General features: G+C 67.1%; 47 protein-coding genes (1 of these 47 running past the window's edge). 13 read left to right on the forward strand and 34 right to left on the reverse strand.

Going from position 1 to position 56750, the window contains the following annotated elements; all coding sequences use genetic code 11:
* Positions 1-352 precede the first annotated feature (352 nt).
* The 7 genes from MJ606_RS16975 to MJ606_RS17005 form a co-directional block, all read right to left on the reverse strand.
* On the reverse strand, positions 353-685 hold the full coding sequence (locus MJ606_RS16975) for an EF-hand domain-containing protein (protein ID WP_243050740.1): 333 nt from the start codon (positions 683-685) through the stop codon (positions 353-355).
* Positions 685-3477: an AAA family ATPase gene (locus MJ606_RS16980; RefSeq protein WP_243050741.1), complete on the reverse strand. Its 2793-nt coding sequence runs from the start codon at positions 3475-3477 to the stop codon at positions 685-687. The genes MJ606_RS16975 and MJ606_RS16980 overlap by 1 nt, the downstream gene beginning before the upstream one ends.
* A complete protein-coding gene (locus MJ606_RS16985; protein ID WP_243050742.1) occupies positions 3470-4186 on the reverse strand; it encodes a hypothetical protein in 717 nt (238 codons plus the stop codon). Before MJ606_RS16985 ends, MJ606_RS16980 begins: the two co-directional genes overlap by 8 nt.
* The gene (locus MJ606_RS16990; RefSeq protein WP_243050743.1) at positions 4179-5477 is read right to left on the reverse strand and encodes a hypothetical protein; all 1299 of its coding nucleotides are present in this window, start codon (positions 5475-5477) and stop codon (positions 4179-4181) included. Before MJ606_RS16990 ends, MJ606_RS16985 begins: the two co-directional genes overlap by 8 nt.
* Positions 5478-5490: 13 nt before the next feature.
* Positions 5491-6090, reverse strand: a complete 600-nt coding sequence (gene folE, locus MJ606_RS16995) for a GTP cyclohydrolase I FolE (RefSeq protein WP_243050744.1) — start codon at positions 6088-6090, stop codon at positions 5491-5493.
* Between the two features lie 47 nt (positions 6091-6137).
* On the reverse strand, positions 6138-7034 hold the full coding sequence (locus MJ606_RS17000) for a class I SAM-dependent methyltransferase (protein WP_243050745.1): 897 nt from the start codon (positions 7032-7034) through the stop codon (positions 6138-6140).
* A gap of 62 nt (positions 7035-7096) precedes the next feature.
* Positions 7097-7906: a hypothetical protein gene (locus MJ606_RS17005; protein ID WP_243050746.1), complete on the reverse strand. Its 810-nt coding sequence runs from the start codon at positions 7904-7906 to the stop codon at positions 7097-7099.
* A 141-nt stretch (positions 7907-8047) separates the two neighbouring features.
* Here MJ606_RS17005 and MJ606_RS17010 point away from each other — a divergent pair, with 141 nt between their 5' ends.
* Positions 8048-8470: a hypothetical protein gene (locus tag MJ606_RS17010; RefSeq protein ID WP_243050747.1), complete on the forward strand. Its 423-nt coding sequence runs from the start codon at positions 8048-8050 to the stop codon at positions 8468-8470.
* Position 8471: 1 nt separating this feature from the next.
* Here MJ606_RS17010 and rmuC read toward each other — a convergent pair whose 3' ends face one another.
* The 8 genes from rmuC to MJ606_RS17050 form a co-directional block, all read right to left on the reverse strand.
* Positions 8472-9920, reverse strand: coding sequence for a DNA recombination protein RmuC (gene rmuC, locus MJ606_RS17015; protein ID WP_243050748.1), 1449 nt, complete (start codon positions 9918-9920; stop codon positions 8472-8474).
* An 83-nt stretch (positions 9921-10003) separates the two neighbouring features.
* Positions 10004-11206, reverse strand: a complete 1203-nt coding sequence (locus MJ606_RS17020) for a DUF2252 domain-containing protein (protein WP_243050749.1) — start codon at positions 11204-11206, stop codon at positions 10004-10006.
* A gap of 19 nt (positions 11207-11225) precedes the next feature.
* Positions 11226-12401: a class I SAM-dependent rRNA methyltransferase gene (locus tag MJ606_RS17025; protein WP_243050750.1), complete on the reverse strand. Its 1176-nt coding sequence runs from the start codon at positions 12399-12401 to the stop codon at positions 11226-11228.
* 49 nt (positions 12402-12450) lie between these two features.
* Positions 12451-12888 carry a hypothetical protein gene (locus tag MJ606_RS17030; protein ID WP_243050751.1) on the reverse strand — a complete coding sequence of 146 codons (438 nt, stop codon included), beginning with the start codon at positions 12886-12888 and terminating at the stop codon, positions 12451-12453.
* Positions 12889-12982: 94 nt separating this feature from the next.
* Positions 12983-14119 (reverse strand): polysaccharide deacetylase family protein, encoded by a 1137-nt coding sequence (locus tag MJ606_RS17035; RefSeq protein ID WP_243050752.1) that lies wholly within the window; start codon positions 14117-14119, stop codon positions 12983-12985.
* Positions 14120-14168: 49 nt separating this feature from the next.
* Positions 14169-15338, reverse strand: coding sequence for a tetratricopeptide repeat protein (locus MJ606_RS17040; protein WP_243050753.1), 1170 nt, complete (start codon positions 15336-15338; stop codon positions 14169-14171).
* A 141-nt stretch (positions 15339-15479) separates the two neighbouring features.
* Positions 15480-16421, reverse strand: coding sequence for a serine/threonine protein kinase (locus MJ606_RS17045; protein WP_243050839.1), 942 nt, complete (start codon positions 16419-16421; stop codon positions 15480-15482).
* Complete coding sequence (locus MJ606_RS17050) at positions 16418-16858, reverse strand: hotdog fold thioesterase (protein WP_243050754.1); 441 nt, start codon at positions 16856-16858, stop codon at positions 16418-16420. Before MJ606_RS17050 ends, MJ606_RS17045 begins: the two co-directional genes overlap by 4 nt.
* A 58-nt stretch (positions 16859-16916) precedes the next feature.
* Between MJ606_RS17050 and MJ606_RS17055 the strand changes: the two genes are divergently transcribed.
* Complete coding sequence (locus MJ606_RS17055) at positions 16917-17984, forward strand: 2Fe-2S iron-sulfur cluster-binding protein (protein ID WP_243050755.1); 1068 nt, start codon at positions 16917-16919, stop codon at positions 17982-17984.
* Between the two features lie 75 nt (positions 17985-18059).
* On the opposite strand, the gene MJ606_RS17060 is transcribed toward MJ606_RS17055, so the two are convergent.
* The 4 genes from MJ606_RS17060 to MJ606_RS17075 all read right to left on the reverse strand — a co-directional run bounded on the left by MJ606_RS17060 (position 18060) and on the right by MJ606_RS17075 (position 20742).
* Positions 18060-18992, reverse strand: coding sequence for a hypothetical protein (locus MJ606_RS17060; protein ID WP_243050756.1), 933 nt, complete (start codon positions 18990-18992; stop codon positions 18060-18062).
* A 271-nt stretch (positions 18993-19263) separates the two neighbouring features.
* Positions 19264-19710, reverse strand: a complete 447-nt coding sequence (locus MJ606_RS17065; RefSeq protein ID WP_243050757.1) for a rhodanese-like domain-containing protein — start codon at positions 19708-19710, stop codon at positions 19264-19266.
* An 83-nt stretch (positions 19711-19793) separates the two neighbouring features.
* On the reverse strand, positions 19794-20207 hold the full coding sequence (locus MJ606_RS17070) for a hypothetical protein (protein WP_243050758.1): 414 nt from the start codon (positions 20205-20207) through the stop codon (positions 19794-19796).
* Positions 20208-20259: 52 nt separating this feature from the next.
* Entirely contained in the window at positions 20260-20742 is a 483-nt protein-coding gene (locus MJ606_RS17075) for a YiiD C-terminal domain-containing protein (RefSeq protein WP_243050759.1), read from the reverse strand.
* A 111-nt stretch (positions 20743-20853) separates the two neighbouring features.
* Here MJ606_RS17075 and MJ606_RS17080 point away from each other — a divergent pair, with 111 nt between their 5' ends.
* The 3 genes from MJ606_RS17080 to MJ606_RS17090 all read left to right on the forward strand — a co-directional run bounded on the left by MJ606_RS17080 (position 20854) and on the right by MJ606_RS17090 (position 24043).
* Positions 20854-21621: a uroporphyrinogen-III synthase gene (locus MJ606_RS17080; RefSeq protein ID WP_243050760.1), complete on the forward strand. Its 768-nt coding sequence runs from the start codon at positions 20854-20856 to the stop codon at positions 21619-21621.
* A gap of 68 nt (positions 21622-21689) precedes the next feature.
* Positions 21690-22790, forward strand: coding sequence for a uroporphyrinogen-III C-methyltransferase (locus MJ606_RS17085; protein WP_243050761.1), 1101 nt, complete (start codon positions 21690-21692; stop codon positions 22788-22790).
* Positions 22787-24043 (forward strand): heme biosynthesis HemY N-terminal domain-containing protein, encoded by a 1257-nt coding sequence (locus MJ606_RS17090; protein ID WP_243050762.1) that lies wholly within the window; start codon positions 22787-22789, stop codon positions 24041-24043. The genes MJ606_RS17085 and MJ606_RS17090 overlap by 4 nt, the downstream gene beginning before the upstream one ends.
* Positions 24044-24142: 99 nt before the next feature.
* On the opposite strand, the gene MJ606_RS17095 is transcribed toward MJ606_RS17090, so the two are convergent.
* The 6 genes from MJ606_RS17095 to MJ606_RS17120 all read right to left on the reverse strand — a co-directional run bounded on the left by MJ606_RS17095 (position 24143) and on the right by MJ606_RS17120 (position 32245).
* Positions 24143-24721 carry an FUSC family protein gene (locus tag MJ606_RS17095; RefSeq protein ID WP_243050763.1) on the reverse strand — a complete coding sequence of 193 codons (579 nt, stop codon included), beginning with the start codon at positions 24719-24721 and terminating at the stop codon, positions 24143-24145.
* Between the two features lie 20 nt (positions 24722-24741).
* The gene (gene uvrD, locus MJ606_RS17100; protein ID WP_243050764.1) at positions 24742-26940 is read right to left on the reverse strand and encodes a DNA helicase II; all 2199 of its coding nucleotides are present in this window, start codon (positions 26938-26940) and stop codon (positions 24742-24744) included.
* A gap of 37 nt (positions 26941-26977) precedes the next feature.
* The gene (locus MJ606_RS17105; protein ID WP_243050765.1) at positions 26978-28957 is read right to left on the reverse strand and encodes a serine hydrolase domain-containing protein; all 1980 of its coding nucleotides are present in this window, start codon (positions 28955-28957) and stop codon (positions 26978-26980) included.
* Positions 28958-29069: 112 nt separating this feature from the next.
* Positions 29070-30263, reverse strand: coding sequence for an FAD-dependent oxidoreductase (locus tag MJ606_RS17110; protein ID WP_243050766.1), 1194 nt, complete (start codon positions 30261-30263; stop codon positions 29070-29072).
* A 38-nt stretch (positions 30264-30301) separates the two neighbouring features.
* Positions 30302-30520, reverse strand: coding sequence for a hypothetical protein (locus tag MJ606_RS17115; RefSeq protein ID WP_243050767.1), 219 nt, complete (start codon positions 30518-30520; stop codon positions 30302-30304).
* 108 nt (positions 30521-30628) lie between these two features.
* Positions 30629-32245 carry an alpha-glucosidase family protein gene (locus tag MJ606_RS17120; protein WP_243050768.1) on the reverse strand — a complete coding sequence of 539 codons (1617 nt, stop codon included), beginning with the start codon at positions 32243-32245 and terminating at the stop codon, positions 30629-30631.
* Positions 32246-32758: 513 nt separating this feature from the next.
* Here MJ606_RS17120 and MJ606_RS17125 point away from each other — a divergent pair.
* From MJ606_RS17125 to MJ606_RS17145, 5 genes are all read left to right on the forward strand, one after another.
* The gene (locus tag MJ606_RS17125) at positions 32759-35716 is read left to right on the forward strand and encodes a TonB-dependent receptor (protein WP_243050769.1); all 2958 of its coding nucleotides are present in this window, start codon (positions 32759-32761) and stop codon (positions 35714-35716) included.
* A 179-nt stretch (positions 35717-35895) separates the two neighbouring features.
* A complete protein-coding gene (locus MJ606_RS17130; protein WP_243050770.1) occupies positions 35896-37497 on the forward strand; it encodes an alpha-amylase family glycosyl hydrolase in 1602 nt (533 codons plus the stop codon).
* 5 nt (positions 37498-37502) lie between these two features.
* Positions 37503-39830, forward strand: coding sequence for a TIM-barrel domain-containing protein (locus tag MJ606_RS17135; RefSeq protein WP_343214829.1), 2328 nt, complete (start codon positions 37503-37505; stop codon positions 39828-39830).
* A gap of 38 nt (positions 39831-39868) precedes the next feature.
* Entirely contained in the window at positions 39869-42046 is a 2178-nt protein-coding gene (locus tag MJ606_RS17140) for a Six-hairpin glycosidase-like protein (RefSeq protein WP_243050772.1), read from the forward strand.
* A complete protein-coding gene (locus MJ606_RS17145) occupies positions 42043-43530 on the forward strand; it encodes an MFS transporter (protein WP_243050773.1) in 1488 nt (495 codons plus the stop codon). The genes MJ606_RS17140 and MJ606_RS17145 overlap by 4 nt, the downstream gene beginning before the upstream one ends.
* Before the next feature lie 9 nt (positions 43531-43539).
* Here the strand turns inward: MJ606_RS17145 and MJ606_RS17150 are convergent, their stop codons facing one another.
* Complete coding sequence (locus MJ606_RS17150) at positions 43540-44568, reverse strand: LacI family DNA-binding transcriptional regulator (protein WP_243050840.1); 1029 nt, start codon at positions 44566-44568, stop codon at positions 43540-43542.
* A 1060-nt stretch (positions 44569-45628) separates the two neighbouring features.
* Complete coding sequence (gene polA / locus MJ606_RS17155) at positions 45629-48382, reverse strand: DNA polymerase I (protein WP_243050774.1); 2754 nt, start codon at positions 48380-48382, stop codon at positions 45629-45631.
* Between the two features lie 153 nt (positions 48383-48535).
* Here polA and MJ606_RS17160 point away from each other — a divergent pair, with 153 nt between their 5' ends.
* Positions 48536-49063 (forward strand): DUF2782 domain-containing protein, encoded by a 528-nt coding sequence (locus tag MJ606_RS17160; RefSeq protein ID WP_243050775.1) that lies wholly within the window; start codon positions 48536-48538, stop codon positions 49061-49063.
* Between the two features lie 54 nt (positions 49064-49117).
* Positions 49118-49549: an EamA family transporter gene (locus MJ606_RS17165; protein ID WP_243050776.1), complete on the forward strand. Its 432-nt coding sequence runs from the start codon at positions 49118-49120 to the stop codon at positions 49547-49549.
* A gap of 6 nt (positions 49550-49555) precedes the next feature.
* Here the strand turns inward: MJ606_RS17165 and MJ606_RS17170 are convergent, their stop codons facing one another.
* Complete coding sequence (locus tag MJ606_RS17170) at positions 49556-50269, reverse strand: glutathione S-transferase (RefSeq protein ID WP_243050777.1); 714 nt, start codon at positions 50267-50269, stop codon at positions 49556-49558.
* Positions 50270-50329: 60 nt separating this feature from the next.
* The gene (locus tag MJ606_RS17175) at positions 50330-51208 is read right to left on the reverse strand and encodes a LysR family transcriptional regulator (RefSeq protein WP_243050778.1); all 879 of its coding nucleotides are present in this window, start codon (positions 51206-51208) and stop codon (positions 50330-50332) included.
* A 97-nt stretch (positions 51209-51305) separates the two neighbouring features.
* On the opposite strand from MJ606_RS17175, the gene MJ606_RS17180 reads away from it, so the two are divergent.
* Positions 51306-52313 (forward strand): bile acid:sodium symporter family protein, encoded by a 1008-nt coding sequence (locus MJ606_RS17180; protein ID WP_243050779.1) that lies wholly within the window; start codon positions 51306-51308, stop codon positions 52311-52313.
* A 49-nt stretch (positions 52314-52362) separates the two neighbouring features.
* On the opposite strand, the gene purH is transcribed toward MJ606_RS17180, so the two are convergent.
* The 5 genes from purH to MJ606_RS17205 all read right to left on the reverse strand — a co-directional run.
* Positions 52363-53973 carry a bifunctional phosphoribosylaminoimidazolecarboxamide formyltransferase/IMP cyclohydrolase gene (gene purH / locus MJ606_RS17185; protein ID WP_243050780.1) on the reverse strand — a complete coding sequence of 537 codons (1611 nt, stop codon included), beginning with the start codon at positions 53971-53973 and terminating at the stop codon, positions 52363-52365.
* A gap of 116 nt (positions 53974-54089) precedes the next feature.
* Entirely contained in the window at positions 54090-54377 is a 288-nt protein-coding gene (locus MJ606_RS17190) for a helix-turn-helix domain-containing protein (protein ID WP_046970233.1), read from the reverse strand.
* Positions 54378-54678: 301 nt separating this feature from the next.
* Positions 54679-55458, reverse strand: a complete 780-nt coding sequence (locus MJ606_RS17195) for a zinc-ribbon and DUF3426 domain-containing protein (protein WP_243050781.1) — start codon at positions 55456-55458, stop codon at positions 54679-54681.
* An 86-nt stretch (positions 55459-55544) separates the two neighbouring features.
* Positions 55545-56444, reverse strand: a complete 900-nt coding sequence (gene prmA, locus MJ606_RS17200; RefSeq protein ID WP_243050782.1) for a 50S ribosomal protein L11 methyltransferase — start codon at positions 56442-56444, stop codon at positions 55545-55547.
* 48 nt (positions 56445-56492) lie between these two features.
* Positions 56493-56750, reverse strand: the 3' portion of a protein-coding gene (locus MJ606_RS17205; RefSeq protein ID WP_243050783.1) for a hypothetical protein. Its footprint extends 105 nt past the window's final position; 258 of the gene's 363 nt are visible here — the last part of the coding sequence; the start codon falls outside the window, past its right edge; its stop codon occupies positions 56493-56495.

The raw sequence follows: 56750 nt of genomic DNA on the forward strand, positions 1-56750 counted from the left end.
CTGTGTAGCGGCGGAGGTTGTCCCGCAGCGAAGTACCTCAAGCGCTCGGGCTTTTCCCAACGTAATGCTGCCAGCTCTTCCGGCCATTTTCTTTGGGTTACTTTTCTTTGACTCCGGGCATCCTGCCCTTCGCCCTTCGGGCCGGCTTCGCCGTTCGCATGCGCTCCTGCGCATGCGTGGGCCAGCAAAAGAAAAGTGACTCGAGCGTCGGCAGACGATCGAAACGCCCGCCGCGCAGGCGGCACCCTGGCGATCACGCCAACAAAGGCGAGAGTCCCTGGGTCCCCGCTTTCGCGGGAATGACGTCAAGAGCGAAAGCGCGCTGCGCGCTTATCCAGCACCCAACCACCACTCACCCCTGCGGCGGCTGCACCAACTCCTGCGCATCCAGATACCCATCATGATTGCGGTCCAGCTTGTGGAACTGCCGCCGCAAATTATCCTGGTACTGCTGGAGCGTGATCGGCTTCCCATGCCCGCCGGGAAGCTCATCGGCTTCCAGTACCCCGTCGCCATTGCGATCCAGGCGATGGAAGCCTTCGCTCATGTGCGCCACGTATTCCGCCTCGCTCACCCGGCCGTCGCCATCGGTATCGAACTCCCGCAGATACTCGGCGGGCGTGCCCTGGGCGTGCGCCCACAGCGGCAACAACAACAGGGCGGCGAGGGCGGCCCTGCGTGCCATCACGCCGCCTCGGTGCGCCGGCGCAACACCGCCAGCGGTTGCGCCCAGGTGGCGCCGGGACGGCGTTTGCTGGTGACCAGGGTGAGGTCGCTGGGCTGGAACACGTTGATGTTGTGCGTGGCCGGGGTGGTGAGAATGTACTGGGCACGGGTGGACTTGAGGAAGGCGCCCACCTTGTCGATGTTGAAGATGTCCAGGTGGGCGAACGGTTCGTCGATGAACACGAAGCCGCCGGGACGGTCCTCGTCGCGCATCAGCGCCACCAGCAACAGCAGCGACTTCATCACCTGCTGGCCGCCGGAGGCTTCGCCGTCGTCCATGCCGATCCAGCCCTTCTTGTCGAACTCGAAGCGCACGTTGAGGCCGGCCTGGGCCAGCGCGAGGTCTTCGTTGGACAGCTCGGGCAGTTCCACTTCCACGCCGATGCCGGCCAGCTCGGCCAGCAGCTTGAGGTTGCGGGCGTAGCGCTTGACCGTGTTGCGCAGCACGTTGAGGTAGGCCGCGCGTGCCTCGGTGGTGATGCGGACGGCGCGTTCCAGATGCACGCGGCGGCGTTGCAGGTCGTCGCGCAGGCCTTCGTGGTCGTTGGCGAACTTGTCGCGCAGCGGCAGGCAGCCTTCGTCGGTTTCCCAGTGGCCTTCGTTGAGGCGGCGTTCGATGCGGTCGATCTCGCGGCGCACGGCGGCGGGCGATTCGTAGCGTTCGCGCAGCTCGGCCATGGCGCGACGGCTGCGATGGGCAGGCCGTACATGGCTGCGCTTGTGGCGGAAGGCCTTGAGGCGATCGATCTGTTCGTTGCGGAACTGGTTGAACTGGCGCGCGCTGTCGGCCAGCTGTTGCTGGACCAGCTTGTGCTCGCGCGCTTCGTTGTCGCGCTGGCGCGAATTCTGCTGGCGCTTCTCGCGCACGCTTTCGTAGTGCGCTTCGGCGGCGGCGTAGCTGTCGGCGCAGCGTTGCACGTCGTCCTGCAGGGACGGCTGCTGCGCGTGCGCGGCGGCGAACTCGTCGGCGCGATCGGCCAGTTGGCCGCTGGCGTTGGCGCCGCGCAGCAGGCTCTCCGCATCGGCGGCTTGCTGCTGCCATTGCCTGCGCTGGTCGGCGAGCGTGCGCAGCTGCTGTTCGATCGACTGCAGGCGCGCTTCGCCCTCGCGCAGCTGGCGTTCGCGCGCGGCGCTGCCGAAGTAGACGTCGTCCACGCCCAGGTGGCGGCCGCCGCGACGCTCGCGGAAGTAGCCCTGCGGGGTGATCCAGTCCTGCTCCTTGCCCAGCTTGGCGCCGTCGGCCACGTCCTCGACGCGGCGAATGCGATCGAGCTGGCGCAGCAGCCACTCCGGCGCGGCGGCCTTGAAGTCGACCACTTCCAGCAGCGAACCGCGCGTGGGCGTGGTGGCCGGTGCGCGATCGGCGACGACGAAGTGCTTGTAGCGATGCTGTTCGCCGAGTCGCCACGCCGCTTCGCGGTCGCGCGGGTGATCGAGCAGCACCACGTGGCGATAACCGGCCAGTACCGCTTCCACGGCGGCCTGCCAGCGCGGCTCGGTGATCTCCACGATCTCGCTGAGCATGCTGTGGCCGATGCCTTCCTCGTCCAGCGCGCGGCGGAACGCCTGCTCGAACTCGGGGGTGTAGCGCTGGCCGCGGCGCCAGGCGCCCAGCTGGGCGGTGAGCGTGGTCAGTTGTCCGCGCAGGCGGTCTTCCTCGCCCTGCAGGCGCGCCAGCTGGCTGCGCGCCTCGATCAGCTGGCGGCCTTGTTGTTCGTGGTCGGCGCCATCCTGTTCGGCGACCAGCTTGCGCAGGTGTTGTTCCTGGCGCAGCAGGGTGGCGTTTTCGGTTTCCGCGCGACGGGCCTCGTCCAGCTGCTGCTTGGCCTGCTGGCGCGCGCCATCGGCGGCCTGCTGCTCGGCGCGCAGGTGTTCCTCGTTGGCGTCCAGCGATTGCAGCTGCTGCTGCAGTTCCACATCGCGCTGCGAGAGGTCGCGGCATTTGCGCTTCAGGCCCAGCAGTTGCGGGCGGGCGCCGCGAATGGCGGCGTGCAGTTCGGCCAGCTCGGTGCGCGGCAGCGTTTCGGCCACCAGGTCGGCATGTTCGCGCTTGAGCGCATCCCATTCCTGCCAGGAACGCACGCGGCCCTCGGCCTCCTGCAGGCTCACGCCGATCAGCGAAAGCTGATGCTCCAGCCCGTGCAGTTCGCGATCGGCTTCGGCCTGCTCGTTGCGCGCGCGCTGGTAATCCTCCAGCACGGTCTTGTCGCCGAACACGTCGAACACCAGGTCCAGCAGCGCCTTGGGCGGCAGCTGGCACAACTTGTCGGTGGCGCCCTGTTCCAGCGTGAGCACGCGGCGGATGGCCTGCGACAGCCCGGCGCCTTCCAGGCGCACGCGGTATTCGCGCAGGCCCAGCCAGTCGTTGCGTGCCTCGATCTCGTCCACGCTCACGTCGCCGCCCAGCACGGCGTACTGGCGCTGCCATTCGCCGCCCTTCTTCTGGATGCGCACGGCCAGCGTCACTTCGCTGTCCATGATCGGGAAGAACGGACGCTCGCCGCGCGGCCCCGGGATGTTGCCCACGCGGGCGCGCAGCCACGCGAATGGCTTGCCGTTGTGGCGCAGGTAACTCTTGTAGTCGCGGTTGCCGGCGCAGTCGATGGTGAGCAGGGTGCGCAGGGCATCGAGCAGGGTGGTCTTGCCCGAGCCGTTGGGGCCCACCACGGTGACGATGTTGGTATCCAGCGGCAGGCTGAAGCGCTGCCAGTAGTCCCAGTGGATGACTTCGAGGCTGCGGAAATCAAACATCGCTGGTCACTTCACTGTCTTGGAGATCGTCGGTTTCGTCGTAGAGCGGTTCGTCGTCATCGCCGGCGAGGTCCCGCGGGGTGAGGCCGGAGAGCAGGTCGCCCAGCGCGCCGTCGAGAATGCGCCGCGCGGTGCGCTCGTAATCGAACACCAGGTCGAGCAGCGGCCCTTCGGCCAGCTCGCCCTTGCGGCGCACGATGAAGCCATGGCGCGCGAGCAGGCCCAGGTTGAAGTTCACCCGCGTCTTGCCTCCCAGCTTGTCGCCGAAATCGGCGAGCAGGGTGCGTTCGGCCACCACCGGGGACAGCGTGGGATCGCGCGAGATCGGCTTGGCCTCGGCGAACATCAGCGTTTGCGAAGCATCCGCTTCGGCCTGCTGGCGTTCGACCTGGCGCTGGCGCTTGGGCAGCACGATCAGTGCCCACAGCACCACCAGCAGCGCGATCGCATCGCGGTCCAGCTGCAGGGTGTTGGAGATCCAGCTGTCGCTGCCGCCGAACACATGGCGCTCGTGGCTGCGCGCCACCGCCACGCCGATATAAGCGGAGTAGGGATGCTCGCGCAGTTCCAGGCCCACGCCGGCCAGGCGGCGGTCCAGTTCCTCGCGGAAGGCTTCGTCGAGCAGCGCCTTGCGGGCGTGCACGTCGTCGCGCGGCAGCCAGCGTTGCGACAACAGGCGCGCGACCAGCGCGGCGGTTTCGTCATGCATCGGGTTGGTCCTTGGGTGGATGCAGGCGGCCCGCGCTTACCAGCGCGATCGCCGCCAGGCCTGGATCGATCAGGCGCGGTTCGATTTCCAGCTGCAGCGGCAGGCGCGCCAGGTCCGCCGTGGGGCCCTGCAGCGCCGACGATTCGGGATCGCCCAGCAGGCCGAGCAGGGACAGGCGATAGGCGCTCAACGCGTAGTTGTCGCCGCGCAGCGCATCGCTGAGTTCCAGCGGCTGGTGCAGGGCGGCCAGTTCGCCATGCCAGTCCAGCAGGGGCGACAGGTCGTCCTCGTCCATCGGCAGGTCGGCGGTGCTCGGCGTGCTCTCCGCGCTGGGCAGTTCGGTGCTCTCGGCCGCGGCGCGCTCGCGTTCCAGCAGTTCGTATTCGGCCACGTCCAGCGCGATCTGGTCCTGCAACAACGGCGGCTGCAACGGCAGCAGGTGGGCCTCGTCGGCATGCTGGGCCAGTGCCTCGGGCGTCAGCGAGCGCAGCCACGCCACCAGGTCGGACGAGGACAGCCCCGTGCGGCCCAGGTGCACGCGATGCTGGTCGATCTTGTTGAGCTCGCGCTGGAAGATGCCGGCCTGCCGCAGCAGCGCGCTCTGTGCGCGGCCCACGGCCTGGGCCAGCCGATGCGTGGCGGGGTCCAGCTCTTCGCTGTCGGCGATGCGGCTGACCACCTCGGTGCCTTTCTCCACCCAGCTCCACACCGAATCGAGCCGCACGGCGGCGCGGCGGATGCGATGTTCGGAGCCCGAGAGCACGGCGCGGTCGAAGTCTTCCTTCAGCTCGGACAGGCGCGACAGCAGGTGCCCCAGCTCATCCGCCGATAGCCGTCCCACCGCCTGGCCGGCGGCCAGCTGGGCGGTGAGATAGCCCAGGCCATCGTCGTCGTCGTGCTCGAACTCCAGCAGCGTCGCCACGGATGCCAGCGCCTTGCGTCCGAGCGGGCTGATCCGGTAGCGCAGCGTTTCGCTGTCCCAGGTGAGCAGCTCGTGTTCCTTCAGGCGCTGCACCACGGTTTCCAGTTTCACCGGCTCGACGAAGGCGAGCTGGTCGCGGATCTCCGACGGTGTCCACTCCGGTGCATGCGCGCGTGCGCCCAGCGTGCGCAACACCAGCAGGCGCAGCAGTACCTGCGCCTCACCGCCATGGAACAGCGCGCTGAAGGCGCGCAGCAGCGAGCGTCCGCGCAGCAGCGGGAACACCGCCGGCAGATCCTCGGCGGTGACACCCTCGCGCAATACATCCTGCAGACGCTCGTCGGCGTCGGCGCTATCGATCGGCCCCATCAATTCGGCGTGCTCAACGTCCGCCGTGGATGCCGATGAACTGCAGGAATTCCGAGCGCGTGCGGGCATCGTCGCGGAATGCGCCCAGCATCTGGCTGGTGATCATCGACACGCCGCGCTTGTGCACGCCGCGGGTGGTCATGCACTCGTGGCTGGCATCGATCACCACCGCCACGCCGGCCGGCTGCAGGTTTTCCTGGATGCACTGGGCGATCTGCGCGGTGAGCTTTTCCTGCACCTGGAAGCGGCGCGCATAGGCGTCGACCACGCGGGCCAGCTTGCTGATGCCCACCACGCGGTTGGTCGGCAGGTAGCCCACGTGGGCGCGGCCGATGATCGGCGCCATGTGATGTTCGCAATGGCTTTCGAACTCGATGTCGCGCAACACCACCATTTCGTCGTAGCCGGCCACTTCCTCGAAGGTGCGGCGCAGGTACTCGCCCGGATCGATCTGATAACCGGAGAACCAGTCGCGATACGCCTTCACCACGCGCTTGGGAGTGTCGAGCAGGCCCTCGCGGCTGGGATCTTCGCCCGACCAGCGCAGCAGGACGCGCACGGCCTCCTCGGCCTGTTCGCGGGTGACATCGGTCGGTTCGTGGCGGTCGCTCATGCAGGTTCCTTCGGCTACAGCACAGACTCGCCAGTGTAACGCGCCCGTCAAGTCCCGCAGCCTGCCAGGCCGCCCTGCCGATCGCTGGCCTGGCGTTGGGCCGGGCGGAACAGGGTGATCCGGTCGAGCGCTTGCGGGCCCACTGCCTCCAGCCACGGCTCCGCGGCGACCATGGGGGTGCAGGGGCCGAGCGTGGCAAGGCGGATCGGCCGGCTGGTGGCCTGCTGTTTCAGCTGGTCCAGCACGTTGCGCAGGATCGTGCCGCTGAACGGCGTGTAGAGATAGAACACCGTGCCGCGGGAGAAATCGGCTTCGCGCGCGTCCTGCGCAATGAACGTCACGCGGTCGAGCTTCAGTGCCCGCGCGCTGCGACGCGCGCCATCGACATAGACCGGCTCGCGCTCGATGCCGATGCCTTGCGCGCCGGTGCAGATGGATACCAGCAGCGGCACGTGGCCAAGTCCCGAGCCCAGGTCGACCAGCACGTCCGCGTCGGTGATGGCGGCGCGCCCGATCAGGTCGAAGATGTGGCGGGCCGGGGTGGGCTGGTAGAACACCATGTCCGCATCCAGGTCCGCGATTTCGGCGGTGGGTTCGTCGAACGACAATACCTCGCTGACCAGGGCGTCGAGGTGGTCGTAGCCTTGCGGGTCCTGCAGTTGATGGCTGGGGTGCATCCACGCATGCAGCGCCTGCGCGCCATCGCCCCGCCTGATGGCCTCGCGGATGGCCAGGGAAAGTTCGCGCTGGGCATCGGCCAGCCGTGCATGCAGCGCTTCCATGCGAGCGCGCAGTGATGGCTCGACAGGCCGCTCGCCCGGGGCTTGGATCAGCACGTCCTCCAGGCGATCCATGGCCCGGATACGCTCGCGCAGCTTTGCAGGCTGCAGCAGCGAATCATCCTGTTCCAGCGCGAGGACCAGGGTGTGCAGGTCGTCCTTCATGAAGCGTGATTTCCTCTGCGCGCGCGACGTGGCAACCCATGCTGCCACGTCGCGACCCGCGTTTAGCGGGGATCGGGCACGAAGTGGCCCGGGAAGGCCTGCGGGCGCGACGCCAGCCCCTGGTCGGATGCGGGGATCACGCCCTGCGCGATCAAGCGTTCGCGCGTGTCGTAGTAGAGCGTAACCACTTCGTCCGGGGTGGCGGACGCGCGGGTGAAGCCGGTGTAGCTCACCTGGGAATCCTCGCGCGGGCCGTGGCCGGTGCCCAGGGGACTGCCGGCCATGGTCGATTCGGCAACCGGCGCCGCCATGATCGGCGCGGCGGGCGCGGGCGGCGGCGGTACAGGCATGGCGGGCGCTGCGCGCGTGGCTTCCATGGGGGCGCGGACAGGCGCTTGCGCCATCGGCATGATCGGGCGTGGCCGTGGGCGTTCGCGGAACACCGCGATGCCGATCACGCCCACGTTGTCCGGGCGGCCGGTACGCGAGGCATAGCTTTGCGCCGCATCGGCAAACACGAAGTCGGCCACCTGCGCGAGCGATTTGCGCCAGCCTCGGATAGCCGACCAGGCATGCGGCCCAAGCACATAGCCGGTCTGCGACCAGTCGGCGGTGTCGCCGGAAACGGCGTTCACCCCATCCACCGACAACACGCTGAGCATGCGCTCATCGTCGCGGCTGCGCAGCTGGATCTCATAGCGATGGCCGGGTTGCCCGGCCACGTAGTAGCGGCCCTGGCAGGCATATACGGGCAACGGTTGTTCGGTGGTGCGGTCGACCACCGTCACATCGACCAGTCGCCCCACGGCCGCGGCGGGACCGCTGGCCGCCATCGCGGCCAGCACGGCAAAGCACAGGGAACGCGTTTTCATGCGGGCACTCCGGGCAGGCATCGACGACCGATGCATCCGATGAAACGGCGGCGCGGGCCAGCCGGGGTTAATCCCGGCAGGATCGCTCAAGTTCTGCGCGCGGCGGTCGATCTGACGGGCGACTCTGCACAAGGAACGGTCATGAGCATCGGCATCCACATGGACACCTCCACCATCCCCGTCACCATCGCGGGCGCATCCGCGTCGGGCTCCGCCGCGTCGTCGGGCAACGCGGCAACGTCATCGTCCCCGGTGGACGGGGCCGCCGGCGCAGGTAGTGGCGGCGACAGTAGCGGCAGCGGCGGCGCCAGCCCTGCCGTGCAGGCCCTGAAGCGCGAGGTCGCGCAGCTGCAAAAGATGTTGGCGCAGGAGCAGCAGCAACTGCACGCCGCCACCTCGGGTAAGCAGGGCCGCGATCCGGCCAACCTGGCGCGCATCTCCGCGTTGCAGTCGGCGGTGGCCACCACCGTGGGTGAGCTGGAATCCGCGGTATCCGCACTGTCCACCGCGATGCTGGCCGAGAGCGGCAGCAGCAGCGGCAGCCTGGTCAGCACCTCGGCCTGAGTCAGGCTTCGACGTCCTCGTCGCTGCCTTCCTCCAGCGCGGTCAGGCTGTCGCCCAGCAATTGCTTGGCATCGTCCCCGGACAGCGACTCCACGCCACGCAGTCGCCGCTCGATCGTGCGCGTCTTCTTGCCCGCGTCGCCAATGCTCTTGCTCACCGTGTTGAGCTGGCGCTCGGCCTTCTCCAGGATGCTGGCGAACTTGCCGAACTCGCTCTTCACCGCGCCGAGCAACTGCCACACTTCGCTCGAACGCTGCTGGATGGCCAGCGTGCGGAAGCCCATCTGCAGGCTGTTGAGTAGCGCACTGAGCGTGGTGGGACCGGCCACCGTCACGCGGTACTCGTGCTGCAGCGCTTCGAACAGCCCCGGCCGGCGCAGCACCTCGGCATACAGGCCTTCGGTGGGCAGGAACAGGATGGCGAAGTCGGTGGTGTGCGGTGGCGCCACGTACTTGCCGCGGATGGTCTTGGCTTCCTCGCGGATACGGCGTTCGAGGGCGATCGCGGCGAGGTTGGCGGCGTCGGCGTCGGCGCGCTCCTGCGCGTCGAGCAGGCGCTCGTAGTCCTCGCGCGGGAATTTCGCGTCCACCGGCAGCCATACCGGATGGTCGCGGTCGGCGCCCGGCAGGCGGATGGCGAATTCGACGCGGTCGCCGGAGCCGGGCATGGTCGCCACGTTGGATTCGTATTGGTCGGGCGTGAGCATCTGCTCCAGCAGGGCGCCCAGTTGGACTTCGCCCAGGATGCCGCGCGTCTTCACATTGGTCAGCACGCGCTTGAGGTCGCCCACGCCGGTGGCCAGGCTCTGCATTTCGCCAAGACCGCGCTGCACTGCTTCGAGACGTTCGGACACCAGCTTGAACGACTGGCCCAGGCGCGTTTCCAGCGTGGTCTGCAGTTTTTCCTCGACGGTGGCGCGCATCTGCTCCAGCTTGGCCGCGTTGTCCTGCTGCATCGCGCCCAGCTTGGCTTCCAGCGTGGCGCGCACTTCGCCCATGCGCTTTTCGTTGTCGGCGGTGAGCGCGGCCAGGCGCTGCTGCTGCTGTTCGCCGAAGTGGTTGAGGGCGAGGGTGAGTTCCTCGCGGCTGCGGCGCGCGTCTTCGGTGAGGCGCTGGGCCAGTGACTGCAGGCCGACATCGGTGCGCTCGGTGAGCACGTCCAGGCGCTGGCCGAACTGGCCGATGCGCTCGTGCTGCTGCGCGCTCATGCTGCCCAGCTGTTCCTGCACCAGGCTGCGGAACTGGCCCAGCGTTTGCGCCATCTCGCCACGGCCGGCGCGCTGTTCCGTCGCCAGCGCTTCGCGCAGGTGGCGGTTGTCGTCCTTGAGCGCGTCCAGCCGCGCGGTGATGCTGCCGTCGTCGCGGCCGCGCAGCAGGCTGATCGCTTGCAGCGCGATCACCACCAGCACAGCGACAACCAGCACGATCAACAGGATTTCAGTAACGGACATGGCGACTCCCGACAGCTATGGCCGGCAAGTGTACGCGCTGGCGTCGCAGGAGCCGGGATTTCCCCGCGCTCCCGCGTCGACGGTCAGAGGCGGAACGCGCCCTGGTCGTAGGCCTTGCTATAGGTTTTCCAGTCGCGCCGTACCTGCTTGGCGCATTCCCGGGTCAGCCCATGCAGCTCGCCCGGCCAGCGTTGCTTCTCGCTGAACGCGATCAGCTGGTCGGTAGTGGCCGAGCCCTGGCGGCCGCCGCTGCGCAGCTGGGCCCAGGCGGTGAGCTTGCCCATGGCGTCCAGCACGCCGTCGAGCCGTTCCAGCTTGCCCTGCCAATCGGTCAGGGCCACGCGGTCTTCGGTGGGTTGCAGGCCGCGCAGCACATAGGATTTGCGGCCCATCGTCACCGACTGCAGGAACGCAGGCGAAATGGCCTGCATGCGGCGCTGCACCGACACCACGCGCTCGGCTTCGTTGGCCCAATCGGGCTGGGCGATAGCTAGGTGGGGCACCAGCGACGAAGGCACCGCCTGCTTGAGGTCGAGCAGGTAGTTGCCGTCGGGCGAGCCCTTGCCTTCGACCAGGATGGAATAGCGATCCACCCCCAGGCTGCCGGTGCCGGCGATGCGGCGCGCCACGTCGAGCACTTTGTAGAAGTCCGGGTCGGCTTGCTTGGTCGCGATCTTGTGGATGAGCGCGGTGACTTTCTCGCGCTGCTTGTCGGTCACCGGCAAGGCACGCCTGCCATCGAGGCGGATGGTGCGGTGCTTGCCCTTGCGTTCGGTGCGGCTGTCCAGGAAGCGCGAACGCAGGCGCCCGCGCAGGTCGTTGAGCAGTTCGCCGACCATGCCGGTGGCCGTCTCGCGTTCGATCCAGCGGGCCTTGCCCTGGCGCAGCGCCGACGTATAGGACGCGATGAAACGTTTGCACAGCAGGCTGGCCTGGTCGGTGCTCAGCTGCAGGCTCCCCGCTGCGATATGCACGCTGGTCAGCAGCCGGATGAGGTCCCAGGTGCAGGGCGCAAGGGCGGCTTCATCGAAGTCGTTGAGGTCGAAATAGACCAGCCGGTTGTCGCCCTTGTAGCTGCCCATGTTCTCCAGGTGCAGGTCGCCGCACACCCAGGTGGGCGGCGCCTTGGACAGCAGCTTGCTGGACGGCAGCTGCGCATAGAACAGATGGCAGCTGCCGCGCAGGAAGGTGAACGGGTCGTGGCGCATGGCCAGGTACTTGCGCTGCAAGCGTTCGGGATCGCGCTTGGCGTTGTAGCTGCGGATGGATTCAACCACATCGATCATGACCCGCCTCCGATGGTTCTTACATCACGCGGCAGAACACCGCTTTCAGGTAACGCCCTTCCGGCACATCGCTGCGGAACGGATGATCGGCGCCGGCACCGGCCGTATGCAGTACCTGGATCTCGCGTCCCGCATTGAGCGCCACCCGGCGCAGCATCTCAAGGAAATCTTCTTCGCTGACCAGGCCGGTGCACGAGCAGGTCAGCAGCAGCCCGCCCGGCGGGATCACGTCCAGCGCCAGGCGGTTCATGGCGAAGTACTTCTTCAACGCGTCCATCACCTTGCTGCGGTCGCGGGTGAGCTTGGCCGGATCGAGGATCACCGCGTCGTACTGTTCGCCACGCGCCACCGCGTTGCGCAGCCAGTCGAAGATGTCGCCCTGCTCGAACACCGCCGGCACGTCGTTGGCGGCGGCATTGGCACGGGCGATCTCCAGGATGCCCGGGTCCATGTCCACGCCGGTGGCCTCGCGCGCACCCGCGGCCAGCGCGTGCACGGCGAAGCCGCCGGCGTTGCAGCACAGGTCGAGCACGCGGCGGCCCTTGGCCAGGCGCGCGAAATGGTGGCGGTTCTCGCGCTGGTCGGCGAAGAAACCGGTCTTGTGGCCGTAGCCCGGCGCGGCGTGGAAACGCAGCCCGTGCTCGTGCACCTCGACCGGCGCCGGCGCCTCGGCGGCGCGGCAATCGAACGACTCCTGCTTCTGCACATGGCTTTCGGCGAACCAGTACAGGCGCGCGCCGGGGAAGTGCCGCAACAGCGCGGCATGGATCGCCTCGCGGAACCGCCACATGCCCGCCGCGAAGTATTCGATCACCAGGATATCGGCGTAGCGGTCGACCACCAGGCCAGACAGCCCGTCACCTTCGCTGTGCACCACGCGCCAGGCATCGCTCACGCGGTCGAGCTGCAGCAGCTCCTGGCGCAGCGCCACGGCGCGATCGATGCGCGCGGCGATCCACCCGGCGTCGATGGCTTCCGTGGGGTCGGTGGTGAGCAGGCGCAGTGCGATGCGGGCGTGCCCATTCCAGAACCCACGCCCCACGAAGCGGCCCTTCGCATCCTCCACATCGACCACGCTGCCGGGCGGCAGGCGGGTTTCGGGTTTGTGGACCTGCGCCGACCATACCCAGGGGTGGCCAGGGGCGCGGTCGGACTTGAGGCGGATGACGGGGAGAAGGGATTCAGGGGCGTTCATCCGCCCATGATAGCTGGTGGGCGGCGCTCGCCGGCCTTTTGCGCGGGTATCAGCGCAGCCGCAGGGCCAGCCAGGACAGCAGCGCCAGCAGATTGATGCCCAGCCGCGACACCCCGGGCCCCGCCACCGCCAGCACGAAGCCTTCGCTGCCAAAGTGCCAGTCCAGCTCAAGCCGCGGCGCCATCTGCAAGGTGGCAAAGACATTGACGAAGGCGCCGCAGTGCAGCGCATAGCTCAGTACCGGCGTGGCGACAAGCGGCAGCTGCAACAGCTGGGCCCAGCCTGACAGCGTCACGCCGCGCTCGCTGCCTTCCAGCAGCAGCACGCCGGCGACCAGGACGAACACGTACAGCACCAGCGCGATCACCGCCACGATCGAGTCATGCGTGGAGCCGAACGGAATCAGCCGGCGCAACATATTGACCATACCGAAGAAGCCACCGGCCACTTCGAGGATGCCGATCAATCGGAAAAGGAAGTTGCGCACGTGCCGGGCCCCGTCCAAAAGCCGGGAGCATAGCTGATAGCTGCTCAGGCAAGCGCACCGCTTTCCAGCCGGTGCGCCGCCAGTCACAAAAGAGTCAGGACGGGGGAAATGCGTGGCAATCGATCCATTGCACGCCAGAGCCCTGGGTCTGTCCAGTCAGCCACGGCACCGCCGTCTGCGCCTTGGCATGGATGTCGTGGAACAGGATGACGCCGTGTCGCCACAGCAGCATCAAGGTGAGTACCCGCTGCTTGACCTGATCGGCATCGACTTTGGCGTTCCAGTCTTGCGAGTCGATATTCCACAGGGCGACACGAAGCCCTTGAGCTTCGAAGAACGCGCCGCTATCGGCCCTGCGTTGCCCATACGGTGGCCGGAACAGCGGGACAAAACTGTTCGGCAGGTTGTCATGCACGAGCGCGATGCTGCGTTCGACCGAGCCTTGCCACTCCGGCCATGCACTGTGTGACTTGTGTTCCCAGCCGTGAGCGCCGACGCACATGCCCTGGTAGTCCCGGGCCAGCTGTGCCGCGGGCATCTGCTGCAGGCGTGACTGCAGCGGCTCGCCCAGCAGGAAGAAGGTGGCGTTGAGCTGCTGTCCGCGCAGCACGGCCAGCAGTTTGTCCGTGTTGCCGCCGGCGCGGGTCGGACCATCGTCGAAGGTCAGCAGGAAATGCCGGTCGGCCAGCTCGTTGCCGCTGAGTTCGCGTGCGGAGTAGGTATCCACTTCGCTGCTGATCCTGGGGAACAGGGCAGCCAGACGCAGTAGTTCATCCAGGTACGTGTGATGGAAGGCCTGGGCGGCCTGAAACCACGCTGCGTAGCGGTCGCCTGCGGCCACGGTGAAACTGACAGCGGCCTGCCTGAAGGCCGCTTCGCCGGTCGAGCCCTGGCAGAACGGTTCCGTTGGCGTGCAGTGGGTTGCGGCCAGCGCGTAGTTCGTCGCCAGACGGTGCCAGTAGACCGTACGCATGTGCTCAACCGCGCCGTGGTCGAGATCCTTCAGTTTCAGCTGGTCGCGCAACGCGTCGTCGCTGAGCTGTTCACTCTCGGCGAGCGCGTGGGCGAAAGCCAGCAACTCGGCGCGTGAGGCACGATCGAATGCCGGCTGCGAGTCGATGGGATCGGGCCAGAGGCTCCGGTCGATCGAGGCCACCGCACTGGGGCCGGCGGCGTGAAGCGGGCTGCTGGCGATGACCAGCAGGCCGAACAAGGCGGTGAGCTTGCGCATGAGGACGTTCCGACAATGAAAGCCCCCGGCGAGCGGGGGCTTGTTGGGCTTACGGGTGAGCGCTGACGCGTTCGATGGCGTTGTCGTAGACCGGATTCGCCTTCTCGCGTTTGGCCGCCCGATAGTTCTCCAGCGCGCTGGCGGACTGCCCGGCATCCTCATACATCCTGCCAATGTTGTAGTAGGAACTGGCTCTTACCGTTGCGGCGGTGGCGCCGCTGGCGAGCGCTATCGCCTTGCGGTTGGCCCAGATGGCCTCGGCCTTGCGCCCGGCCTTCTGATAAGCGAGGCCGAGGTTGCTATAGGCCTGGCCGTAGTTCGGATCCTGCTCGATGGCCTGGCCGTAGAGGGTAATGGCGTCATCGAGCTGGCCGGCGTGGTAGGCCTTTTCACCGCTCTGGTTCAGCGTGCGTGCCCGTGCGCTATCCACCGGTGCCTGGTTCGCCGCCACTACGTGATTCTGCTCGTTGCTGACGTCGCTCAGCGTGCCAAGCACATCCTCGGCATCGACCTTTACGCCTCGCAGCGTGTTGATGTCCTGGAACTCGCCTTCGCCGGTAATGCGGAACACCGTCCACAGATTGCCGGGCTGGTTTTGCGGCACGTAGTAAGTGCGTACAAGTGATTCACCTACGTAGACGAAGACCTTGGCCTGGCTGGCAGACAGCGCGGATGTGCTCGGGTCGTTGCGGTCCGTGTAGTCGTGCACGGCATACACATAGGTTTCGCCCTGGTGCTTGCGCTCCAGCGTCACCGTTTCCGGCCCGAAGCCATTGGTGTCGTCGACGTCCAGATTGGCGTCTGCACCGCGCCTGCTGCGCCAGTAAATGTGGCTACCCGGATAAGCAATATGCGAGTCCAGGTCCTTGGGTGTATCGCCCCAGGTCAGTACCACGCGAAGGCCATCGAGATTCTGCATGACCGGACTGAGCGCGTAGGTCAGGCCAGCGCAGGGACATTTGGCGACCAGGTTGGAATAGCCGTCTTTCTTGATGATGATCAGTGATGCGCTATCGCCCAGCAGGCCCGCATCGAAATTGGCCTGGCCTTGGGCATCGGTCACCGCGCTGACCGACTGCTCACCATTCTTCTGCAGGATGATCGATGCGCCGCTGATCTTCTGATCCTTGATCGTGGCGCTAAGCACCTGCACCCGAGCGTCGGCGGCGTGGACACCGCCGGCGGCGATCAGTGCCAGGGCAAAAAGGGACGAGCGCATGCCAAATACCATGATGCTTCCTGCAGTAGGTGGATGGAGTGACCGAGGCGCATCTTAGAGGCGGCTGGCGCGCAAACAAGGGCCGATTGCGGCCAAATGCATGGCAGTTGGCGCAGCTTTCTACGAAGTGGAGACGTTTCCCTACAGATCGTCGGCCAATTCGTGTAGGTCGGCGATGTGCTGCTCCCACCAGCGCGCCTCGGCGGCGAACGGAAAGGCGGCGGGAAACGCAGGGTCGTGCCAGCGCGAAGCGATCCAGCCGGCGTAGTGCACCTGGCGCATGGCGCGCAGGGCGGGTACCAGGGCCAGTTCGCTGAAGTCGAAGTCGCGCATCTGCTGATAGCCGTCCAGCAGCGACTGCATGGCGGCATCGTCGTTGGCGAGCATCCACAGGTCCTGCACGGCGGGTCCCATGCGCGCGTCGTCGAGGTCGACGAAATGCGGGCCGGCGTCGGTCCACAGCACGTTGCCTGGATGGCAATCGCCATGCAGGCGTAGCTGGCGCACCGGGCCCACGGCCTGCAGCCGCGCGGCGACGGCGTCGTCCACGCGCCCGGCGGCGGCGCGATAGGCAGCATGCAACGACGGCGGCAGCAGCGACGCGGCGAGCACGGCGCGCATCGGCTGTTCGATCAAGGTGGCGCGATCGATGCGGCCACGATGCTGGAAGGCTTCCCGCGCACCCACCTGGTGGATGCGTGCGATCAACCGGCCCAGCCATTCCAGTTGCTCGACCGACTCCAGCGTGGGCGCGCGGCCGCCGCGGCGTGGCGTGAGCGCGTAGCGGAAGCCGTCGTGGTGCAGCAGGGTGCGGCCGCCGAACACCAGCGGCGCCACCACGGGTATTTCCGCGTCGGCCAGCTCTTGCGCGTAGGCATGCTCTTCGAGGATGGCCGCGTCGCTCCAGCGATGCGGCCGGTAGAACTTGGCGATCACCGGCGCGGCATCCTCGATGCCGACCTGCCATACGCGGTTTTCGTAGCTGTTGAGTGCGAGCAGCCGTCCGTCCGGCCACAGGCCGCAGGCGGTGATCGCATCGAGCACGCGATCGGGGCTGAGCGTGGCGTACGGCTCCGCGTTCAACGCGGCGCGACCACGCGGGCGGGAATCACCGCCATCGTGATGCGGGAAATGCACACCAGTTCGCCGGTTTCCGTCTCGATGCGGATCTCCCATACCTGGGTGGTGCGCCCGATATGCACCACGCGCGCGGTGCCCACCACGGTACCGCTGCGCACGCCGCGGATGTGGTTGGCGTTGATGTCCAGGCCCACGGCGACTTCCTGCGCGGGGTCCAGCGTCAACATCGCGGCGGTGCTGCCCAGCGTTTCGGCCAGCACCACCGAGGCGCCGCCGTGCAGCAGGCCATATGGCTGGTGCGTGCGGTGATCCACCGGCATGGTGCCGCGCAGCCAGTCGTCACCGATCTCGGTGATGCGGATGCCGAGTGTCTCCATCATGGTGTTGGCGCTCCAGCCGTTGATGCGCTCGAGCGAGGGATCCTGTTTCCAGATGGCCATGGCGGTTGATTCTCCAGCGGGGGGCCCGCATTGTCCTTCGACTGCCGTCGCCGCGACAATGCGCCCCGTGTTTACCGTCACCATTCAATCTTCCGGCCGCCGTTTCCCGGTCGCGCCCGGCGAAACCGTGCTGGAAGCCGCGCAGCGCGCCGGCATCGCGTTGCCGTACTCGTGCCGGGCAGGCGTGTGCGGCAGCTGCAAGGCCACCCTGCTGGGCGGCCACTGCGCGTATCCGCGCAACCCGCCGGTCGCCTTGAGCGGCACTTCGCCCGCGCAGCATGCGATCCTGTTGTGCCAGGCCGTGCCCACCGGGGACCTGCTGATCGAGGCGCGCGAGGTCACCTCGGTGGAGGACATCGCACGCCGCCAGCTCGACGTGGTGGTGGCCCGCAAATGGATGCTGGCGCCGGACGTGATCGGGCTGCACCTTCGGCCCGCCGCCGGCCAGCCACGCCTGCAATGGCTGCCGGGCCAATACCTGGACGTGCTGCTGGACGAAGGACGCCGCCGTCCGTTCTCCATCGCCAATCATCCGCAGGCGGATGGCAGCATCGAGTTGCATGTGCGGCATGTGGCCGGTGGCGGCTTCACCTCGTGGGTCCACGACACGCTCAAGGAGGGCGATGCACTGCGCATCGAGGGCCCGCTGGGCACGTTTGTGCCACGCGAGGATTCGGAGCGGCCGATGATCTTCATGGCCGGTGGCACCGGCTTCGCGCCGGTGAAGGCCATCGTGGAGCACTTCCTGGCGCTGGGCACGCGCCGGCCGATGCGCGTGTACTGGGGGGCTCGCAGCGCGGCGGATCTGTACCTGCGCGAGCTGGCCGCCGGCTGGGCCAGGACGGCGCACGACCTGGTGTTCCACGCGGTGATTTCCGACCCCGAGGAAGCGGCGGCCAGCGGCCTGCGCATGGGGCTGGTGCACGAGGCGGTGCTGGAGGACCAGCCGGATCTTTCCGGCTACGACGTCTATATGAGCGGGCCGCCGGCAATGATCGATGCCGGTCGCAAGCTGTTCACCGATGCCGGACTGCCGGAAGGGCGGCTTTACTACGACTCGTTCGACTATGCGCCGGACGTGCTGGCGCAGATTCTGGCCGGCCGCGCGGGCATCGTCGGCTTGTAGGCCGCGTCGGCGTGCCGGGTCCTGGAAAGGCTCCGCGCCGGAGCATCGCCATGGGCCGTCACCATCGTTACCGCATCATCGTCGAACACCTTGCGGCGGGGGCACGGGGATGGCGAAGCCGCGCAGCCGCTCGATCAGTGCCTCGTATTCCGCCAGCGGCAGCAGAAAGTTCTGCACGACGAGAGCCCGGTTCTTTTTGCGCTTGCCCTTGGCATCCCAGCGGTTGGTGATCAGTTCCACGTTGATGGCACGCAAGGCCATGTCGCCGGGCTCGGCGATCAGTTCCAGCTCCACGCTGTGCCAGCTCGGCTGCGCGCGGCAAGCCTCGTAATCGAGGCGCTCAAGCTGCTGGAACGCGGAAAAGTCCCCGCGCTCGAACGCCGAGCGCAGCGCATCGGGCGTGGTATCGATGCCCACGGCCTCGATCTTGAGCGCGGTGCTGGCCCACTTGCCGGTGCGCTCGGAATAGAGACGTATGCGGGTGGCGCCGGTGGCGGTCAGCAGCGCCAATGCGATGACGATGGCGGCCTCGCCGCCCCAGATCCACAACATGTCATGGGTGGAGGCTGCCGCCCCCTGGCTGCCCACGTAGCGGCTCACGCTGAGGTGATAGTTCTGCGCCAGCCAGGTGAAGAAATCCTTCCAGCCGGCAGGACCGCTCAGCGCCAGTTGTTCGGCCACGGCGGCGCCATGGTCCAGCTGCAGTGCGATCCATAGTAGCCAGTGCAACCACAGGCCGAATACCGCGAGCAGCAGTGCCGCCAGCAGATTGAACGGCAACGAGCGCGATCTGCCGGCCTGGGCCGCGGCGGCGGCGGCAAACCCGACCAGCGCGCCGAACAGCACGGTCGCGATAAAGGAAAAGTAGATGAATGGGTTGTAGCGGACCACCAGCGCGTAAAGCGCCGCCAGCACCGCCACGTGCGCGCCGCCGTTGAACAGCACATGGAGCGGCGCCAGCGCGCCGATGCGGCCCGAGCGCACGTAGTACTTGTGGATGTGACTCATGATTTCGGCATTCGATGACTGGGGGACCCCGGTCATCCGGCAACGCGTACCGCGCATGGCGGGACGCGTTCGCATCGAGGCGATGCTTGCGGATGGGCTGGGGGTGGCGGGTGCGGCGATCTATCCGCGCCCACTCTAGCCAGCCGGTTGTGCCGAAAAAATCGGATGCATCTGAAACACGGGCATGCCCGGTTATCCAGGCAGGCTCTCAGCGGCGGCGCTGTTTGCGCCTCGTTGGGACAGCACGGCGGCCGCCCGCGGCAGAAGCCGCCTAGTTCTTGCCCTTGGCCACCGGCAACTGCGCCTGCTGCCAGGCCTGCACGCCGCCGCCCAGGGTGTAGACCTTGCTGAAGCCGGCCTTGACCAGGCGCTGCGCCGCCTTGGCGCTGGCGCCGCGGCCATCCTTGTCGATCAGCACCACCGGCACGTCCTTGGCCTTGATCAGGTCCTTGTGCTCGGGGTCGAACTGGCTCATCGCCACATGCCGGGAGCCGGGCACGTGCGCCTTCTCGAATTCCGCATAGGCGGACAGGTCCACCAGCAGCGGGCCTTCGCGGTTGATCAGCAGGGTCAGGCCGGCCGGGGTCAGCTCCTTGTACTTGCGGAACAGCGTGAGGATTTCCATCACGATGATCGCCAGCAGCAGGATCAGGAACAGCGCGACCAGCGCCAGATGGTTGCCGACGAATTCGGGCAGCTTGTGCAGGACATCGTTCATTGGAAAGTTTCCGCAGGCGCGGGTGGACCGCGCGGAGTGAACAGAGCCGGCGATTATACGGCCTGCGTGTCCCGAACAGGTTCTTACTGGCGGCTGATATCGGGCAGGCCGGTGAGCAGCCACCAGTGCTTGCTCTGGGCGTCGTAGCGCCAGGTCTGGTGGTCGGTCACGGTGCGTTCGGACTGCGTGTTCACGTTCACCAGGTTGATCTGCACCACCTGGGTCACTTCGTCCTTGCCGTTGGGGATCGGGCCGTTGCCCTCGTCGTAGCCGCTCACCTTGTATTGCTGGTAGCGCGCCAGTTCCAGCGTGGACAACGGATGCGCATCGCGCACCTTGGGGTCGACGAACTGCAGTGCACCCTGGAAATCGCCCCAGCGCACGGTGCTGGCATAGGCGTTGAGCGTGTTGGTGAGCGAGTCGCTGCGCTGGTCGGTGGCGCAACCGCCGAGCAGCAGCATGGAAAGCACGACGAGCAAGGTCAGGATGCGGCGCATGGACGGTTCCCCCGGGTAAGGCCGCCATTCTGCCGCAACCGCGCCCGCGTTTTCATACGGCGTCGGGCGAGCGGCGCTTGGCCACGAAACGCGCCGCCAGCGTGGCCGCCGGCTTCTCGCCGGTGCCGGGCACCTGGCAGCTCACCTCGATGCGGGCGCGGCCGCGGGCGGCCAGGGTGTCGAAGAAGGTGGCCCAGTCCGCGCCTTCGCCCAGGCGGGCTTCGCTGCGGAAGTCGTTCCATACCGGTTCGAGGTAGCGCACGGTCGATTCGCCCACGAACACGTCGCAGTCCAGCCCGCGCAGGCGCAGCTCCAGTTCGACCAGGCCCCAGCCGGTCAGCGTCATCGCGCTCACCAGGCTGCCGCCGAAGGCGCAGCCCTTGTCGTTGATGTTGGGGGCCAGCGGCGCCGCGATCGACAGGTGATGCTCGTCGCAGTCGTGCAACTGGAGATCCATGCTGTGCGCCAAGGGGATTTCATCGCGCATGAAGGTGACCAGCTTGCGCGCGAGGGTCTGTCGTTCAGTCGAGCTCATCGGAATCGGGGGCGATCAGGAGAGCGCGTAGTGTACGCACCCTTGCCGCATGCGACTGCCTGGCCCATGGCCGTTACACTGCCGGCGTCTTTCATGTAGGGCGACAACGGCGTGCGACAGGCCACGACACCGGCGGAACCGCCACTGCACGGGCGCACCGTGGTCATCACGCGTCCGGCGGGTACCGGTTCGCGCCTGGCCGGCCAGGTCCGCCGGCATGGTGGCGTGCCGCTGCTGCTGCCGGGGTTGTCGTTGCGCGGCATGGACCCTGCGGCGCCCGTCGCCGCCGCCTTGGGCGCCGCCCTCGACGATGAGCTGCTGATATTCACCAGCCCGGCCGCCGTGCGTTTTGCCGTCCGCCTGCTGCCGCTGCGCACGCGGGCGACGGTGCTGGCGGTAGGGCAGGGCACGGCGCGCGCGTTGCGCCGCCATGGCGTGGACGCGCCGCTGGCGCCGACGGGGCGACAGGACAGCGAGGGCTTGCTCGACCATCCCGTGCTGGCCGACGTGCAGGACCGGCGCGTGGCGCTGGTTGGCGCGCCCGGCGGCCGGGGCGTGTTGCGGGCCGAACTGGTGACGCGCGGCGCGCAGCTGCGCGAAGTGCATGTGTACCAGCGCGTCGCGCCGCGTTGGCAGCGGCGGCAACTCGACGCGGTGGCGCACCTGCCGGCGGACGCGTGCGTGCTGCTGTCCAGCGCCGAGGCACTGGAGCGTCTTCGTGATGGCTTGCCCGCGGCGGTCTACGCCCGGCTGAGTGGGGCCGTGGCCGTGGTGAGCAGCGAGCGGCTTGCCGAGGCGGCGCGCGCGGCGGGGTTCCAGCGCATCGTGCTGGCCGCGTCGGCGCTGTCGGCCGATCTGTTGGCAGCGGCAGCGCGCTGACGGCAAAAGGTCGCCTTTCACGCCCACTTCATGCGAGCTCCCCGTCACGGGCTGTTAGCATGTCGCGCATGAGCCAAGACGACTCCTCACCCCAAACGGGCGCGTCCGCGGGCGCGCGATCTGATGCTTCCCGCCGTACGGCGGCCACACCGCCGCGTCGCGGTGGCGGCACGCTGGCTGTCGCCTTGCTGCTTTCGCTGGTGGCGGTCGGCGGCGCCGGCTACGTCGGCTGGCGCCAATGGCAGCAGGAACAGGGCAATGCCGCGGGCAGCGCGGCGCTCACCGGCCTGCAGCAGCGCGTGAATCAGTTGGAAAGCGCCTTCACTGCCAGCGACAGCGAGCGCAACCTGCTGCGCCAGCGGCTGGGCGATGCCGATCAGGTCAACCGCTCGCTGCGCGAGGAATTGCTGAGCCAGGCCGAGCGTACGCGCAACCTCGAAGATGCGGTGGCCAAGCTGTCGGAGAAGACGCTGTCCGGCCACGACGCCATGTTGCTGGACGAAACCGAATCGCTGCTGCGCATGGCCAAGGAACGCTACGAGCTGTTCCACGATGCGCAAGGCGCCGCCGCAGCCTATGCACTGGCCGACCAGGCGCTCGCCGCGGTGGATGACGGCGCGTTCTCCGGCCTGCGCCAGAGCATTGGCGCGGAGCGCGAGGCATTGGCCAAGAGCCAGCCGGCGGGCTTGGACGCGTCGCTGTCGACCCTCACTGCGCTGCGCGCCGCCACGCTGGCGTTGCCGCTCAAGCCGCTCGACGCGCCCGCTTCGGGCAGCACGGCCGGCGGCTGGTCACGCATCGTCGCGACGCTCAACGAGGTGGTGAAGGTGCAACGCGCCAACGGCGCGCCGCTGTCGGTGGCCGATGCCCGCTTTGCACGCGAGCTGGCGGCGATCGATCTGGCACAGGCGCAGGCCGCGCTGCTGGCCTCCGATCATGAAGCCTATGTAGCCGCGCTCAAGCGCGCCGATGCCGGCATCGCCGCGCAGTTCGACGCGAATGCGCCGGCGGTGCAACAGGCCCGTGCCCAATTGGCCACGCTGATCGCGCAACAGTCGGTCACCCCAGTGCAGCTGGGGGCTGCCTTGAACGAACTGCGCAACCTGCGCGCGGTGCATGCGCTCAAGCCCGCCTCCAGCAGCAGCGCAGCGGCCGGGGCCAAGCCATGAAGCTGTGGCGCTGGATCCTGCTGCTGGTGATCCTGGCAGCGCTGGCCGCGTTCGGCTGGCATTGGGTAGCGGAAGACCCGGGCTACGTGCTGGTGCAGTTGCGTGGCTGGCAGGCGGAAACCACCGTGCTCGCCGCAGTGGTCATCCTGCTGCTGGCATGGGCGCTGCTTGGCGCCGTGTGGTTTCTGGTGCGCTGGCCGTTCGGTGCGTTCTCGCGCCGTCATCGCCGGCTCAGCCGGCAGAAGATGGGCGAAGGGCTGATCGCCTTGATGGAAGGCCGTCACGGCGATGCCGAGCGCGACCTGCATCGCGCCTCGCGGCTGGATGTGCTGCGCGGTCCCGCGCTGCTGGCAGCGGCCGAGGCCGCCTCACGCCGTGGCGAGAACAGCCGAGCGCTGACCACGCTGGACGAAGCCGGCCAGGTGGCGCCGCGCGCGGCCCGCGTGCTGCGCGCCCGCGTATTGCGCCGCGAAGGCCGGCCCGCCGAGGCGGTGAACCTGCTGGCGACGGAGGCGGACAGCGGCAACCTCACGCCCGGTGGCTGGCGCGAACTCGCGCTGGCCGCCATGGCCAGTGGCGACATGCGTCGTGCCCGACAGGCGCTGGAGCCGTTGCAGAAAAGCGGCGCCCTGGGCACGCGTGGCTATGCCGCACTGGAAGCCCGGGTGCTGGCCGCTTCGCTGCGTGCCGCGCCGGATGCGGCAGCGCTCAACGCGATGTGGTCGCAGCTGCCCAAGGCGCAGCGACGCGTGCCTGCGGCGATCGATGCCTATGCACGCCGCGCCGCGTCGTTCGGCATGGTGCTGCCGGCCATGGACGAGGTGGAATCGGCGTTGCGGCGCGAATGGTCGCCGCTGCTGATCGAAACCTACGGCGCGCTGGGTGCCGAGGATATCGAAGCGCGCCTGCGTCGCGCCGAATCCTGGCTGGATGCACACCCCAACGACGCGGCCCTGCTGCTGACGCTGGGGCGCATGTGCGCGCGCCTGCAGCTGTGGGGCAAGGCTTCGCAGTACCTGGAGCGCTCGCTGGCGCTCTCGCCCACCAGCGCGGCCTGGGAAGCCCTTGGCGACGTGCATGCCGGCCAGGACGATGCGGCGATGGCGCAGCGCTGCTATCGCAACGCGCTGGCGCTCGCCCGTGGCGAACCGACCGAACCCTTGCCGCAGGGCGCACGCGCCACGCGCCTGGATACGCGTCCCATCGCGATGGAAGAGCGCAGCGAGCACGGCGTGCCGCGCCTGCCGGAGTAGCTGGTTGCGCTGACTTCTCCCCTGCTTGCAGGGGGAGGGGGCGGCCAGGCATAGCCTCGCCGGGGCGGCGATGAACCCGAGGTCGGAAGAAGCGCCAGCTCAGGCATCGCGCTGCCCGCCGCCCACCCAGCGCAGCTTTATGCGCTCGGCGACCCCGACCACCACCAGGGCGCAGGCAATGCCCACCGCCACTTCGCCCATGCGGGTCAGCGCGATGACCCAGAACGAGCCGAAATGCGGAACCAGCATCACGATGGTGGTGGTGCTGGCGCTGAGTCGCGCGGCGCTGCCCAGGCCGGATATCCAGCAGGCGGTAATGGCCACCACGATGGCGATGGCATAGGCGATGTAGTGATCGCCACCGAGCAGGGCCGCACCGAGGCCCACCACGCCGCCAACGCACGCGCCGATGATCTGGTCGCGTGCCGAGGCGCGGGTGTCGAGATAGGTCTGCTGGGTCACCGCGATCGAGGTCAGGGCGGCCCAGAACGCCTGCTGGGCATGCAGCAGCAAGCCCAGGCCATAGGCGGCGCTTGCCGCGACCAACGCCAGCAGGGCCATCCACAAGCCTTGCAGTATGCGATGAGTCCATGGCTGGTCGCGGTAGATCTGCTCGATGTCCAGCTGGAAATCGAGCAGGCGGCGCAGGTTGTCGCGCAGGGGCGGTTTGTCGCTCATGATCCCTCGGAGCCGCGGTCTCACACCGGCGTCAGGTTGGCATAGGCATAGACCAGCCACTTGCTGCCGCTGTCGGCGAAATTCACCTGGATGCGCGTGTGCGCGCCGCTGCCTTCCGCGCTCACGACCACGCCTTCGCCGAAGCTGGGGTGGCTCACGCGCTGGCCCAGTTTCAGCGGCATGGCCTCTTCCAGCGAATGGGACGTGGCGCCGCTGGAACGCGCGCTATAGAGCGGACGGCTCACCTGCACGCGCGGGCGCACTTCGTCGATCAACTCCGGCGGAATCTCCGACAGGAAGCGCGAGGGGCGCGCCAGCATCTCCACGCCGTGCATGCGGCGCGATTCGGCGTAGCTGATAAACAGGCGCTCGCGGGCGCGGGTGATGCCCACGTAGGCCAGGCGGCGTTCCTCTTCCAGCCGGCCCTCGTCCTCGACCGAGCGCTGGCTGGGGAACAGGCCTTCCTCCATGCCGACCAGGAACACCACCGGAAACTCCAGGCCCTTGGCCGAGTGCAGCGTCATCAGCTGCACGCAGTCGTCCCACGCCTCGCCCTGGCCTTCGCCGGCTTCCAGTGCCGCATGCGAGAGAAACGCGGAAAGCTCGCTCAGGCCGGCGTCGATATCGTCCTGGGTCAGCTCGAAGCGACTGGCCACGTTGACCAGTTCGTCCAGGTTCTCCACCCGCGATTCGGCGTTGCCGCGGCTGTCCTTCTCGTAGAAGTCGCGCAGGCCGGTGTGGGTGATGGCGTGGTCGATCTGTTCGGCCAGCGCCAGTGCATCGCCCTGGCCGGCGCCGGCAAAGGCGCGTGCCATGTCGTCGATCAGCATCAGGAATGCCTTCACGGCATTTTTCGCGCGACCGGCCAGTTCCTTGCCGCCGCCCAGTTCGTTGAGCGTGGCCTCCCACATCGAGCTGTTCTCGGCACGCGCGCGCCGCCGCAGCACGTCCAGCGTGCGGTCGCCGATGCCGCGCGGCGGCGTGTTCACCGCGCGCTCGAAGGCGGCATCGTCGTGGCGGTTGGAGGACAGCCGCAGATAAGCCAGCGCGTCCTTGATTTCCGCGCGGTCGAAGAAGCGCTGGCCGCCATACACGCGGAAGCGGATGTCGCGCTGCATCAGCTGTTCTTCGAAGTTGCGCGACTGCGCGTTGGAGCGATAAAGGATGGCGCAATCGCGCGCATCACCGTGCTCGGTGATGTACTCGCGGATGCGCTCGACCACGAAGCGCGCCTCGTCCTGCTCGTTGTAGGCGGCATACAGCGCAATGCGCTCGCCTTCGCCGCCGTCGGTCCACAGCTGCTTGCCCAGGCGGCCGCCGTTGCGTGCGATGACGCTGTTGGCCGCCTTGAGGATGGTGCTGGTGGAACGGTAGTTCTGCTCCAGCTTGATGGTCTTGGCGCCGGGGAAATCGCGCAGGAACTGCTGCACGTTCTCCACCTTGGCGCCGCGCCAGCCATAGATGGCCTGGTCGTCGTCGCCCACCACGAACACCTGGCCCGTGGTGCCCGCCAGCACGCGAATCCACGCGTACTGCAGCGTGTTGGTGTCCTGGAATTCGTCGATCAGCAGGTAGCGCCAGCGTTCGCGGTAATGCTCCAGCACCTGCGGGTGGTTGAGCCACAGCTCGTGCGCGCGCAGCAGCAGTTCGGCGAAGTCGACCAGGCCGGCGCGGCGGCAGGCCTCTTCGTAGGCCTGGTAGATCTGCACGAAGGTGCGCGTGACCGGATGATCGCGGTGCTCGATGCTGTCGGGGCGCTTGCCCTCGTCCTTCCAGTTGTTGATCTGCCAGGTGGCCTGGCGCGGCGGGAAGCGCGCTTCGTCCAGTCCCAGCCCGGTGATCACGCGCTTGATGATGCGTTGCTGGTCGTCGGCGTCGAGAATCTGGAAACCTTCCGGCAAGCCGGCTTCACGCCAGTGTCGGCGCAGCAGGCGATGGGCGATGCCGTGGAAGGTGCCGACGGTGAGCCCCTGGGTGCCACCGGGAATCAACTGGTCCAGGCGCGCGCGCATTTCGCCGGCGGCCTTGTTGGTGAAGGTCACCGCCAGGATCGCCCACGGCGGCACCCGTTCCACCTGGGTCAACCAGCCGATGCGGTGCGTGAGCACGCGGGTCTTGCCGGAGCCGGCGCCCGCGAGCACCAGGTAGTGGCCGGGCGGGGCGCACACGGCTTCGCGCTGCGCGTCGTTGAGCTTGTCGATCAGGTGCGAGACATCCATCCGCCGCATTGTAGCGGGCCGGAAGCCGTCAGGCCGCTCAGTAGTCCAGGTGCAGGCTCAACAGATGCTGCGAGCCCACGAACCAGATCGTGACGAAACAGGCCAGCAGCAGGATCACGCTGTCGAGCTTGCGCCACCAGCCGCCGGGTGCGCGCCATGCATGCCACGCGTTGATCGCGACCGCCACGGTGCCGAGCACGGCAAGCCAGCCCACCAGTTGCAGCAATCGCAGGCGCAGATCCAGCTGCGCGGTGCCGCTATCCAGCCGGGGCAGCATCAGCCACCAGCCGGCGGCAAACAGCAGCTGCAGGATCGCGGTGACGCGGCTGAGGCGATACCAGCGGGCGCTGCCGTCTTCCAGCGTCCATGGCTTGCCGCGCAGGCGACGCAGCAGCGCGGCCAGTGGCCACGACAGCGCGACCAGCAGGAACACCGTGAGCGTGACGGCCAGCAACGGCATGTTCCAGCGAGCCAATAGCCAGTCCGGCACCGGCAGGAACACCAGGGTGGGGGCCGTGTCGTCGATGGCGAGCATGCGCACCTTGCCATCCTGCATCACCGCGCCCAGGTGGCTGCCGCTGGCATCGTCCAGCCACAGGAAGGGCTTGATCTCGCGCCAGTGCACCGGTCCCACCACGTTGTCGAACATCGGCGTGCGCAGGGTGCCGTCGGGTGCCATCGTCACCTGCGTCTGTTCGAACAGGTTGCGCAAGGCGCGCAGGTTGCTCCGCGAGATGCGGCTGGGAAGATAGCTGCCGACCAGTTGCGCGCCGTGAGCCTGCGCCGTGGCCAGCGTGGGCTGCCGGATCTGCGGCAGCGCGGGGAAATAGCGGTCAGCAAAGTCGTTGCGCAGTTGGCGCAGCCATGTCCGGTCGGCGTCGCCGTCGATGGCGACGAACACGCCCACGTGCTGCGCGGTGAACAGTGCCAGCTCACTGTGAAAGTAACGGGTGGCGCCACTGTGACCGAGGATTTCCTGCTCGTTGCGGTCCATCCGTACGAAGCCCAGGCTCATCCCATGCAGTCCCGGCACGCTGGTGCGCGTGTAGCCGTGCATGGCCTGCACGGTGGGCTGCGCCAGCAACTGGGCTTCGCCGGCGCGGCCAAACTGCAGGTGGGCGATCATGAAGCGCGCCATGTCATCGCCGCTGATGGACAGCGCGCCGGCCGGGGCCGCGGGAATCAGCTCGAACGCGTGCGGCGGTTCGGTGGGCGAGCTGTAGCTCAGCGCCATGTCGGGCTGCAGGGCCGGCGGCAGCGGCTGGCGGAAACTGGCGTGCTGCATGTCCAGCGGCTGGAAGATGTGCTGCTCGACATACGCCTCGAACGGCTGCTTCGAAACGCGCTGCACGATATACCCGGCCAGCGCGGCGCCATAGTTGGAATATGCGGGCACGTCGCCCGCCGGATAGATGCGCGCCGGCACCCAGCGCTTCACCCAGGCCTCGTTGCTGATCAGCGCAGCGGCATCGGGCACGAACAGATCCTTGCTGGCCTCTTCGAAACCCGCCGTGTGGGTCATCAGGTCGCGCAGGGTAATCGGCTTGCCGTCGCGCGGCGGCATGCTGAAGTCGAGGTAGCGGTTGATGTCCGCATCCAGATCGAGCTGGTGCTGCTCGACCAGCTGCATCACCGCCGTCCAGGTAAACAGGTTGGACAGCGAGCCGACGCGGAACAGCGTGCTCGCCGGGTCCACCGGTTTCTTCGCCGCCACGTCGGCGTAGCCGTAACCCTTGGCCAGCAGGAGGTTGCCGTCCTTCACCACGACCACCACGGCGCCGGCGATCGGCTGCTGCTGCATGGCCTTGGCCATGCGCTCGTCGAGCCAGGGCTGGGCGTCGCTGGCGGTGAGTTCGTGGGCGCCCAGTTGCACTACCGCGGCGGGCTTCTGCTCGGGCAGCGGGGTGATCTGGATCTGCGCCTGCGCGAACGCAGCGGTACTGCTCGCAGCCAGCGATGCCAGCAGGCAGCAGCGCACGAAAGCCCAGGATCGGACGGTGCGAGCAAAGGTTTTCATCGACCGGCTCCGATGGCAGCCCGTTCCGCGGGACAGGCCGGCAAGTATGCCGCGAACCCCATGCGGTCGCGTCTGCATGGCGTCAACGCCGTCAGCGCCGTTTCAGCTGGTGTCAGCTGTGACGCATCTGGGCCACCAGGTCGGCCAGTTGCTGCACGGCGGCTTCCGAAACCTCGCGATGGGGCGTGATATCGCTGTTGTTGAAGTTGCCGCTATCGCCGATCACCTGCACCATGATGCCGTCGCTGCGCGGCACCACGCTGAGGTTGTGCGTGCGCAGGCCATAGCGGACCTCCGGCTGCGGAATCAGTCGCGCGGTCTGGCCGCGCACGGGAATCACCGACTCGTCGCCGAACAAGGCGCGCGCGCCATAGCCGGTGGCGTTCACCAGGGTCGGCTCGGGCAGCTGGAGCAGTTCCCCTGGGTGGTTGAACTCGCGTAGCTCGATCTTGCCGCCTGCCGCGAGGAACTCGGTCATCAGATAGTTGGCGTAGCTGCTGATGTTGAACATCAGCGTGGTGTACCGGCGCACATGGGGCTCCGGAAACGGGTGGCTGCCGGGCGCCAGCTCCACCGGGCGCGGCGTGAGGTCGCGCACGCGGTCGCTGAAGTCGCCGTACTCGGGCTCGTCGGGCACGTCGCCATGGAACTTGCCGAACGGCGCATCGGACAGCGAATAGCCGTCGATCCACTCGATCGGCTTGCCCGGCAGTCCAAGCAGGCTTTGGTAGCGCGCATGGGAGATGCGCGTCATCGTCTCCCATTGATCGCCGAGCGCGTCGGCATGTTGCGCATCGCAGATACGCGAGTCGGGCGTCCACAGGCCGGACGCGCGCATCGAGAACACATCAGGCGGCAACGCCTTGGCGTAGATGCGCACGGCGAAACCGGCCCGCTGCGCCAGCAGCGCCGTGGTGAGGCCGATGGCGCCGCAGCCGATCACGCCCAGCTGGCGCACGCCGGTGTCCTGCACCAGGCGCAGCGCCAGCGTGCCCGAGCCCCACGACAGCGACCAGCCGCTGCCGCCGTGGCCGTAGTTGTGCACGATGGTCTTGTGGCCGAGCCGCTGCGCCTCGATGCGCGGGCCCGCCGCGCGGAACGGGCGGGTGCACACATACACGCCGGTGATGCGGTCGGTGCTGGCGCGGATCGGCGCCAGCGTCACGCCATCGGCCAGCATGGGCGATACGACGGCACCCGCGGTGGCGGATGTCGCCGCCGGCTGTCGCGCACAGGCCGCGAGTCCCGCGGTCGACGCCACGGCCAGCGTCGCGCTGGCCTGGCGGAGGAATTGGCGTCGCTGCATGGTTCTGCTTCCCTGTCGGAATGACGGGCGATGGGGCGTCAGCCCTTCTTGAGAAACCCGCCCAGCGCCAGCACCGCGCCCACCACGATGCCGGCGATGCCCGCCCATTGCGGAATCGCCTTGTCGTGCGTGGCGGTAACCTTGGCCGAGCCGATCTGCACCAGCGTGTCGGTGGTCTGGTAGCTGCCGTGGCCCAGCGTGGCCCAGATGCCGCCGGCCAGCAGGATGATGCCGAGGATGATCAACACAGCACGCATGGACGGCTCCCGAGGAATGATCGTCCGATCATAGGGGGCCATGGTGCGGGAGAAAAGTCGACGGCGGCACGATGACAGGCCGCCGTCGATGGGGGAAAACGTCCGGGCTCAGCCCACGCGGGCGAACAGCACGCCGTGCGCAGGCAACGCGAGCTGGTCGTTCGCCAGCGTGCCCTGTACCAAGCCGTGGCCGTTGACAGGCGTTGCCGTGCCCAGGGGCGGCAGCGGCAGCGTCACCGGCGCGTTGGAAAGATTGAACGCGGCCAGCACCGTTTCATCGCCATGCTGGCGGGTGAAGGCGAGCACCGGCTCGGGCGTATCCAGGAAACGGATGCTGCCCCAGCGCAGCGCCGGCTGCGATTTGCGCCACGCCATGAAGGCGCGGAAGCCCTGCAGGGCGGACGCGGGCTCGGCTTCCTGCAGGCTGACCGCGAGGGCGCGGTGCTCGGCAGGCACCGGCAGCCATGGATCGCCCACGCTGAAGCCGGCGTTGATGCCGCCATTCCACGGCATCGGCGTGCGGCAACCGTCGCGCCCCTTGAAGGTGGGCCAGAAGGTGATGCCGTAAGGGTCCTGCAATGCCTCGAACGGCACTTCGGCCTCGGTGAGGCCCAGTTCCTCGCCCTGGTACACGCAGACCGAACCGCGCAGCGAGCACACCATCGCGGTAAGCAGGTTGGCCAGCCGCACCGACGCCTCGCCATTGCCCCAGCGGCTGACCACCCGGGCCACGTCGTGGTTGGAAATGGCCCAGCACGGCCAGCCTTCGAGCATCTGTGCTTCGAGGTTCTGCACCGTGCCGCGGATGTACGCCGCGCTGAAGTCGTCGGTGAGCAGCTCGAAGCTGTAGCCCATGTGCAGGCGGCCGTTGCGGGTGTACTCGGCGGTGGTGGCCAGCGAATCCTCCGAGGAGATCTCGCCCAGCGCGGCCACGTCCTGGTACTGGTCCATCAACGCGCGCAACTGCTCGAGGAACGCGATGTTCTCCGGGCGCGTGTTGTTGTAGTAGTGGTACTGGAAGGCGTACGGGTTGTCCGGGCTGAAGCCGCGGCCCACGCGTTTTTCCACCGGCTTGGGCGGGTTGTCGCGCAGCTCGCGGTCGTGGAAGCAGAAGTTGATGGCATCCAGGCGCAGGCCGTCCACGCCCTTGTCCAGCCAGAACTTCACTTCGTCCAGCACCGCGCGCTGCACGTCGGGGTTATGGAAGTTCAGGTCCGGCTGCGAGGTCAGGAAGTTGTGCAGGTAGTACTGGCCGCGGCGCGGCTCCCACTGCCAGGCGCAGCCGCCGAATAGCGACAGCCAGTTGTTGGGCGGGGTGCCGTCGTCCTTCGCGTCGGCCCACACGTACCAGTCGGCCTTGGGGTTGTCGCGGCTTTCGCGGCTTTGCTTGAACCAGGCGTGCTCCACCGAGGTGTGGCTGAGCACCTGGTCGATCATCACCTTCAGGCCCAGGCCGTGCGCCTTGGCCAGCAGGCGATCGAAGTCGTCGATGGTGCCGAACAGCGGGTCGACGTCGCGGTAGTCGGCGATGTCGTAGCCGAAGTCGGCCATCGGCGAGCGGAAGAACGGGGCGATCCAGATCGCGTCCACCCCCAGGCTGGCCACGTAGTCGAGCTTGTCGACGATGCCCGGCAGGTCACCCACGCCATCGCCGTTGGTGTCCATGAAGCTGCGTGGATAGATCTGGTAGGTGACTGCTCCGCGCCACCAGGGTGCATCAATCATGTCGCATGTCCCGAGGTTCCCGCCCAATGCGCGTGATCACTTGTAGGGGTTCGCTCAAGCGAAGCGCGGGGGGCAGCTTAAAGGCAGAGTGCAAATGCAACGCCTGCACTGCATACGTATTCAAAAAAGGCCGATATTGCGCCGCAGCAGAGCGCAATCGCGTTCGTTGGCGGCGAAAAAAACTGCGTCGCGCGATGTGTCGTGGCGCACGAAAAACCGCATGGCTGTGGCATGTCGCACGTGCCGCCGGTGCGTGGCAACAGCTTGTGTCGCGACCGGCGCGGAGACGCAGCCCCATTAGAATTTTGTCAAAGGTGCACAAAAAAACGCGGTCATGAATACGTATGCATAGACCTGTTCGCCTTTTGGCGCAGCCCTACCATGGCCGCCACGCGACGGGGCCCTTCCGAGCATCGGCAAGCACTGGCGCGTAGCCCGCAGCAGTCTGTGGGGACTGTTGCGGCAACTACAAAACCAACGAGATGTGCATACCCGTGGGAGGGGAAGACGGTGATGATGAAACGTAATGTGCTGGCCTTGGCGCTGGCGTCCGGCCTGTGTTTTACCGCCGGCATTCAAGCGACGCCGGTTGATGCGGGTGCCCCGGCCGGTGGCCCCGCTGCCGCTCCTGGCACGTCCAATGATCAAGCGACGCCTGCGCCCGCGCAGTCGACGTCGACGGATCAGAGCGCCAACAAGGACGACAAGTCCAAGCAGACGCAGGATCAGCAGCTGGCCAAGAGCCTGGCCACCATCACGGTGAGCGGCTACAACCAGAGCATGGAAAAGTCGATCGACTACCAGCGCTATGCCGACACCATCCAGAACGTCATCACCTCCGCCGATATTGGCGGCCTGCCGGACCAGTCGATCGCCGACGCCCTGACCCGCCTGCCGGGCGTGTCCGCCGAGCGCATCGCGGGCCAGGCCTCGCAGATCAATATCCGCGGCCTCTCGGGCAACTTCATCCAGACCACCCTCGATGGTCGTGAGCAGCCCTCCACCAGCGGCAGCAACTACATCCAGTTCGACCAGTACCCGTCCGAGCTGATCAACATGGCCACGGTGTACAAGTCCTCGCAGGCGTCGCTGATCACCGGCGGCGTGGGCGGCACCATCGCCCTGGAGACGGCCGATCCGCTGCAGGCGCCGAAGGAGCAGAACCTCAACGTCGACGCGCGCGGCAGTTACGACGGCACCGCGCACGACGTGCCCGGCGCCAATGCGCTTGGCTACCGCCTGAGCGCGGCCTATCAGGGCAAGTTCCTCGACAATACGCTGGGTATCGGCCTGGGCGTGGCGCAGATGTACCAGCCGCACGTGGCCGAGCAGTTCGTGGGCGAGGCTTCCGATGGCTCGAGCTACAAGATCAACTCCAGCCCCAACTCGCCCTCGGCCTATCTGCCGGAAGGCATCCAGCTGCAGCAGAACGGCGGCGAAGAGCGCCGTACCGGCGAAATCGCCACCATCGTGTGGAAGCCCACCAATGAGCTGAAGATCACCGGCGACGGCTTCTACTCCAAGTTCACCAACGATTCGTTCGGCTACGGCCTGCGCTCGCAGAATTTCTACGGCAACAACACGCAGATCACCAACCCGGTGTACAGCTCGCTGGGTACGCTGATCGGCGGCACGGTGGCCAGCAATCCAGCCACCGGCATCGATCCGCGCACCGGCAGTGCATACAGCAACCAGTTCTCCAACGAGACCACCGCCGACAACTACTCCACGAACACCAGCGTGTTCTCCGGTGGCCTGAACCTGAAGTGGGACCACGACCGTTGGCACATCGATGCCGACCTGTCGCTGTCGCGCGCGTCCAGCAACGAGATCAACGTGGACACCACGGCCGATCCGTACAGCGGCCTGGGCACGGCCAATCCGCAGCTGATGCCGCAGTCGGTGACCTATCAGTTGCGTGGCAGCAATATCGGCACGGCGCAATTCGGCAACCCGGGGCTGTATACCAACCTCAACGACATGGCGCTGTCGCGTTACGGCGTGTACCCGTACATCTATCACGACAAGATGAAGGCTTTCCGCACCAGCGTGAAGTACGACATGCTCAACAGTTCGTGGCTGTCGGCGCTGGAAGCCGGCATCTACATGAACAACCACAACTACGCGGCCGATCGCGAGGCGTACGTCTACGGCTCGGAATGGAACACCTCGCCAGTGGCCGGCGAGCCGCCGCTGACCATTCCCGCCTCTGACGCCTCGGTCACCTGCTGGAAGGGCAAGTTCTCCGGCTTCCCGTGCTTCCTCACGCTCAATGGCCCGGGCATCCTGGCGGCACATGGCATCACCGCCAACCCGGTGAAGGACATCAACGCCAACAGCTGGACGTACATCCAGAGCGGCACGGTCGACGAAAAGACCCGCGACCTGTTCTTCATGGCCGATCTCGACGCGCAGGTGTTCGGCCACGAGCTGACCGGCAATGCCGGCATCCGTGTCTCGCACCAGTCGCAGTACAGCAGCGGCCTGCAGCAGGTAGGCAATGGCGCCGGCATTCCGATCACCGACGGCAATGGCTACACCAGCTATGACTATGCGCCGCTCACCGTCGGCAAGACCTATACCGACTACCTGCCGTCGCTCAACCTGATCTATCACCTCACCGACGACGACCAGGTGCGCTTCTCGGCCGCCCGCGTGCTGTCGCGTCCGCCGATCGACAAGATGCTGGCCGGCGCGGGTTCGTGGGTGTCCAATCCGGGCGTCGGCGCACAGTACAACGTCTGGGGCGGCACCAGCCCGCTGCTCGATCCGCTGCGTGCCTCGCAGTATGACCTCGACTACGAGCACTACTTCGAAGATTCGTCGGGCGCGGTCACCGCGGGTGTGTTCTTCAAGGACGTGAAGTCGTTCGTCCAGGACGTCACCTACAACAACTACGACTTCGCCGCGGCCGGCATCACCGTGCCGATCAACCCGGCCACCGGCCAGCCCTACATCAATGGCGAGTACCAGACCGCGTACAACGCCCAGGGTGGCTTGGTGAAGGGCCTGGAGCTGTCCGGTTCGAAGACGCATTTCCTGCCGGGCATCTGGAGCGGACTGGGCGTGGACGCCAACTTCGCGCTGACCGACAGCACCGTGCGCAACCCGACCAACCTCGGTGGCCCGACCACCTATGTCGGCCTGCCGGGCCTGTCCAAGCGCGTGGCCAGCGCGGCGGTGTTCTACGACTACGGTCCGTTCTCGGCGCGTCTGTCGGGCAACTACCGTTCGTCGTTCCTCTCCGACACGCAGATCGCCGTGACCAACCAGCTGGTGACCTTTGCGGCGGAGACGGTGTACGACTTCCAGGCGTCGTATGACATCACCAAGCAGTTGAGCGTGGTCTACCAGATGCTCAACCTGAGCAACCAGCCGACGCGTACCTACTTCGGCGGCAACCCCCAGCAGACCGGCACGATCCAGTACTTCGGTCGTACCAACTACCTGGGTATCAACCTGAAGCTGTAAGCCACGATCGCGCCGGCCCGCCGCAAGGAAGGCCGGCGCGATGCTTTTGGGGCTGCGCTAGCATGTGCTGCGCAGCACCGGCACACCGCGGGCCCGGCGTGGTGGTCACCGGCCCCGGCTCGTCCGCGTCCGGCGTTACCGTTCCGTCGAAGGCCTGCGGCCATCGAATGGAGCAAGCCATGTCGCGGAATCGGTCGTTCAAACCCCTCGCATTTCTGCTTTCCCTGGCGCTTGGCTCAAGCGCAGGCCTGCCCGGCAACGCTCATGCGGCCGAGGCACCCGCGCCGCCCGCGACAACCTCGGCAGCTTCCGGCGTCTACTACGAGATCTTTGTCCGCGCCTGGTACGACACCAACGGCGACGGCATCGGCGACCTCAACGGCGTCACCGCCAAGCTCGATTACCTCAAGTCGTTGGGCATCAGCGGCATCTGGCTGATGCCGATCAACACCTCGCCGAGCTACCACGGCTACGACATCACCGATTACTACGGCATCAATGCGCAGTACGGCAACGAGGCGGATCTGCAGCACCTGCTCGAGGAAGCGCACAAGCGCGGCATCGCCGTGACCATGGACATGGTGATCAACCACACCAGCGAGAAGCATCCCTGGTTCATCGCCGCGCGCAACCCGGCCGATCCGCACCACGACTGGTACACCTGGGCCGACGCCCATGCCGATCTCAATGCCTTGAGCACGGCGTCGGACGAAAAGATCTGGCACCCGCTGGGCGATGCGCATGGAGCGGCCGCCGCGTACTACCTGGGCGACTTCGGCGGTGGCATGCCGGATCTCAACTACGACAATCCGGCGGTGCGCGCCGAAATGATCAAGGTGGGGCAGTACTGGATCGCCAAGGGCGTCGACGGCTTCCGCCTGGATGCTGCCAAGCACATCTACGACGACTTCAAGGCGCGCCAGCATGACCCGGACGTCATCGCCAAGAACGTGGCGTGGTGGACCCAATTCCATGAGGCGCTGGCCACGATCAATCCGCAGGTGACCCTGGTCGGCGAAGTGAGCGCCAAGTCACCCACGCAGCTGGCGCCGTACCTCAAGCCGCTGGGTTCGATCTTCGACTTCCCGCTGGCCGAGCAGTTGATCGTCAGCGCCAAGGGCGAGCGCGTGGGCAAGCTCGACAGCCTGCTCAAGGACACCTACGCCGCTTATCGCAGCGCCGGCGACGTGCCGTTCATCGATTCCACCTTCCTGTCCAATCACGACCAGGAGCGCGTGATGAGCCGCCTTGGCGGCCATGCCGAGCATATGCGCATGGCCGCAGCCATGCTGCTGACCCTGCCGGGCCGGCCGTACCTCTACTACGGCGAGGAGCTGGGCATGGAGGGCCGCAAGCCCGACCCGAACCTGCGCGAGCCGATGCGCTGGCAGCGCCAGCCCGGCCCCGGCGAATCGCGCTGGAAACCTTCCAGCGTGAACCAGGGCGAGGCGGTATCGGTGCAGGCCGAGCAGGACGATCCCCATTCGCTGCTCAACTACTACCGCATGCTGATCAGCTGGCGTGCCCAGGTGCCGGCGTTGCGCGATGGCGACCTACAGCTGCAGGCCACCGGCCATCCCCGCCTGCTGGCGTACTGGCGCAACGATGGCTCGCAGCATGTGCTGGTCGTGCATAACCTGGGCGGCAAGGACACCTTGTGGAAGCCGGCAGGGACTACCCTGCCCAAGAACGCCGCCGTGCTGTTGAGCAGCACGCCGGACGCCAAGCTGGAGAATGGTCGCGTGAAACTGCCCGCCTATAGCACCGTGGTACTGCAATGATGCGCATGCGTCTTCTCGCGCTGGCCCTGCTTGGTGTGCTGGCCGGTGGACCGGCTGCCGCCGCGGTGCATCCGGATGCGCAAGCCGATCGCATGGAACTGGTGCTGCCCAAGGGCAAGCTGGAGCTGCGCCTGCTTGCGCCGGGCATCGTGCAATTGCGCGTGGATGGCACGCACGAACCGGCGACGCCGGTCATCGATGCGCAGGCGAATTTCGACGCGGTGGCCGTGCAGCGCGAGCAGCAGGGCGACGACCAGGTGATGCGTTCCGACCAGCTCACCCTGCGCTGGAACCCGGGGCGTGCCGAGTTGCGCATGGAGGACCACGACGGCCATCTGCTGCTCGATGCCGATCTGTCCCATGCACTGGACGGCCGCTGGTCGCTGCGCCATGCCAAGGGCGATCCACAGTACGGCATCGGCGGCCTCAATGCCTTCGACGCGGATACCGGCAACCTGCTGCGCCAGGGCAAGCAGATCGCCACGGCAGGCAAGCAGGGCCATACCGGCGCGCCGTTCGTGTGGAGCAGCGCCGGCTACGGCGTGCTGGCCGACGCCGAACCGGCCCGCTTCGAGCTGACGGACACCAGCATCGCCGTTCGCGCCGACCAGCAATCCGTGCGCACGCTGTATCTGCTTGCCGGACGTCCCGCCGACCTGTTCGCGCAGGTGCGCGAGCTCAGCGGCGCCGCGCCGATGTTCCCCAAGTGGGCCATGGGCTTCACCAACAGCCAGTGGGGCATCGACGAGCAGGAGGCGCTCTCGCTGGTCGACACTTATCGCGCCAAGCACATCCCCATCGACAACTTCACCTTCGACTTCGACTGGAAGGCCTGGGGCGAGGACATGGGCGAGTTCCGCTGGAACACCGACAAGTTTCCCGACGGCCCCAGCGGCAAGCTGAAGCAGGCCATGGATAGCCGCGGTATGCACATGACCGGCATCATGAAGCCGCGCGTGCACGTGGACACCGTCGAAGGCCGCGAGGCGACCGCGCATGGCTACTGGCTGGCGCAATCCCAGCCCGCGCCCGACTACTTCTCGCACAAGACGGTGCGCGATATCGATTTCGACAACGCCGCCGCGCGCCAGTGGTTCTTCGACGATGCGCTGAAGCACTCGTTCGATACCGGCATCGTGGGCTGGTGGAACGACGAAGCGGACGACAGCGGCGTCGACACCCAGTTCCTCAACATGCAGCGGGCGTTGTACGACGGCCAGCGCGCCTATAGCGACCAGCGCGTGTGGTCGGTCAACCGCAATTTCTACCTCGGGTCGCAGCGCTACGCTTATGGCGTCTGGTCCGGCGACATCCAGAGCGGCTTCGCCAGCATGGCGGCGCAGCGCCAGCGCATGCTGGCCGCGTTCGACGTGGGCGCCATGCACTGGGGCATGGACGGCGGCGGTTTCAAGGCGCCGCGCCCCAGCGACGAGAACTACGCGCGCTGGATCGAATTCGGCGCGTTCACGCCGGTGTTCCGCGTGCATGGCGATTTCGGCCAGAAGCGCCAGCCGTGGACCTATGGCCCGGTGGCGGAGAAGGCCGCCACCGATGCGATACGGCTGCGTTACTCGCTGATTCCCTACATCTACGCCTACGAATACCAGAACCACGCCACCGGCGTGGGCCTGGTGCGACCGTTGCAGTTTGCCTATCCGGACGACCCGCGGCAGCGCGACCGCATCGACGCCTGGATGTTCGGCGAGTACCTGCTGGTCTCGCCAGTGGTGGAACAGGGGCAGACCATCAAGCACCTCAGCCTGCCGCCGGGGCAATGGATCGGCTACTTCGACGGCAAGCGCTACGAGGGCGGCCACGATATCGCGTTGCCGGTCGATGCCAATGGCTGGGGTGACATCCCGCTGTTCATCCGCGAGGGCGCCATCATCCCGCAGCAGGCGGCGATGGATTATGTCGGCGAGCAGGCCGTGACATCGCTGGACGTGCTGGTGTTTCCGGCCGATCGCGAAACCCGTTTCGATGTCTACGACGATGACGGCGAAACCTATGGCTACGAGAAGGGCGACTACTTCCTGCAACCGCTGACCGTGCAGCGCGCGAATGGCGTGGTGAACTTCCATGCGGCGGCGGCTTCCGGTCGCTACCGGCCCGCGCTGAAGGACTACGTACTCGCCATCCATGGCAGCGCGGCGGCAGCCGTCAGCAGCAACGGACAGGCGCTGGCCATGCGTGACAGCGTGCAAGCGCTGCGTGCCGCCGACGGCGAAGGCTGGGCGCGCGGCAAGGACCGCTACGGCGACGTCACCTACGTGAAGATCGCGGCGGGCGGCGCCCGTGACGTGCAGCTGACGGTCGCGGCGGGTTCGCCGTGAGGGTGGGCAAGCGTCCCGTGCAGTGGGGGCTCGCTGGCATGGCGTTGCTGCTTGTCGCCATCGCCCAGGCGATGCCGGCGCAGGCAAACGATCCGGTGAACTGGCAGGGCAGGACCGCCCGCATGAGCGCGTCCGCCGATGGCAGCTATGTGTTGCACTCGCCCCAGGGCGAGCGCCAGATCGCGGCGCAGGCGCTGGTGGTGCACACCGCCAGTCCCTTGTTCGACGGTTTGTTCGCGATGGCGCAGGACGACTTGCGCAAGGATTCGGTGGCCGCGATACGCGACGACGCCTTCGACCGCGGGCAATCCATTCCCTGCGCCTGTTTCGAAACCGGCGAGAAGTGGCACTACGTATGGACGCGCGATCTGTCCTACGCCGTGGACCTGGCCTTGTGGCGGCTGGACCCCGAGCGCGCGCGCCAGTCGCTGCGCTTCAAGTTGTCCGATGTGCGCGAGTCATCGGCGACGCAGGGCCTCTACGTGATGCAGGACACCGGCTCCGGCGGCAGCTGGCCGATCAGCACCGACCGCATCGTGTGGTTCCTCGGCGCGCGCCATCTGCTGGATGACCCCGCGTTCGCCGACGAGAACTGGCGCGCCCTCACCGACACGCTGGCGCAGGACCGGCGCTACACCTTCGATGCGGCCATCGGGCTGTATCGGGGCGAAACCTCGTTCCTCGACTGGCGCGAGCAGAGTTACCCCGGCTGGACGGCGAAGGACGTGCGCTTCATCGCCGAGTCGTATGCGCTTTCCACCAATGTGCTGCACTACCAGGCCTTGGGCATGGCCGCCGCATTGGCCTCGCAGCGGCATGACGCGCGAGCGGCGGATTACCGCGCGCAGGCCGAGGCGCTCAAGCGCGCCATCAACGCGCGTTTCTGGCGCGACGATCGCGGCATGTACATGAGCTACATCGGCGCCGATGGGATGCCGATGGAAGCGTATGACCTGCTGGGTCTGTCACTGGCCATCACCAGCGGCGTGGCCGATCCGGCGCGGGCGAAACAGGCGTTGGCGAACTACCCCGCATGGCCGGCGGGCAGCCCGGTGATCTGGCCCGAACGCGCCGACCAGCCGATCTATCACAATCGCGCCATCTGGCCGTTCGTGAGCGCCTACGCCTTGCGCGCCGCGCGCACGGTAGACGATGCGCCGCGCATCGCGCACGAGATGGATTCGCTGCTGCGCGGCGCGGCCCTGGCTGGCTCCAACATGGAGAATTTCGAGCTTGCCTCGCAGGCCGTGCACGTCGACGAAGGCGCACTCAGCGGACCGGTGGTCGATTCGCCGCGCCAGCTGTGGTCGGTGGCCGGCTACCTGGACATGGTGATCGGCGGCGTCTTCGGCCTGGGCGACGACGGCCGCATCGAACCGAAACTGCCGGCATCGTGGGTGTCGTCGCTGTTTGGCGATCGTCCGCGCATCAGCCTCGACCTGCCGGGCCAGCGCATCACCCTGGTGCGCCCCGACAAGCTGGACGGCGACCTGCTGGTGACCAAGGCGCAGCACCGCGACGGCAACGAGACGGTGGTGGAGCTCAAGGCCGTGGCCTCCCACGCCGCGCCATTGCGTACCGATGCGCCGCTCTACGCGCCGGCCACGCCGGAGGCACCGGTGGTGACGCCGCTCGCCAAGGGCTGGCAGGTGAGTTTTGCCGGCAAGGGCGTGCTGTATGTCGATGGCCGCCGGATGGGCAGCATCGATGGCAGCCTCAGCGTGCCGCGGCACGCCGGCGTGATGTGCTTCCAGTTGACGCGGCTGGGCGAGGGCGGGCTGGAGTCCTTGCCCAGTGCGGCGACCTGCAAGGGCGATGAGATCACCCTCGACGGTGCCTCCGGCTGGCAGTGGCGTGTGCCCGCCGCAGGCAGCTTCCGCGTGTCGCTGGCCTATGCGAATGACCATGGCCCGATCAACACCGGTATTACCGCGGCGGTGAAGCTGCTCGATATCCGTTGCGATGCTGCGGCGCCGCAGCAGTTCCCGATCGTCATGCCACACAGCGATGGCGTACAGCGGTCCACTTCGGCTACGTTCACGGCACCCGCCGGGGCGCTGTGCCGCTTTGGCCTGCAGCAGGGATTCAACATGAGCTTTCTGCGCCACAACGCGCATTACACCGGCGGCCAGGGCGGAGCCACCGGCCCCTTGAACGACGCCCGCATCGATGCCTTGATGATCGCGCCGCTGTCGCGCGGAAACCGCACGCCATGAGTCGCAAGCCCGAACTGTCGTTCTGGCAGATCTGGAACATGTGCTTCGGTTTCCTGGGCATCCAGTTCGGCTTTGCGCTGCAGAACGCCAATGTCAGCCGCATCTTCCAGACGCTGGGTGCGCACGTGGGGGACATCTCGGCGTTGTGGATCGCGGCCCCGTTCACCGGCCTGGTCGTGCAGCCGATCATCGGTTACCTGTCCGACCGTACCTGGACGCGGCTGGGCCGCCGCCGTCCCTACTTCCTGGTGGGCGCAGTGCTCGCCACGCTGGCGCTGCTGTGCATGCCCAATTCGCCGGTGCTGTGGGTGGCGGCGGGACTGCTGTGGGTGCTGGATGCGTCCATCAATATTTCGATGGAGCCGTTCCGCGCCTTCGTCGGCGATCAGTTGACGCCACGGCAGCGGCCGCTGGGCTATGCCATGCAGAGCTTCTTCATCGGCGTCGGCTCGGTGGTCGCGTCCTTGCTGCCCTGGCTGCTGGCGAAGCTGGGCGTCAGCAATGTCGCCGGCGCGGGGCATATCCCGGATACGGTGAAGTATGCGTTCTACCTGGGCGGCGGGGTGCTGCTGGTATCCGTGCTGTGGACGGTGCTGTCCTCGCGCGAGTATCCACCGGAGCAGCTGGAATCGTTTGACGACAACTCCTCGCCATTGCAGGCCATCGATGCCGCGGGCGCGTGGCGCGTCGGCGTGCCGCTGCTGATCGCAGGTGCTCTCCTCGTGCCCGCGATCTATCACTATGCGCTGGAAAAAGAGCTGTATCTGCTCGCTGGCGGCCTGATGCTGTTCGGCGCCCTGTTCGCGTGGCTGTCGTCCACGCGCAGCCATGGCATGTTGCGGCAGATGATGGGCGACCTGTACGGCATGCCCTTGCCGATGCGCCGCCTGGCGCTGGTGCAGTTCTTCTCGTGGTTCGCGCTGTTTGCACTGTGGATCTATACGACGCCCGCCGTCGCCGCGGTGCACTACGGCAGCACCGACCCCAGTGCCGCTGCCTACAACGAAGGCGCCAACTGGGTGGGCGTGTTGTTTGCCGCCTATAACGGCTTCGCCGCCGTGGCTGCCGTGGCCATTCCCCTGATGGTGCGTCGCTGGGGGTTGCGCGCGAGCCATCTGGCGAACCTATGCCTGGGTGGCGCGGGACTGCTTTCGTTCCTGCTGATTCGCGACCCGCAGTGGTTGTTGTTGTCGATGGTGGGCGTGGGTTTTGCGTGGGCGTCCATTCTCTCGCTGCCCTATGCGCTGCTGTCGGACAGCCTGCCGGCGGCGAAGATGGGCGTGTACATGGGCATCTTCAACTTCTTCATCGTGATACCGCAGCTGCTGGCGGCCAGTGTGCTCGGCTTGCTGCTGCGCCTGTTCTTCCACGGGCAGCCCATCTGGGCGCTGGCCATGGGCGGCGTCAGCCTGGTGGTCGCGGGCTTGTGCACGCTGCGGGTGGCCGAACCCAGCCTGCAGCTCGCACCCGCTTCGGCGAGGTGACCGCAGCGCTCAGCGTGAGCGCAGGCTCGACTTGCGCACCACCAGCCGGGCCGGAAGCATCGCGCTCTCCGCCGGCTCGCCGCGGATCAGCTGCAGCAGGTTGTCCACCAGGATCTCGCCCGCCAGCTTGGTGTCCTGCAATACCGTGGTCAGCGGTGGATTGACGAAGCTGGCCACCGGGATATCGTCGAAACCGGCCAGGGCCACATCGTCGGGCACTTTCAGTCCATGGTCGGCCAGCGCGCGCATGGCGCCGATGGCGATCAGGTCGCTGGCGGCGAACACCGCATCGAAACTCACGCCGCGTTGGAGCAAGGTTTCCAGTGCCTCATAGCCCGAGCTTTCGGTGCTTTCGGCGTTCACCTGCAACAACGCCTCGGCTTCGAGGCCACTTTCGGCGAGCGCCTGCACATGACCGCGATAGCGGTCGAAGAACTCGGGATAGTGGCTGGAGGCATCGCCGAGGAAGGCGATGCGCTGGCAGCCCTGTTCGATCAGGTGCGCGGTGACCGCATGGCCGCCACTGACATTGTCGCAACCCACCGACACGTCCGGCTGATCCGGCAGCACGGCGCCCCAGCGCACGCAGCGGGTGCCCTGGTCCACCAGCTTCTGCAGCTTGTCGCGGGTGGCGAGGTAATCGCCGTAGCCGAGCAGGATGATGCCGTCGGCCTTCTTGCTGTCGGCATAGTCGGCGTGCCAGTCGCGCGAGAACTGCTGGAACGAGATCAGCAGGTCATAGCCACGCTGCGCACTGGCGCGCGTGATGGAGCCCAGCATGGACAGGAAGAACGGGTTGATGTGCGACTCGTCCGCGGTGGGGTCCTCGAACAGCAGCAACGCCAGCGTGCCGGTATGCCGGGCGCGCAGGCCCGAGGCGTTCTTGTCGACCTTGTAGTTCAGTTCCTCCACCGCCGCCTGGATGCGCCGGCGCGTCTCCTCGTTCACCAGCGGGCTGCCACGCAGCGCGCGCGACACCGTCGACTGGGAAACCCCGGCCAGGTGGGCGATATCGAACGAGGTGACTTTTCCCTTGATCTGCACGTGGCCGCTCTCAGGTGATGCCGGCCGCGTTCCATGTGGCCAGAAGGATGGGTGGCGGCATCCTAGCTGCTTTATGCGCGGGCGTCCCCACGCCGGGGCGCGGGACAAAAAAAGCCCCGAGGATTAGGGGGGAATCCTCGGGGCCGGGGTGGAAGCGAAACCCAGGGGAGAGGTTCGCTTACCGGTTGGCTCATCCAGGGAGGTGGTGAGCCGATGGATGCCGTTGCGTGCATCCGATGATTGAGAACGCGCGGCGGGGCAAAAGTTGCACTCGGCAGGGCAGTTTTAGTTAGGGACGATTCATTTGACGAAATTCCAACATTTGGATCGAGGATAAGTGGGGAGAGGGCGCATGTTGCTTGCTTGTCGTCCCTGCGGAAGCTGGGACCCAGTGACTGTTGGCGTGGTGGCGACAGGGCTCGCCTGCGGTGGGCTTCCGAGCCGCTGCCGCGGCCCGGGTCACTTCTCTTTGCGTGGCCAAAGAGAAGTGACCAAGAGAAAGGCCACCCCGATGGCGCGCCCTTCGGGTGCGCGGGCGGATTTCGGAGGTTTGGCGACAGGGCCTCCTGCCCTGACGCCAAACTGGCCGGCATCCCTGCCGGCCACCCTGCGGGCTTTTCCTCCACCCGCCCGCCGCGCCATAGGGGACCGGAAGATCAACAGCCAAGAGCTAAAAGCGAACAGCAACAGCCAACAGCGATGAGCAGCGCTTTGCGCTGCCCGAGCCGTATGCTCTTGATTCATGGACTTGCCGGGCGAGCCGCCCGGCAAGCGCCAAGCGGGGTACCTTTTCTCTTGGTTACTTCTCTTGACTCCGGGCATCCTGCCCTTCGCCCTTCGGGGCGGCTTCGCCGTTCGCATGCGCTCCTGCGCATGCGTGGGCAAGCAAAGAGAAGTAACCCGGCCTCCGGCAGGAGGACGGAAGCCCGCCGCAGGCGAGCCCAGTCGCGGAAACGACAAGCCAGAGTACAGTCACTGGCAGGGATGACGAGCTAACAGCGAGCGCGCCTCGCGCTTGCCCCGCCCCGCCAGAAGGGAAGAAACAGGAGGGCGCTCAATGCGCTTCGTCCCAGTTCTTCCCCACCCCCGCCTCCACCAGCAACGGCACCGCCAGGGTCGCCGCCCCCGACATCCGCTCGATCACGCCCGCGCGCACCGCTTCCACGGCATCCTCGCGCACCTCGAGCACCAGTTCGTCGTGCACCTGCATCAGCAGGTGCGCGTCGTCGCGGGGGTGTAGCCAGGCGTGCACGGCGATCATGGCGCGCTTGATGATGTCCGCGGCGGTGCCCTGCATCGGGGCGTTCACCGCGGCGCGCTCGGCGCCCGCGCGCAGGGCCTGGTTACGGGCGGTGAGGTTTTCCAGGTAGAGGCGGCGCCCGAACAGGGTTTCCACGTAGCCGTCGCGGTGGGCCTGTTCGCGGGTGGCGTCCATGAACGCGCGTACGCCGGGATAGCGCGCGAAGTAGCGCGCCATGTAGTCGCTGGCTTCGCCGCGATCGACGCCCAGCTGACGGGCCAGCCCGAACGCGCTCATGCCGTACATCAGGCCGAAGTTGATCGCCTTGGCGGCGCGACGCTGGTTGGCGCTGACTTCCTCGGGCTTGAGGCCAAATACCTCGGCGGCGGTGGCACGATGCACGTCGCCGCCTTCGTGGAAGGCCTTGAGCAGGCCCTCATCGCCGGAGAGGTGGGCCATGATGCGCAGTTCGATCTGCGAGTAGTCGGCCGCCAGCACCACCCAGCCCGCCGGGGCGACGAAGGCCTGGCGGATGCGCCGGCCTTCCTCGGTGCGCACCGGGATGTTCTGCAGGTTGGGATCGGACGAGGAAATGCGCCCGGTGGCCACCGCGCCCTGGTGGTAGCTGGTGTGCACGCGGCCGGTGCGCGGGTTGACCATGTCGGCCAGCTTGTCGGTGTAAGTGGAGCGCAGCTTGGCCAAGCCACGATAGTCGAGGATCAGGCGCGGCAGCGGATGATCGTCGGCGATGGCGTCCAGCGCTTCTTCATTGGTGGAAGGCTGGCCGGTGGGCGTCTTCAGCTTGGCCGGCAGGCCCAGTTCGTCGAACAGGATGGCCTGCAACTGCTTGGGCGAATCGAGGTTGAACTCGCGCCCGGCGACCTTCCACGATTCCCGCTGCAGTTCGAGCATGCGCTTGCCCAGCTGCTGGCTCTGCTTGCGCAATTCGTTCACGTCGATCAGCACGCCGCGCTGTTCCATCGCGGCCAGCACCGGCACCAGCGGTATCTCGATGTGCTCGTACACCGAACGCAGTGCCGGAATGCTTTCCAGCTTTGGCCATAGCGCGTGATGCAGGCGCAGCGTGATGTCGGCGTCCTCGGCGGCGTAGCGGCAGGCGGTGTCCAGGTCCACCTGCGAGAAGGAGATCTGCTTGGCGCCCTTGCCGGCGACCTGCTCGTACTTGATGGTCTCGTAGTCCAGGTATTTCCTGGCCAGCGAATCCATGTCGTGACGCGTGGCGGTGGCGTTCCACACGTAGGATTCGAGCATGGAGTCGTGCTGCAGGCCCTGCACGGCGATGCCGTAGTGCGACAGGATGTTCATGTCGTACTTGGCGTGCTGGCCCAGCTTGGGTCGGCGGACATCCTCGAAGAACGGCTTGAGCGCGGCCAGCACCTGGTCCCGCGGCAGCTGCGCGGGTGCGCCGGGGTAATCGTGACCCAGCGGCACGTAACAGGCCTTGCCGACCTCCACCGACAGGCTGAGACCGACGATATCGGCCTGCATGGCGTCGATCGAGGTGGTTTCCGTATCGAACGCGACCAGCGGCGCGGTGGCGATCTGGTCGAGCCATGCGTCGAACTGCGCCTGGGTAGTGACCAGTTCGTAATGGCCTTGCATATCCAGGGCAGGATGCGGGAGCGCATCCGGTGCGCGACCGGTGGTGGCGGAATCATGGCTGGCCTGCGCATCGCCCGGGTCGCGCGCGGGGGCGGTGCCGGTTTCGTTGTCGAGTTCCTTGAGGGCGGCCTTGAACTCGTAGCGCGTGAACAGTTCGCGCAACTGCTCCACATGGCGCTCTTGCAGGGTGAGCGCGGTCAGCGGTTGATCGAGCGGCACATCGGTCTTGATCGTGACCAGTTCGCGCGACAACGGCAGTCGCGGCAATGCCTCGCGCAGGTACTCGCCGATCTTGCCGCCGATCTTGTCGGCGTTGGCCATCACGTTGTCGAGCGTGCCGTATTCGGCCAGCCACTTGGCGGCGGTTTTCGGGCCGCACTTGGTCACGCCGGGCACGTTGTCGATGCTGTCGCCGGTGAGCGCGAGGAAGTCGACGATCTGCTCCGGCTTCACCCCGAACTTGTCCACCACGCCTGCCGTGTCGGTGGTGGTGTTGGTCATGGTGTTGACCAGGGTGATGCCGGGGCGCACCAGCTGGGCCAGATCCTTGTCGCCGGTGGAAATCTCCACCTCGATGCCCTGCGCATGCGCCTGTTCGGCCAGCGTGCCGATCACGTCATCCGCTTCCACGCCACTGATGCGCAAGATCGGAAAACCCAGTGCGCCGACGATGGCGAGCATCGGGTCCACCTGCGCGCGCAGGTCATCCGGCATCGGTGGGCGGTTCGCCTTGTACTGGTCGTACAGCTCGTTGCGGAAGGTGGGGCCAGGCGCGTCGCTGACGAAGGCGACGTAGTCGGGCTTGGCCTTCAGCGTGGCGCGCAGCATGTTGACGATGCCGAACAGCGCACCGGTGGGTTCGCCCTGCGAATTGCTGAGCGGCGGCAGGGCGTGGAAGGCGCGGTAGAGGTACGACGAACCGTCGATAAGGATGAGCTTGGCCATACGGCATTCTCGCATGCGTGCGCCGGGGCGGCATTCGGGGCGTGCACGGGGGTCCAGCCCTGTGCGTTGTCGCTTACGACAGGGCATACGGTCGCTTCACAAGCAGTGCGGTTTCGCGCTGCTATGCTTTGCATTCTTCAGGAGGCCGTCATCATGAAACCCGTCGCGTTGCTTGTTGTTCTTGGTGTTGCGGTCGCATCGAATGCGCTGGCCCAGTCGGCCAGCCAGTTTCCGCCGGCCCCGCCGCCGCCGGGCATGAACGATCCGGGCGTGAAGGCCGTGGCGCCGCCGCCCGCGACTCCGGCGCCAGCCCCGGCCCCGGCCCCGGCTTCGGGCGCATCGTCGAAGTCTGCCCAGCCCAAGCTTTCCGCGGATACCGCCGCGCCGCTCAGCCAGTCCGGCTCGTCGTCCTCGCAGGAGCCGCGCGACGCCAACGGCCAGACGCCGCCGCAGGTCAGCGTGCGCACGGAAGGCGACCAGACCATCCAGGAATACAGCCGCAGCGGCCAGGTCTACATGGTGGTGGTCACGCCCAAGGGCGGCATCCCGCAGACCTACATGATCGACCAGAAGGGCGCCTGGACCAACCAGATGGGCGAGCCGGTGAAGCCGGTGATGTACAAGGTCATGGAATGGGGCAACCGCAAGTCCGCCGAGGACCAGGACAACGGCGGCAAGTGATCCTTCCGTCCGCCTGCCCCCCGTGAACGCCTTGCGGCACAGGACGCATCGTCCGTGAACCCGCGCGAGAGCTGGTTGCTGTTCGCGCTGGGTTCGGCGTTCTTTGCGGCGCTCACCGCCCTGTTCGGCAAGCTGGGCGTGGCGGGCATCAATTCCAATCTCGCCACATTCATCCGCACCATCGTGATCCTGCTGGTCACCGCCGGCATCCTCAGCCTGCGCCACGAGTGGGCGCGGCCTGCGGGGCTGCCCACCAGCAGCTGGGTGTTCCTGGTGCTTTCGGGCATCGCGACCGGCCTGTCGTGGCTGTGTTACTACCGCGCGCTGCAACTGGGCCCGGTCAGCAAGGTGGCTCCCATCGACAAGCTCAGCGTGGCCATCGCCATCGTGCTGGGCGTGTTGTTGCTGGGTGAGCAGGTCAGCTGGCCGTTGGCGATCGGCGGTGGACTGATCGTGGCCGGCGCCATCGTGATCGCGGTGTTCTGAGCGGCATCACCCGGCATCGTCCAGCGCCGGGTAGTGGCGGAAGATGCCGTCCTCGTTGAAGGCGAGGCGACGCGGCGAGTCGAGATAGGCGGCGATACGTGGCCGCGCGGCCACCCGCTCGCTGAGCGCGCGCAGGCGCCTGGTCTGGCGCTGCAGGCGGCGCATGGCGTATGGAAACGCGTAGTCCAGTCCGGCCATCAGCTGGAACAGCGACAAGTCCACGTACGAATGGCGGCGGCCGATGGCATGACGCCCGTCGTTGCGCTCCAGCGCCTGTTCGAAATAGCCGAGGAACTTGGGCAGTCGCGACGTGCGAAACGCTTGGGCACGTTTGCGCGCCGCGGCGCGCTGATCCTCGTAGTACAGCTCCACCGAGAGCGGGTGATGGGTGTCGTGTGCTTCGGCGACGATGTCGGTGATGGTCAGTTGCAACTGCAGTGCCTGGCATTGGCTGGCCGCACTGGTCGGCACCAGGCCGTGGCGCGGCGCCAGGAAGGCCAGGATATTGGCCGTCTGCGCGATGACCTGGCGTCCGGCGCACAGGAACGGTGGTGCAAACGGCTGCACCCCTGGCCGCTCGCCGCGCAGGAAGGGCAGGATGACGCCGTCCCCCTGCTCGCGGGCCACGTCGGCATAGTCGGCGCCGACGTCTTCCAGCGCCAGGCGCACGAATTCGCCGCGGCCCTGGATGCCGGTCCAGTAATAGAGTTCGTAGCGCATGTCCGCAGTCCTCGGCCGTGGACCGGCGAGGTTAGGCAGCACGCGCTCAAGGCGACGTGATCAACCCGCCGCCAACGCGCGCAGGCGTTCCCACACCAGCGTGGCCAGCGGCGACAGCGAACGCTGGCGGCGCTTGAGCAACACCACGTCGCGGTGTTCCAGCGGCGTCAGCGGACGCGTCACCAGGGTGGGCGGCGGGGGCGACAAGGCCGGGCTGACGCTGATGCCCAGGCCCGCTTCGACCATGCGGAAGGCGGTGAGGGTGTGTCCGGTCTGCTGCACGATGTCGGCCTGGACGCCGCGACTGGCCAGCGCGTGGTCGATCAGTCGCCGGCTGCCGGAGGAGTAATCCAGCAGCACCAGCGCCTGCCCCTGCAGCCTGCGCCACGGCACGCGATCGAGCCGGGCCAGCGGATGATCGGGGCGGCACACCAGCACGAACGGATCGCGCAGGATCAGTTCGCGGTCGAACTCGCCGCCGGCGGGTGGATCGATGGCCACGCCGAAATCCACCTCGCCACCGAGCACGCTGTCGAGCACCAGGGTCTGTGCCTGATCGTGCAACTGGATGGTGAGTTCCGGGTAGCGCTGGGCACAGTCGGCGATGCATGGCGGCATCAGGCTGGCCGACAGGGTGGGCACCGAGGCCACGTGCACCTTGCCGCGCCGCCGCTCGCCTTCGGAGTGGATGTGGGCCAGCACGCCTTCGAGTTCGTCGAGCACGCGACCGATGGCGCTCTCCAGGTAGCGGCCCGCCTCGGTCGGCACCACCTCGCGCGTATTGCGGTCGAACAGGCGCAGGCCCAGCTCGCCTTCCAGGTCGGCAATGTGCCGGCTCACCGCCGGCTGGCTCAGGTGCAGACTCTCGGAGGCGCGGCGAAAGTGCTGCTGCCGTGCCACGGCAAGAAAGGCGCGAAGCTGGCGCAGCGTGATATTCATAACCAGATCATATCAATGAATCAGATAAAACGATTTGATTCATCAATGCAACAGGGGTCCAATAGCGCCCTCGTTCCGACCAACGCTGTCCCTGGCCATGTCCCTGAGCCGCTTCCTACCCGATCGCTTCACCTGTGCCCTGGTGATCACCGTGGCCCTGGCCAGCGTGCTGCCGTGCCGTGGGGTCACCGCGCACGTCTTCGACCTGCTCACCGATGCGGCGATTGCGCTGCTGTTCTTCCTGCACGGTGCCAAGCTGTCGCGCGAGGCGGCCATTGCCGGCCTGGTCCATTGGCGCCTGCACCTGACCGTGCTGGCCAGCACCTTCGTGCTGTTCCCGCTCCTCGGCGTGCTGCTGCGCCCGCTGCTGTCGCCGCTGGTGACGCCGGCGCTCTACATCGGCGTGTTGTTCCTGTGCACGCTGCCATCGACGGTGCAGTCGTCGATCGCCTTCACTTCGATGGCTCGCGGCAACATTCCCGCCGCCATCTGCGCCGCTTCGGCCTCCAGCCTGCTCGGCATCTTCATCACGCCGCTGCTGGTGGGGGTGATCCTGCAATCGCACGGGCAGGGCGGCATGTCCTGGGACGCGGTGGGTTCGATCGTGCTGCAACTGCTGGTGCCCTTCGTGGCCGGCCAAGTGGCGCAGCGCTGGATCGGCACGTGGGTAAGCCGCCATCGCGGGCTGCTGGCGTACGTGGACCAGGGCTCGATCCTGCTGGTGGTCTACACCGCCTTCAGCGCGGCGGTGTTGCAGGGCCTGTGGAGGCAGATGCCGCTGCCGGTGCTGGGTGGCCTGCTGGTGGTCAATGCCGTGCTGCTGGCGGCGGCCTTGCTGATCACGCGCTATGGCTCGCGGGCGCTGGGTTTTGGGCGCGAGGACGAGATCACCATCGTGTTCTGCGGCTCCAAGAAGAGCCTGGCCAGCGGCGTGCCGATGGCGAAGGTGTTGTTTGCCGGTCACCCGTTGGGCGCGATCGTGTTGCCGATCATGCTGTTCCACCAGATGCAGCTGATGACTTGCGCGGTATTGGCGCGCAAGTATGCGCAGCGCGCGGCGAAGGTCAGGCCCAAGCTGGAGCCGCAGCCGGAGCAGCTGGCCTGACAGGGGAGTGCAAAAAAGGGGCCGTGAGGCCCCTTTCTCGCTGACTGCATCAGTGGCGGAAGTGGCGGATGCCGGTGAATACCATCGCCATGTCGTGCTCATCGGCGGCAGCGATCACCTCGGCATCGCGCATCGAGCCGCCCGGCTGGATCACCGCGCGAATGCCTGCCGCGGCGGCGGCGTCGATGCCATCGCGGAACGGGAAGAACGCGTCGGAAGCCATCACCGAGCCGCGCACTTCCAGCTTCTCGTCGGCGGCCTTGATGCCGGCGATCCTGGCGCTGTACACGCGGCTCATCTGGCCGGCGCCGATGCCGATGGTCTGGCGGTCGCGGGCGTAGACGATGGCGTTGCTCTTGACGTACTTGGCTACCTTCCAGGCAAAGATCAGGTCGTCGATCTCGCCGGGCGTGGGGGTGCGCTTGGTGACGATCTTGAGGTCTTCAGCCTTGACCATCGCGCGGTCGGCGGTCTGGATCAGCAGGCCCGAACCCACGCGGCGCACATCGTTGCCCGGATGCGGCTTGGTCAGGTCGCCATCGGCCGGCGGCGGAATCTCCAGCACGCGCACGTTGGCCTTCTTGGCGAACGCCTTCAGCGCGTCGTCTTCATAGCCGGGGGCCAGCACCACTTCCACGAACTGGCGGTCGACGATGGCGCGCGCCGTGGCGGCGTCCACCACGCGGTTGAACGCGATGATGCCGCCGAAAGCGGAGGTGGGATCGGTCTGGTAGGCCAGGTCGTAGGCGCGGCCGATGCCGTCCAGGCTCACCGCCACGCCGCACGGGTTGGCGTGCTTGACGATCACGCAGGCGGGCTTGGTGAAGCTGCGCACGCATTCCCACGCGGCATCGGAGTCGGCGATGTTGTTGAACGACAGTTCCTTGCCCTGCAACTGGCGGAAGGTCGCGAGCGTGCCGGGGTGCGGATACAGGTCGCGATAGAACGCCGCCTGCTGGTGCGGGTTTTCGCCGTAGCGCAGGTCCATCAGCTTCACGAAGCGGCCGTTGGCCTGCGCGGGGAAAGCGTCGTGGCCGGCGATGGCGTCCTGCTGGTCGTTCAGCTGCAGGGCCGACAGGTAGTCGCTGATGGCGCCGTCGTAGTTCGACACGCGATTGAACGCCGCCACCGCCAGCTTGAAGCGCGTGGCGCGGGTGAGGCCGCCCTGCGTTTCGATTTCGGCGAGGGCCTCGTCGTACTGGTCCGGCGAGGTGAGCACGCCGACATCGTTCCAGTTCTTGGCGGCGGAACGCAGCATCGCCGGGCCGCCGATATCGATGTTCTCGATGGCGTCCTCGAGTGTGCAGTCCGGCTTGGCCACGGTCTGTTCGAACGGGTACAGGTTGAGCACCAGCAGGTCGATCGGGGCGATGCCCAGGTCGGCCATCACCGCATCATCGGTGCCGCGGCGGCCGAGCAGGCCGCCATGGACTTTCGGATGCAGCGTCTTCACGCGGCCATCCATGATTTCGGGGAAGCCGGTCAGTTCGCTGACGTCCTTGACCGCGATGCCCGCTTCGCGCAAAGCCTTGGCGCTGCCGCCGGTGGAGAGCAGTTCCACGCCGGCCTTGCTCAGCCGCTGGCCGAGCGCGATCAGTCCGGTCTTGTCCGACACACTGAGCAGCGCACGGCGAATGGGGGTAACGGCGGGGGCGGACATGGCGGTTTCCAGAGCGGGAAAGCCGCACATTATAGCCGCGCTGGGCCAGGCCTATCGAATGGGCCGTCCTGGGCGGGAAATGGACGGCCAGACATCCCCCTGATGGGGACGTGGGGTTACAGCAGGCCGTGTGCGGCCAGTTTCTTGCGCAGGGTGGCGCGGTTGATGCCAAGCACGGCGGCGGCGCGGCTCTGGTTGCCATCGTGCCATGCCAGCACTTCGCGCAGGAGGGGGCCTTCGACTTCGCGGATCACGAGCGCGTGCAGGCCTTCGTCACACTCGGTATCGCCGATGTCGGCGAGATAACGACGGACGGTGCGACTGACGCATTCGCTCAATGCGCTCTGCGACGATGTCTCCTTGGGAGACTCGCTGGCAGGCAGTCTGACGGCGTTCACGGGCATTTCCCCTCACGTTCTAACGCAACGACTACGTAGGCCGTTGCCATGTTTATGGCAAATACCGCGGGCGGCGGCTCGCATGGAACGCCGGGTGCAGCACAAGACGAAGGGGCGAGTGTACCCTCGCGGGCCGATAATTTTAAGTCCCTATGAGCAGTCAGTTAGCCGCTGATACCCCGGCGGGGAATTGTCCTATGGACAAAAAGCTGGCGAGATGGCACGCGGTATGCGTGATTCCATGACGCCACTTGACTGGTCCCTGGCCACCGCCTTTTTCACTGCGCCTGGTCAATGAAATAGACGGCTATTCGAAACCGAACTCGAACGCCACCGCCTTGCCATCGGGATCTTCCACTTCAAGCATCAGTGCAGCCGTGGCGCCGGGGGCCAGGCCTTGTTGCAAGGCGCCGGCGTCATTGAGGTACTCGCCTGGCCGCAGCCGACGCATCGCCAGCCGCTTGCCGTTGGCATCCGACAAGGTGATCGACACGACCGGATAAGGCTGCGCGAAGGTGGCATCGTTGCGCAGGCTCGCCGTGATCAACAATGCACCCGGCACGGAAGGATGCGCCTGCACGTCGCGCGCCAGCAGGCTCAGTTGCCTGGTGTCCTGCACCAGCGGCAGCGTGCAGCCGAGGCTGGCGCAACCCTGGCGCAGCATGGGGCCGACCGTACCGTCGCTGATCAACACATCGCGTTCGGCCCACGCCAGCTGCGCGCCCAGCGCGAGCAACAGGAGCAAGCATGCGCTGATCCACGGCCAGCGGCGCCCCTCGCGCTCCCTGGGGCGGGCGAAGCGTGGCGCGACGACCAGTTCGCTGAAATCCCGGGCGTCAACGGGCTGCTCGACGGCAGGCTCGGCGATGGCGGGCGGGCGATAGACCGCAAGATCCAGCCGTGGCGGCTCGCTGGGCAGGCGTAGCGCGAGCTGGTAGAAGGGCTCGGGCGGCAGCTGGTCGCTAAGGCTGGCCAGCGCGTCGAACTCGATGTGGCAATGCCTGCACACGACCTGGCCTCGCGCCTGCGCAAGCGTTTCCGTATTCAGCGAGAACACGGTCAGGCAGTCGGGACATTGGGTGTACATGCGGGCCGCTGGTATCGAGCTGTGGCAAGCCTAGTGCAGTGGCGACTACAAATCATCCGCGCCGCATGGAGATCGCCAACGGGCTCTCACGCGCGGCGTCGGCCGCTGATGCGCACCCAGTCTTCGCGCGTATCCACGCGCAACTCGTCGAACCACTCGGCGTAGCGCGCCAGCAATTCGCCTTCCTGGCCTTGCAGGATGCCGGAGATCGCAAACGGCGCGCCGGCCTGGGTGGCGGCGGCAAAGGTGGGTGCCAGTTCGCCCAGCGGGCCGGCCAGGATGTTGGCGATGAACACCTCGGCGGGCTCGGCTTCCAGGTCTTCCGGCAGGAATAGCGCGAGCCGTTCGGCCACGTCATTGCGTTCGGCATTATCGGCCGAGGCGGTGAGCGCTTGCGGATCGTTGTCCACGCCGATGGCGCTGGCGGCGCCGAGCTTGAGCGCGGCAATGGCGAGGATGCCCGAGCCGCAGCCGAAGTCGATCACGCGCTTGCCGCGAAGATCCTGCCCGTCCAGCCACTCCAGGCACAGCGCCGTGGTGGGGTGGGTGCCGCTGCCGAAAGCCAGGCCCGGGTCCAGTCGCACCACCACGCTGTCATCGTCGGCGGGCGGCTCGATGTTCCATGGGTAGATCCACAACCGGCGGCCGAAGGCCATCGGCTTGAACTGGTCCATCCAGGCGCGTTCCCAGTCTTCGTCGGCCACGTCGCGGAACTGCATGTGGTCCGGTTCCAGCCACGGCAGCAGGTCGCCAAGCGCCTCGCTCAGGCCGCGCCGGTCGGTGTCGGCCTCGAACAGCGCATTGAGCGTGATGGTGGGCCACAGCGGCAGTTCGCCCACGCCGGGTTCGAAGATGGCCTGCTCGTCGGGCGTCTCGGCATCGGCGTCCTGCAGGGTAATCGACAGCGCGCCGAGATCGTCGAGCGCTTCCTCCACGCGAGGCTGTTGTTCGGCACGGACGGTGAGCGAGAGTTCAAGCCAGGGCATGGGTGGGAGTCCAGCGGAAAGTACGCATTGTCGCCGAATCGGGCGTGCTCAGTCTGCCGCGGGCAGGCCGAGGAAAGCGTCGTGGCGGCGATAGTGGTCGAGCGCCTCGATGAAATCGGCCACGCCGGAATCGGGCTTGCGGCGCCGCTGCACGAACAGCACTTCGGCGAAATCCGCCGCCTCCATGAAGTGGCGCAGATGATGGCGGGCCGCCAGCGGCGGCAGCGCTTCGCCGTGGTCGTCGATCAGCGCATCGTCCTCGTCCGACACATGCGACAAATAAAGTCGGCACGCGGGGTCGCTGAT

Source organism: Dyella sp. RRB7 (genome assembly GCF_022761115.1).
In the GTDB taxonomy this organism is placed as follows: Bacteria; Pseudomonadota; Gammaproteobacteria; order Xanthomonadales; family Rhodanobacteraceae; genus Dyella.

What these genes read in the sequence shown, in the direction of transcription:
- MJ606_RS16975 (WP_243050740.1), bottom strand. Translation starts at nt 685, where the DNA reads ATGGCACGCAGGGCCGCCCTCGCCGCCCTGTTGTTGTTGCCGCTGTGG.
- MJ606_RS16985 (WP_243050742.1), bottom strand. Translation starts at nt 4,186, where the DNA reads ATGCATGACGAAACCGCCGCGCTGGTCGCGCGCCTGTTGTCGCAACGC.
- MJ606_RS17110 (WP_243050766.1), bottom strand. Translation starts at nt 30,263, where the DNA reads ATGCAGCGACGCCAATTCCTCCGCCAGGCCAGCGCGACGCTGGCCGTG.
- MJ606_RS17195 (WP_243050781.1), bottom strand. Translation starts at nt 55,458, where the DNA reads ATGTACACCCAATGTCCCGACTGCCTGACCGTGTTCTCGCTGAATACG.
- MJ606_RS17160 (WP_243050775.1), top strand. Translation starts at nt 48,536, where the DNA reads ATGAAACCCGTCGCGTTGCTTGTTGTTCTTGGTGTTGCGGTCGCATCG.
- MJ606_RS17025 (WP_243050750.1), bottom strand. Translation starts at nt 12,401, where the DNA reads ATGAACGCCCCTGAATCCCTTCTCCCCGTCATCCGCCTCAAGTCCGAC.
- MJ606_RS17170 (WP_243050777.1), bottom strand. Translation starts at nt 50,269, where the DNA reads ATGCGCTACGAACTCTATTACTGGACCGGCATCCAGGGCCGCGGCGAA.
- prmA (WP_243050782.1), bottom strand. Translation starts at nt 56,444, where the DNA reads ATGCCCTGGCTTGAACTCTCGCTCACCGTCCGTGCCGAACAACAGCCT.
- MJ606_RS17075 (WP_243050759.1), bottom strand. Translation starts at nt 20,742, where the DNA reads ATGAGCTCGACTGAACGACAGACCCTCGCGCGCAAGCTGGTCACCTTC.
- purH (WP_243050780.1), bottom strand. Translation starts at nt 53,973, where the DNA reads ATGTCCGCCCCCGCCGTTACCCCCATTCGCCGTGCGCTGCTCAGTGTG.
- MJ606_RS16980 (WP_243050741.1), bottom strand. Translation starts at nt 3,477, where the DNA reads ATGTTTGATTTCCGCAGCCTCGAAGTCATCCACTGGGACTACTGGCAG.
- MJ606_RS17050 (WP_243050754.1), bottom strand. Translation starts at nt 16,858, where the DNA reads ATGGCCATCTGGAAACAGGATCCCTCGCTCGAGCGCATCAACGGCTGG.
- polA (WP_243050774.1), bottom strand. Translation starts at nt 48,382, where the DNA reads ATGGCCAAGCTCATCCTTATCGACGGTTCGTCGTACCTCTACCGCGCC.
- MJ606_RS17085 (WP_243050761.1), top strand. Translation starts at nt 21,690, where the DNA reads ATGAGCCAAGACGACTCCTCACCCCAAACGGGCGCGTCCGCGGGCGCG.
- MJ606_RS17005 (WP_243050746.1), bottom strand. Translation starts at nt 7,906, where the DNA reads ATGAAAACGCGTTCCCTGTGCTTTGCCGTGCTGGCCGCGATGGCGGCC.
- MJ606_RS17145 (WP_243050773.1), top strand. Translation starts at nt 42,043, where the DNA reads ATGAGTCGCAAGCCCGAACTGTCGTTCTGGCAGATCTGGAACATGTGC.
- MJ606_RS17035 (WP_243050752.1), bottom strand. Translation starts at nt 14,119, where the DNA reads ATGCGCAAGCTCACCGCCTTGTTCGGCCTGCTGGTCATCGCCAGCAGC.
- MJ606_RS17190 (WP_046970233.1), bottom strand. Translation starts at nt 54,377, where the DNA reads ATGCCCGTGAACGCCGTCAGACTGCCTGCCAGCGAGTCTCCCAAGGAG.
- MJ606_RS17095 (WP_243050763.1), bottom strand. Translation starts at nt 24,721, where the DNA reads ATGAGCGACAAACCGCCCCTGCGCGACAACCTGCGCCGCCTGCTCGAT.
- MJ606_RS17135 (WP_343214829.1), top strand. Translation starts at nt 37,503, where the DNA reads ATGCGTCTTCTCGCGCTGGCCCTGCTTGGTGTGCTGGCCGGTGGACCG.
- MJ606_RS17065 (WP_243050757.1), bottom strand. Translation starts at nt 19,710, where the DNA reads ATGAACGATGTCCTGCACAAGCTGCCCGAATTCGTCGGCAACCATCTG.
- MJ606_RS17140 (WP_243050772.1), top strand. Translation starts at nt 39,869, where the DNA reads ATGGCGTTGCTGCTTGTCGCCATCGCCCAGGCGATGCCGGCGCAGGCA.
- MJ606_RS17000 (WP_243050745.1), bottom strand. Translation starts at nt 7,034, where the DNA reads ATGAAGGACGACCTGCACACCCTGGTCCTCGCGCTGGAACAGGATGAT.
- MJ606_RS17040 (WP_243050753.1), bottom strand. Translation starts at nt 15,338, where the DNA reads ATGCGCTCGTCCCTTTTTGCCCTGGCACTGATCGCCGCCGGCGGTGTC.
- rmuC (WP_243050748.1), bottom strand. Translation starts at nt 9,920, where the DNA reads ATGTCCGTTACTGAAATCCTGTTGATCGTGCTGGTTGTCGCTGTGCTG.
- MJ606_RS17105 (WP_243050765.1), bottom strand. Translation starts at nt 28,957, where the DNA reads ATGAAAACCTTTGCTCGCACCGTCCGATCCTGGGCTTTCGTGCGCTGC.
- MJ606_RS17070 (WP_243050758.1), bottom strand. Translation starts at nt 20,207, where the DNA reads ATGCGCCGCATCCTGACCTTGCTCGTCGTGCTTTCCATGCTGCTGCTC.
- MJ606_RS17090 (WP_243050762.1), top strand. Translation starts at nt 22,787, where the DNA reads ATGAAGCTGTGGCGCTGGATCCTGCTGCTGGTGATCCTGGCAGCGCTG.
- MJ606_RS17130 (WP_243050770.1), top strand. Translation starts at nt 35,896, where the DNA reads ATGTCGCGGAATCGGTCGTTCAAACCCCTCGCATTTCTGCTTTCCCTG.
- MJ606_RS17055 (WP_243050755.1), top strand. Translation starts at nt 16,917, where the DNA reads ATGCGCCCCGTGTTTACCGTCACCATTCAATCTTCCGGCCGCCGTTTC.
- MJ606_RS17020 (WP_243050749.1), bottom strand. Translation starts at nt 11,206, where the DNA reads ATGATCGATGTGGTTGAATCCATCCGCAGCTACAACGCCAAGCGCGAT.
- MJ606_RS17125 (WP_243050769.1), top strand. Translation starts at nt 32,759, where the DNA reads ATGATGAAACGTAATGTGCTGGCCTTGGCGCTGGCGTCCGGCCTGTGT.
- MJ606_RS17010 (WP_243050747.1), top strand. Translation starts at nt 8,048, where the DNA reads ATGAGCATCGGCATCCACATGGACACCTCCACCATCCCCGTCACCATC.
- MJ606_RS17115 (WP_243050767.1), bottom strand. Translation starts at nt 30,520, where the DNA reads ATGCGTGCTGTGTTGATCATCCTCGGCATCATCCTGCTGGCCGGCGGC.
- MJ606_RS17120 (WP_243050768.1), bottom strand. Translation starts at nt 32,245, where the DNA reads ATGATTGATGCACCCTGGTGGCGCGGAGCAGTCACCTACCAGATCTAT.
- uvrD (WP_243050764.1), bottom strand. Translation starts at nt 26,940, where the DNA reads ATGGATGTCTCGCACCTGATCGACAAGCTCAACGACGCGCAGCGCGAA.
- MJ606_RS17060 (WP_243050756.1), bottom strand. Translation starts at nt 18,992, where the DNA reads ATGAGTCACATCCACAAGTACTACGTGCGCTCGGGCCGCATCGGCGCG.
- MJ606_RS17175 (WP_243050778.1), bottom strand. Translation starts at nt 51,208, where the DNA reads ATGAATATCACGCTGCGCCAGCTTCGCGCCTTTCTTGCCGTGGCACGG.
- MJ606_RS17180 (WP_243050779.1), top strand. Translation starts at nt 51,306, where the DNA reads ATGTCCCTGAGCCGCTTCCTACCCGATCGCTTCACCTGTGCCCTGGTG.
- MJ606_RS16990 (WP_243050743.1), bottom strand. Translation starts at nt 5,477, where the DNA reads ATGGGGCCGATCGATAGCGCCGACGCCGACGAGCGTCTGCAGGATGTA.
- folE (WP_243050744.1), bottom strand. Translation starts at nt 6,090, where the DNA reads ATGAGCGACCGCCACGAACCGACCGATGTCACCCGCGAACAGGCCGAG.